Annotated in this window: 54 protein-coding genes, 1 tRNA gene and 2 pseudogenes (2 of these 57 only partly in view); 39 read left to right on the top strand and 18 right to left on the bottom strand. The window is 70.1% G+C overall.

The genetic code is table 11. The features are described from left to right. The 4 genes from AB0G47_RS27005 to AB0G47_RS26990 all read left to right on the top strand — a co-directional run. Positions 1–185: the 3' portion of a Gfo/Idh/MocA family oxidoreductase gene (locus AB0G47_RS27005; protein WP_360775135.1), read on the top strand. 1,000 nt of this gene lie to the left of the window's left edge; only the last 185 of its 1,185 coding nucleotides appear in the window; its start codon lies beyond the left edge, outside the window; the stop codon is at positions 183–185. 123 nt (positions 186–308) lie between these two features. Next, positions 309–1,337, top strand: coding sequence for an L-threonine 3-dehydrogenase (tdh, locus tag AB0G47_RS27000; protein ID WP_360775132.1), 1,029 nt, complete (start codon positions 309–311; stop codon positions 1,335–1,337). Between the two features lie 53 nt (positions 1,338–1,390). Then, positions 1,391–2,599 (top strand): glycine C-acetyltransferase, encoded by a 1,209-nt coding sequence (locus AB0G47_RS26995; protein ID WP_360774924.1) that lies wholly within the window; start codon positions 1,391–1,393, stop codon positions 2,597–2,599. Positions 2,600–2,642: 43 nt separating this feature from the next. After that, a complete protein-coding gene (locus AB0G47_RS26990) occupies positions 2,643–3,542 on the top strand; it encodes a LysR family transcriptional regulator (protein WP_360774921.1) in 900 nt (299 codons plus the stop codon). A gap of 29 nt (positions 3,543–3,571) precedes the next feature. Here AB0G47_RS26990 and bla read toward each other — a convergent pair whose 3' ends face one another. After that, on the bottom strand, positions 3,572–4,456 hold the full coding sequence (bla, locus tag AB0G47_RS26985; RefSeq protein WP_360774918.1) for a class A beta-lactamase: 885 nt from the start codon (positions 4,454–4,456) through the stop codon (positions 3,572–3,574). Positions 4,457–4,731: 275 nt separating this feature from the next. Between bla and AB0G47_RS26980 the strand changes: the two genes are divergently transcribed. Next, on the top strand, positions 4,732–4,854 hold the full coding sequence (locus AB0G47_RS26980) for a hypothetical protein (RefSeq protein WP_360774915.1): 123 nt from the start codon (positions 4,732–4,734) through the stop codon (positions 4,852–4,854). Between the two features lie 167 nt (positions 4,855–5,021). Here AB0G47_RS26980 and AB0G47_RS26975 read toward each other — a convergent pair whose 3' ends face one another. Both AB0G47_RS26975 and AB0G47_RS26970 read right to left on the bottom strand, forming a co-directional pair. Beyond that, positions 5,022–5,630 carry a hypothetical protein gene (locus tag AB0G47_RS26975; protein WP_360774912.1) on the bottom strand — a complete coding sequence of 203 codons (609 nt, stop codon included), beginning with the start codon at positions 5,628–5,630 and terminating at the stop codon, positions 5,022–5,024. Positions 5,631–5,641: 11 nt separating this feature from the next. Next, complete coding sequence (locus tag AB0G47_RS26970; protein WP_360774909.1) at positions 5,642–6,403, bottom strand: sulfite exporter TauE/SafE family protein; 762 nt, start codon at positions 6,401–6,403, stop codon at positions 5,642–5,644. Positions 6,404–6,487: 84 nt separating this feature from the next. Between AB0G47_RS26970 and AB0G47_RS26965 the strand changes: the two genes are divergently transcribed. Beyond that, positions 6,488–7,411 carry a LysR family transcriptional regulator gene (locus AB0G47_RS26965; RefSeq protein ID WP_360774906.1) on the top strand — a complete coding sequence of 308 codons (924 nt, stop codon included), beginning with the start codon at positions 6,488–6,490 and terminating at the stop codon, positions 7,409–7,411. A 52-nt stretch (positions 7,412–7,463) separates the two neighbouring features. Here the strand turns inward: AB0G47_RS26965 and AB0G47_RS26960 are convergent, their stop codons facing one another. Next, a complete protein-coding gene (locus AB0G47_RS26960) occupies positions 7,464–8,501 on the bottom strand; it encodes a LacI family DNA-binding transcriptional regulator (RefSeq protein WP_360774903.1) in 1,038 nt (345 codons plus the stop codon). A gap of 218 nt (positions 8,502–8,719) precedes the next feature. On the opposite strand from AB0G47_RS26960, the gene AB0G47_RS26955 reads away from it, so the two are divergent. From AB0G47_RS26955 to AB0G47_RS26935, 5 genes are all read left to right on the top strand, one after another. Beyond that, positions 8,720–9,583 carry an ABC transporter permease gene (locus AB0G47_RS26955; RefSeq protein WP_360774900.1) on the top strand — a complete coding sequence of 288 codons (864 nt, stop codon included), beginning with the start codon at positions 8,720–8,722 and terminating at the stop codon, positions 9,581–9,583. Positions 9,584–9,653: 70 nt separating this feature from the next. Further along, entirely contained in the window at positions 9,654–10,682 is a 1,029-nt protein-coding gene (locus AB0G47_RS26950) for an ABC transporter substrate-binding protein (RefSeq protein ID WP_360774897.1), read from the top strand. A gap of 37 nt (positions 10,683–10,719) precedes the next feature. Beyond that, positions 10,720–11,529 (top strand): ABC transporter ATP-binding protein, encoded by an 810-nt coding sequence (locus AB0G47_RS26945; RefSeq protein ID WP_360775130.1) that lies wholly within the window; start codon positions 10,720–10,722, stop codon positions 11,527–11,529. Positions 11,530–11,590: 61 nt separating this feature from the next. After that, positions 11,591–12,154: an XRE family transcriptional regulator gene (locus tag AB0G47_RS26940; RefSeq protein ID WP_360774895.1), complete on the top strand. Its 564-nt coding sequence runs from the start codon at positions 11,591–11,593 to the stop codon at positions 12,152–12,154. Then, complete coding sequence (locus tag AB0G47_RS26935) at positions 12,151–12,693, top strand: GNAT family N-acetyltransferase (protein ID WP_360774892.1); 543 nt, start codon at positions 12,151–12,153, stop codon at positions 12,691–12,693. Before AB0G47_RS26940 ends, AB0G47_RS26935 begins: the two co-directional genes overlap by 4 nt. Positions 12,694–12,750: 57 nt before the next feature. Here AB0G47_RS26935 and AB0G47_RS26930 read toward each other — a convergent pair whose 3' ends face one another. Further along, positions 12,751–13,635, bottom strand: a complete 885-nt coding sequence (locus AB0G47_RS26930) for a sugar phosphate isomerase/epimerase (RefSeq protein WP_360774889.1) — start codon at positions 13,633–13,635, stop codon at positions 12,751–12,753. Between the two features lie 9 nt (positions 13,636–13,644). Next, positions 13,645–17,154, bottom strand: a complete 3,510-nt coding sequence (locus AB0G47_RS26925) for a ThuA domain-containing protein (RefSeq protein WP_360774886.1) — start codon at positions 17,152–17,154, stop codon at positions 13,645–13,647. Between the two features lie 263 nt (positions 17,155–17,417). Here AB0G47_RS26925 and AB0G47_RS26920 point away from each other — a divergent pair, with 263 nt between their 5' ends. Together AB0G47_RS26920 and AB0G47_RS26915 are read left to right on the top strand one after the other, a co-directional pair. Next, on the top strand, positions 17,418–18,386 hold the full coding sequence (locus tag AB0G47_RS26920; protein WP_360774883.1) for an alpha/beta hydrolase: 969 nt from the start codon (positions 17,418–17,420) through the stop codon (positions 18,384–18,386). A gap of 88 nt (positions 18,387–18,474) precedes the next feature. Continuing rightward, positions 18,475–18,858, top strand: coding sequence for an MmcQ/YjbR family DNA-binding protein (locus AB0G47_RS26915; RefSeq protein ID WP_360774880.1), 384 nt, complete (start codon positions 18,475–18,477; stop codon positions 18,856–18,858). A 12-nt stretch (positions 18,859–18,870) separates the two neighbouring features. Here the strand turns inward: AB0G47_RS26915 and AB0G47_RS26910 are convergent, their stop codons facing one another. Further along, positions 18,871–19,776 carry a transketolase C-terminal domain-containing protein gene (locus AB0G47_RS26910; protein ID WP_360774878.1) on the bottom strand — a complete coding sequence of 302 codons (906 nt, stop codon included), beginning with the start codon at positions 19,774–19,776 and terminating at the stop codon, positions 18,871–18,873. Positions 19,777–19,943: 167 nt separating this feature from the next. Beyond that, the gene (locus tag AB0G47_RS26905; RefSeq protein WP_360774875.1) at positions 19,944–20,672 is read right to left on the bottom strand and encodes a transketolase; all 729 of its coding nucleotides are present in this window, start codon (positions 20,670–20,672) and stop codon (positions 19,944–19,946) included. Between the two features lie 131 nt (positions 20,673–20,803). On the opposite strand from AB0G47_RS26905, the gene AB0G47_RS26900 reads away from it, so the two are divergent. From AB0G47_RS26900 to AB0G47_RS26875, 6 genes are all read left to right on the top strand, one after another. Continuing rightward, positions 20,804–20,877: transfer RNA gene (locus AB0G47_RS26900), tRNA-Pro, on the top strand. Between the two features lie 859 nt (positions 20,878–21,736). Continuing rightward, positions 21,737–22,087 (top strand): PRC-barrel domain-containing protein, encoded by a 351-nt coding sequence (locus AB0G47_RS26895; RefSeq protein WP_360774872.1) that lies wholly within the window; start codon positions 21,737–21,739, stop codon positions 22,085–22,087. A 67-nt stretch (positions 22,088–22,154) separates the two neighbouring features. Continuing rightward, positions 22,155–23,063, top strand: coding sequence for a non-homologous end-joining DNA ligase (gene ligD / locus AB0G47_RS26890; RefSeq protein ID WP_360774869.1), 909 nt, complete (start codon positions 22,155–22,157; stop codon positions 23,061–23,063). A 121-nt stretch (positions 23,064–23,184) separates the two neighbouring features. Continuing rightward, positions 23,185–23,871: a DNA polymerase ligase N-terminal domain-containing protein gene (locus AB0G47_RS26885; RefSeq protein ID WP_360774866.1), complete on the top strand. Its 687-nt coding sequence runs from the start codon at positions 23,185–23,187 to the stop codon at positions 23,869–23,871. Between the two features lie 285 nt (positions 23,872–24,156). After that, positions 24,157–24,330 (top strand): CsbD family protein, encoded by a 174-nt coding sequence (locus AB0G47_RS26880; RefSeq protein ID WP_360774863.1) that lies wholly within the window; start codon positions 24,157–24,159, stop codon positions 24,328–24,330. Between the two features lie 368 nt (positions 24,331–24,698). Continuing rightward, complete coding sequence (locus AB0G47_RS26875) at positions 24,699–25,502, top strand: VOC family protein (RefSeq protein WP_360774860.1); 804 nt, start codon at positions 24,699–24,701, stop codon at positions 25,500–25,502. Between the two features lie 145 nt (positions 25,503–25,647). Here the strand turns inward: AB0G47_RS26875 and AB0G47_RS26870 are convergent, their stop codons facing one another. Then, positions 25,648–26,694 carry a Ku protein gene (locus tag AB0G47_RS26870; RefSeq protein WP_360774857.1) on the bottom strand — a complete coding sequence of 349 codons (1,047 nt, stop codon included), beginning with the start codon at positions 26,692–26,694 and terminating at the stop codon, positions 25,648–25,650. Between the two features lie 697 nt (positions 26,695–27,391). Continuing rightward, positions 27,392–27,697: a DUF1330 domain-containing protein gene (locus AB0G47_RS26865; RefSeq protein WP_360774855.1), complete on the bottom strand. Its 306-nt coding sequence runs from the start codon at positions 27,695–27,697 to the stop codon at positions 27,392–27,394. A 188-nt stretch (positions 27,698–27,885) separates the two neighbouring features. On the opposite strand from AB0G47_RS26865, the gene AB0G47_RS26860 reads away from it, so the two are divergent. Beyond that, a complete protein-coding gene (locus AB0G47_RS26860) occupies positions 27,886–28,788 on the top strand; it encodes a LysR family transcriptional regulator (RefSeq protein WP_360774852.1) in 903 nt (300 codons plus the stop codon). Positions 28,789–29,173: 385 nt separating this feature from the next. Beyond that, positions 29,174–29,875, top strand: coding sequence for a DUF899 family protein (locus tag AB0G47_RS26855; RefSeq protein WP_360774848.1), 702 nt, complete (start codon positions 29,174–29,176; stop codon positions 29,873–29,875). Positions 29,876–30,523: 648 nt separating this feature from the next. On the opposite strand, the gene AB0G47_RS26850 is transcribed toward AB0G47_RS26855, so the two are convergent. Then, entirely contained in the window at positions 30,524–30,859 is a 336-nt protein-coding gene (locus tag AB0G47_RS26850) for a hypothetical protein (protein ID WP_360774845.1), read from the bottom strand. Between AB0G47_RS26850 and AB0G47_RS26845 the strand changes: the two genes are divergently transcribed. After that, positions 30,844–32,217, top strand: coding sequence for a CHAT domain-containing protein (locus AB0G47_RS26845; RefSeq protein WP_360774842.1), 1,374 nt, complete (start codon positions 30,844–30,846; stop codon positions 32,215–32,217). The genes AB0G47_RS26850 and AB0G47_RS26845 overlap by 16 nt on opposite strands. Positions 32,218–32,327: 110 nt before the next feature. Then, the gene (locus AB0G47_RS26840) at positions 32,328–33,116 is read left to right on the top strand and encodes a VOC family protein (protein ID WP_360774840.1); all 789 of its coding nucleotides are present in this window, start codon (positions 32,328–32,330) and stop codon (positions 33,114–33,116) included. On the opposite strand, the gene AB0G47_RS26835 is transcribed toward AB0G47_RS26840, so the two are convergent. Continuing rightward, positions 33,113–34,906, bottom strand: coding sequence for an ABC transporter ATP-binding protein (locus AB0G47_RS26835; protein WP_360774838.1), 1,794 nt, complete (start codon positions 34,904–34,906; stop codon positions 33,113–33,115). The genes AB0G47_RS26840 and AB0G47_RS26835 overlap by 4 nt on opposite strands. Next, positions 34,903–36,597, bottom strand: a complete 1,695-nt coding sequence (locus AB0G47_RS26830) for an ABC transporter ATP-binding protein (RefSeq protein ID WP_360774835.1) — start codon at positions 36,595–36,597, stop codon at positions 34,903–34,905. The genes AB0G47_RS26835 and AB0G47_RS26830 overlap by 4 nt, the downstream gene beginning before the upstream one ends. 123 nt (positions 36,598–36,720) lie before the next feature. On the opposite strand from AB0G47_RS26830, the gene AB0G47_RS26825 reads away from it, so the two are divergent. The 6 genes from AB0G47_RS26825 (at position 36,721) to AB0G47_RS26800 (ending at position 43,539) form a co-directional block, all read left to right on the top strand. Beyond that, the gene (locus AB0G47_RS26825) at positions 36,721–37,401 is read left to right on the top strand and encodes a hypothetical protein (RefSeq protein WP_360774832.1); all 681 of its coding nucleotides are present in this window, start codon (positions 36,721–36,723) and stop codon (positions 37,399–37,401) included. Between the two features lie 211 nt (positions 37,402–37,612). Further along, positions 37,613–39,385, top strand: coding sequence for a tryptophan 7-halogenase (locus AB0G47_RS26820; RefSeq protein ID WP_360774829.1), 1,773 nt, complete (start codon positions 37,613–37,615; stop codon positions 39,383–39,385). Positions 39,386–39,498: 113 nt separating this feature from the next. Further along, positions 39,499–40,464 carry a DJ-1/PfpI family protein gene (locus tag AB0G47_RS26815; protein WP_360774826.1) on the top strand — a complete coding sequence of 322 codons (966 nt, stop codon included), beginning with the start codon at positions 39,499–39,501 and terminating at the stop codon, positions 40,462–40,464. A 104-nt stretch (positions 40,465–40,568) separates the two neighbouring features. Beyond that, positions 40,569–41,627, top strand: coding sequence for an ABC transporter substrate-binding protein (locus AB0G47_RS26810; RefSeq protein WP_360774823.1), 1,059 nt, complete (start codon positions 40,569–40,571; stop codon positions 41,625–41,627). Next, positions 41,628–42,725, top strand: coding sequence for an iron ABC transporter permease (locus AB0G47_RS26805; protein ID WP_360774820.1), 1,098 nt, complete (start codon positions 41,628–41,630; stop codon positions 42,723–42,725). Then, a complete protein-coding gene (locus AB0G47_RS26800; protein ID WP_266872497.1) occupies positions 42,709–43,539 on the top strand; it encodes an ABC transporter ATP-binding protein in 831 nt (276 codons plus the stop codon). Before AB0G47_RS26805 ends, AB0G47_RS26800 begins: the two co-directional genes overlap by 17 nt. A gap of 20 nt (positions 43,540–43,559) precedes the next feature. On the opposite strand, the gene AB0G47_RS26795 is transcribed toward AB0G47_RS26800, so the two are convergent. After that, entirely contained in the window at positions 43,560–44,990 is a 1,431-nt protein-coding gene (locus AB0G47_RS26795; RefSeq protein ID WP_360774816.1) for an MFS transporter, read from the bottom strand. Between the two features lie 405 nt (positions 44,991–45,395). Between AB0G47_RS26795 and AB0G47_RS26790 the strand changes: the two genes are divergently transcribed. From AB0G47_RS26790 to AB0G47_RS26780, 3 genes are read left to right on the top strand one after another with little or no spacing between them, the layout of a single operon-like run. Beyond that, positions 45,396–45,659 carry a hypothetical protein gene (locus AB0G47_RS26790; protein ID WP_360774814.1) on the top strand — a complete coding sequence of 88 codons (264 nt, stop codon included), beginning with the start codon at positions 45,396–45,398 and terminating at the stop codon, positions 45,657–45,659. Beyond that, positions 45,659–47,986, top strand: coding sequence for a heavy metal translocating P-type ATPase (locus tag AB0G47_RS26785; RefSeq protein WP_360774811.1), 2,328 nt, complete (start codon positions 45,659–45,661; stop codon positions 47,984–47,986). Before AB0G47_RS26790 ends, AB0G47_RS26785 begins: the two co-directional genes overlap by 1 nt. Next, positions 47,983–48,504 carry a copper chaperone PCu(A)C gene (locus tag AB0G47_RS26780; RefSeq protein ID WP_360774808.1) on the top strand — a complete coding sequence of 174 codons (522 nt, stop codon included), beginning with the start codon at positions 47,983–47,985 and terminating at the stop codon, positions 48,502–48,504. Before AB0G47_RS26785 ends, AB0G47_RS26780 begins: the two co-directional genes overlap by 4 nt. Before the next feature lie 45 nt (positions 48,505–48,549). Here the strand turns inward: AB0G47_RS26780 and AB0G47_RS26775 are convergent, their stop codons facing one another. The 4 genes from AB0G47_RS26775 to AB0G47_RS26760 all read right to left on the bottom strand — a co-directional run bounded on the left by AB0G47_RS26775 (position 48,550) and on the right by AB0G47_RS26760 (position 51,085). Next, on the bottom strand, positions 48,550–49,176 hold the full coding sequence (locus AB0G47_RS26775) for a sigma-70 family RNA polymerase sigma factor (protein WP_360774806.1): 627 nt from the start codon (positions 49,174–49,176) through the stop codon (positions 48,550–48,552). A gap of 225 nt (positions 49,177–49,401) precedes the next feature. Beyond that, a complete protein-coding gene (locus AB0G47_RS26770; RefSeq protein ID WP_360774803.1) occupies positions 49,402–50,055 on the bottom strand; it encodes a hypothetical protein in 654 nt (217 codons plus the stop codon). After that, entirely contained in the window at positions 50,052–50,747 is a 696-nt protein-coding gene (locus AB0G47_RS26765; RefSeq protein WP_360774801.1) for a permease prefix domain 1-containing protein, read from the bottom strand. The genes AB0G47_RS26770 and AB0G47_RS26765 overlap by 4 nt, the downstream gene beginning before the upstream one ends. Continuing rightward, a complete protein-coding gene (locus AB0G47_RS26760) occupies positions 50,744–51,085 on the bottom strand; it encodes a helix-turn-helix transcriptional regulator (RefSeq protein ID WP_266872505.1) in 342 nt (113 codons plus the stop codon). The genes AB0G47_RS26765 and AB0G47_RS26760 overlap by 4 nt, the downstream gene beginning before the upstream one ends. An 82-nt stretch (positions 51,086–51,167) precedes the next feature. Here AB0G47_RS26760 and AB0G47_RS26755 point away from each other — a divergent pair, with 82 nt between their 5' ends. The 7 genes and pseudogenes from AB0G47_RS26755 to AB0G47_RS26725 all read left to right on the top strand — a co-directional run. Beyond that, positions 51,168–51,662 (top strand): hypothetical protein, encoded by a 495-nt coding sequence (locus tag AB0G47_RS26755; protein WP_360774796.1) that lies wholly within the window; start codon positions 51,168–51,170, stop codon positions 51,660–51,662. A 5-nt stretch (positions 51,663–51,667) separates the two neighbouring features. Then, complete coding sequence (locus tag AB0G47_RS26750) at positions 51,668–51,988, top strand: hypothetical protein (RefSeq protein ID WP_360774793.1); 321 nt, start codon at positions 51,668–51,670, stop codon at positions 51,986–51,988. Continuing rightward, positions 51,985–52,613: pseudogene (locus tag AB0G47_RS26745) on the top strand (daunorubicin/doxorubicin resistance ABC transporter ATP-binding protein DrrA); the annotation flags it as partial. The gene AB0G47_RS26750 and the pseudogene AB0G47_RS26745, both read left to right, overlap by 4 nt. 16 nt (positions 52,614–52,629) lie before the next feature. Continuing rightward, positions 52,630–53,029: pseudogene (locus AB0G47_RS26740) on the top strand (ABC transporter permease); the annotation flags it as partial. A gap of 248 nt (positions 53,030–53,277) precedes the next feature. Further along, a complete protein-coding gene (locus AB0G47_RS26735; RefSeq protein ID WP_360774790.1) occupies positions 53,278–54,318 on the top strand; it encodes a ParB/RepB/Spo0J family partition protein in 1,041 nt (346 codons plus the stop codon). Positions 54,319–54,719: 401 nt separating this feature from the next. Then, on the top strand, positions 54,720–55,919 hold the full coding sequence (locus AB0G47_RS26730; protein WP_360774787.1) for a cytochrome P450: 1,200 nt from the start codon (positions 54,720–54,722) through the stop codon (positions 55,917–55,919). A gap of 38 nt (positions 55,920–55,957) precedes the next feature. After that, a protein-coding gene (locus tag AB0G47_RS26725; RefSeq protein ID WP_360774784.1) for a putative sugar O-methyltransferase crosses the window boundary here: on the top strand, positions 55,958–56,533 show its 5' portion. The gene runs 339 nt beyond the window's last position; 576 of the gene's 915 nt are visible here — the first part of the coding sequence; the start codon lies at positions 55,958–55,960; the stop codon falls past the right edge of the window.

Here is a 56,533-nt window from a genome sequence, read left to right as displayed (position 1 = left end):
TCGACGAGTTCGTCCGCTTCGTACGCGAGGGCGGCCGCACCGACACCTCACCGGTGGCCGCCCGGATGGCGGTCGCGGCGGGCGTGCGCGCCACGCAGTCGCTGCGGGACGGGGGTACGCCGAGGGAGGTGCCGGCGCTCGACCCCGAGCTGATCGCGTACTTCGAGCGAGGCCAGGAGAGGTAACGGCCCGGGCCTGAAGGAAAGCTGCGGCGGCGCTTAAGAAATCCTCGATGGACCGGGGCGCCGCCGTAGGGAAGATTCCTGTGTCGTCGGTGGAAGCAGTGACGTACGACAGGAGCCGTGGCGTTGAAGGCGCTGGTCAAGGAGAAGGCGGAACCGGGACTCCGGCTGATGGACGTGCCGGAGCCGGTCATCGGCCACGGCGATGTCCTGATCAAGGTGCTCCGCACCGGGATCTGCGGCACGGACCTGCACATCAGGGCCTGGGACGGCTGGGCGCAGCAGGCCATCGCCGCGCCGCTGGTCGTCGGGCACGAGTTCGTCGGCGAGGTCGTCCAGACCGGCCGTGACGTCGCCGACATCAAGATCGGCGACCGGGTCAGCGGCGAGGGCCACCTGGTGTGCGGCAAGTGCCGCAACTGCCAGGCGGGGCGCCGCCATCTGTGCCGTGCGACGGTCGGGCTCGGCGTCGGCAGGGACGGGGCGTTCGCGGAGTACGTCGCGCTGCCCGCCTCCAACGTGTGGGTGCACCGCGTGCCGGTGGACCTCGACGTCGCCGCGATCTTCGACCCGTTCGGCAACGCGGTGCACACCGCCCTGTCCTTCCCGCTGGTCGGCGAGGACGTCCTGATCACCGGCGCGGGACCGATCGGCCTGATGGCCGCGGCCGTGGCCCGGCACGCGGGGGCCCGCAACGTCGTCGTCACCGACGTCAGCGAGGAGCGCCTCGACCTGGCCCGCAAGGTCGGCGCGAGCCTGGCGCTGAACGTGGCCGAGTCCTCCATCGCCGACGGCCAGCGCGAGCTCGGCCTGCGCGAGGGCTTCGACGTGGGCCTGGAGATGTCCGGCAACCCGGTCGCGATGCGCGACATGATCGCCAACATGACCCACGGCGGCAAGATCGCCATGCTCGGTCTGCCGTCCGACGAATTCGCCGTGGACTGGTCCCGGATCGTCACCTCCATGATCACGATCAAGGGCATCTACGGCCGCGAGATGTTCGAGACCTGGTACTCCATGTCCGTGCTGCTCGAAGGCGGCCTCGACCTGGCACCCGTGATCACCGGCCGCTACGGCCACCGTGACTTCGAAGCGGCCTTCGACGACGCGGCGAGCGGCCGCGGCGGCAAGGTCATCCTCGACTGGACCTCCTGACTCCCTGCTGCTTCTGACCTCCTGACCGACCTCTTCTTTTAAAGGAAGTCACCATGTTCGACTCCGTACGCGACGATCTCCAGGCCACCCTCGACGAGATCGCCGCCGCGGGCCTGCACAAGCCCGAGCGCGTCATCGGCACCCCGCAGTCCGCCACGGTCGCCGTGACCGCGGGCGGGCGCCCCGGCGACGTACTGAACTTCTGCGCGAACAACTACCTCGGCCTGGCCGACCACCCCGAGGTGGTCGCCGCCGCCCACGAGGCCTTGGACCGCTGGGGCTACGGCATGGCGTCCGTGCGCTTCATCTGCGGCACGCAGGAGGTGCACAAGGAGCTTGAGGGGCGCCTTTCCGCGTTCCTCGGCCAGGAGGACACGATCCTCTATTCGTCCTGCTTCGACGCCAACGGCGGTGTCTTCGAGACGCTGCTCGGCGCGGAGGACGCGGTCATCTCCGACGCGCTCAACCACGCGTCGATCATCGACGGCATCCGCCTTTCGAAGGCCCGCCGCTTCCGGTACGCCAACCGTGACATGGCGGACCTGGAGCAGCAGTTGAAGGAGGCGGCCGAGGGCGGCGCGCGCCGCAAGCTGATCGTCACCGACGGCGTCTTCTCCATGGACGGGTACGTCGCCCCGCTCCAGGAGATCTGCGACCTCGCCGAGCGTTACGACGCGATGGTCATGGTCGACGACTCGCACGCCGTCGGCTTCGTCGGCCCCGGCGGCCGCGGCACCCCCGAGCTGCACGGCGTCATGGACCGCGTCGACATCATCACCGGTACGTTGGGCAAGGCGCTCGGCGGTGCTTCGGGCGGCTATGTCGCGGCCCGCGCCGAGATCGTCGCGCTGCTTCGCCAGCGCTCGCGCCCGTATCTCTTCTCGAACACCCTCGCCCCGGTGATCGCTGCCGCCTCCCTGAAGGTCCTCGACCTCCTGGAGTCCGCGGGCGACCTGCGGGAGCACCTCGCGGCGAACACCGCGCTCTTCCGCTCGCGGATGACCGAGGAGGGCTTCGACATCCTGCCGGGCGATCACGCGATCGCGCCGGTCATGATCGGCGACGCGTCGGTGGCCGGACGGATGGCCGAGCTGCTCCTCGAGCGGGGCGTGTACGTGATCGGCTTCTCGTACCCGGTGGTGCCGCAGGGCGCCGCCCGGATCCGGGTCCAGCTGTCCGCGGCGCACTCCACGGAGGACGTGAACCGCGCGGTGGACGCGTTCGTCGCGGCGCGGGCGGAGCTGGACGCCGTGCAGGCGTGACCCGTGGTGGGGGCGTGGCCGCCGGTTTGGGAGAATTGGCCACATGATCGAAGCGCGGCGGCTGCACATCCTCCGTGCGGTGGCCGACCACCGCACCGTGACGGCGGCTGCCGCCGCGCTCTATCTCACGCCCTCCGCGGTCTCCCAGCAGCTGACCGCCCTGGAGCAGGAGACGGGCCACCGCCTGGTGGAGCGCGGCGCGAAGGGCGTACGACTCACGCCGGCCGGAGAGATCCTGCTCTCCCACACCAACGCGGTCCTCGCCCAGCTCGAGCGGGCCGAGGCGGAACTGGCCGCGTACAGCTCGGGCGCGGCGGGCACGGTGACCGTCGCGTCCTTCGCCACGGGCATCGCCCTGGTCGTCGGCCCCGCCCTCGCCCGCCTTGCCTCGTCGGCGCCCGGGATACGGGTGCAGGTCCAGGACGCGGAGGGCGACGCGAGCCTGCCGATGGTGCTCGACCGGCAGGTGGATGTCGCGGTGGCGGTGGAGTACCGCGGCGCGCCGGGCGCGGACGACCCCCGGCTGACACGCGTCCCGCTCTACGCGGAGCCGTTCGACGCGGTGCTCCCGGTGACCCACCGGCTCGCGGCGGCCGAACGGGTACCGCTCGCGGAGCTCGCCAAGGACGCGTGGATCGGACCCTTCGCGGGGAACCCCTGCCACGACGTGGTGATCCTCGCCTGCGAGGCGGCCGGGTTCCAGCCGCTCCTGGAGCACTGGTCGGACGACTTCCGGGCCGTGGTCGCGCTGGCCTCGGCCGGTGTCGGGGTCGCCCTCGTCCCGCGGTCCGCGCTGAAGGGCATGGACGTCTCGGGGGTCGTGATCCGCCCCGTCGACGGTGTCGCCCCCACGCGCCGGGTATTCGCGGCGGTGCGGTGCGGCGCGGAGGAGCACCCGCTGATCCGTCCGGTGCTCGACGCCTTGGGGGAGGCGGCGCAGTAACGGTGGGGCAGTAGCGGTGGCTCCGGCCTTTAGGCGAGAGCCGATGTCACGTACTCCGCGGCCTCCGCGATCAGGGCCTCCCTCGGTTCGGCGTCGTACCCGGAGCGGTCCGACATGATCGCGAGGACGATCGGCGCGGCGTTCGGCGGCCACACGACGGCGATGTCGTTGGCGCGGCCGTAGTTTCCTGTGCCGGTCTTGTGGGCCAGCGTCCAGCCCTTGGGAAGACCGGCCCGGATGCGCTTCGCGCCGGTGGTGCTGCGTTCGAGCCAGTCCTTCAGGAGGGCGCGCTTGCGTGCGGGCAGCGCCTTGCCGATGACCAGCTCCTGATAGTCGCGGGCGACGGCACGGGGCGTGGTGGTGTCGCGTGGATCGCCGGGGCGGTTGTCGTTCAGTTCGGGCTCGAACTGATCCATCCGGCTCACCGCGTCGCCGAGCCCCCGCAGATACGCGGTGAGGCGACGGGTCCCGCCGATGTCGCGCATCAGCAGATTCCCGGCCGTGCCGTCGCTGTACCGGACCGCGGCATCGCAGAGCTGCCTGATGGTCATGCCGGTCGCGACATGGTCCTTGGTGATCGGCGAGATGGAGTCGACGTCGGCCTCGCTGTAGGTGACGACCTTGTCCAGGTGACTCAGCGGATTCCGGTCGAGGACGGCCGCCGCGGCGAGCGCCTTGAAGGTGGAACAGAACGCGAAACGGTCGTCCGCGCGATGGGTGAGCACGGCGCCGGTGCGGGTGGCCAGCGCGTACACCCCCAGACGCGCGTCGTGCTTGCGCTCCAGCGTGGCGAAGCGCGACGCGGCCTGAGCCATGGCGGGGTGCTCACGCGGCGGCGACGCGGCCGCGGCCGATGACGACGGTGCCGCGGCGGGCCGCTCGTCCGGCGCGCAGCCCGCCAACGGCAGAACCATCCCCGCCCCCAGCAGGGCACGACGCGTGAGACCGGACGGTCGGGACGAGCTCAAGATCCACCCTTTCCATGGCACAACCCTTGCCCGGCAAGTGAACACGAACGCGGCCCGCCGGGGAGGCGGGCAGCGATGCCGGGCGACAGATCAGGCCACGTGGCGGGGTGTCGGGGCAGCCGTCCCCGTCACCATCACCGTCCGGGCCACCCGAGGGGAGGTGGGCGGCGGGCGCGCGCGGGGTGGCCTCCGGTGGTGCGGGTCATCCGTGTGGATGGGCGGTGCGGGATCACTGGCTGCGCTGGGTGGGCCGCTGGGGCATGTACGCCGCGGCGTACGCGATCAGGGCCTCCCTCGGTTCGGCGTCGTACCCGGAGCCGAGCGCCTGCACCTGGCGGGCGTAGCCGCCCGCGAGCCAGTGCAGTACGTCGATGTCGTGGGGCGGCCTTCTGGAGCAAGTTCCGTCCGGATCAGGCCGCCGGGCACTGGCGGGGTGTCAGGGCAGCTGTCCCCGTTACCGTCTCCGTCACCGTCCGGGCCATGCGCGGGGACGTGGGTGGCAGGTGCGGGATCACTTGCTGCGCTGGGTGGGCCGTTGGGGTTCCGCCCGGATCAGGCCGCCCGACACCGGCGAGGTGCCGAGGCCGGTGTCCTCGTCTCCGTCACCACCTCCGTCTCTGTCCGCGTCCGCGTGGCGCAGCACCCAGTCGTCGAGGTCGCGTGCCGCCTCCAGCGGCGCCCCGGTGGCGTACGCCCACCACCAGCTCACCTCGGCGCGGGAAGCGGCCGGGGCGGCGCGGCTCAGCTCCGCACGGACCTGGGCCTCGGCCAGCGCGAAGCGCACCCGAGCTGCCTGTGCTTCCACGCCGAGGACGTCGCCGATGAGCTGCCAGCTCGCGCCGCCGATGCGCTCGAAGACGGCGGCGGCTTCGAGCAACCGGCGTGCGGCCGCGAGCACTTGGGCGGCGTCGGCCAGCACGGAACCGGGGGAGCCGACGCCGCCGTCGGGCCGCAGCTCGTGCTCGCCGATCGGTACGGCGGCGCGCGCGAGGTCGGCGAGATCGCACGCCTCGAAGGCGGCCGCCAGCCGTGCGCGGGCCGCGTCCGTGTACGCGGAGGCGGAGGCGGAGGCGCCGTCCATCATGTTCTCGGCGTTGCCGCCGGGGTTGCCTTCGGTCATGTCGGTCGGCCTCAACTGCGCAGGAAATAAAGGACGGTCATGGTTGCGGCTGTGGTCAGGATGATGCCCCGCAGCAGCCGGGCGGAGAGCCGACGCGCGAAGTGCGCGCCGGTGACGCCGCCGATCAGCGCGCCCGTCAGCATGCCGGCGATGACGAGCGGCGCGCTCAGCGCGTCCGAGGCGACGAGGAACAGCACGGTCGCGCTGAGATACATGGCCGCGATCTGGGTGACCCGCACCGGATTGCCCGCCGCGGTGTCGATGCCCAGGCCGATGCTCCACAGGGCCAGCATCAGGATGCCTACGGCACCGCCGAAGTATCCGCCGTACAGAGCGAGGAGGAACTGGCCGATCAGGATGGCCCGGGAGCTCATGCCGACCGGGCGGCCGAGGGCCGTGGTCAACGTACGGGAAAGGCGGCGTCCGAAGGCGAGCACCAGCGTCGCGAAGGCGAGCAACCAGGGCACCGCCGCATCGAACGACGCCGCGGGCAGGGTGAGCAGCAGACCGGCGCCGATCGCGCCGCCGACCGCGCTGACCGCGGTCAGCGCCGGCATGGACGCCGTGCCGACCGGGGCGAGTTCGCGTCGGTAGACCCAGCCGCCGGCCAACGCGCCCGGCACCAGGGCGATGGTCGCCGACGCGTTCGCCGTCACGGGGGACAGACCGACCGCGACGAGAGCGGGCAGCGCCACGAACGTGCCTCCGCCGCCGACGGAGTTCAGCGCCCCGGCGGCGACACCGGCGAGCAGGACGAACAGGATCTCGGACATCGGGCGAGCATCACCCCGTGACCGCTCGGCCCGCAATGCGTAATCGGTGTACCCAGCCTAAGGCTGGGCCATAGGCTCGGCCGGGTGCGTTATGACCTCGACGATCTGCGGCTCTTCCTCGGCATCGTGACGGAGGGCTCGATCACGGCGGGCGCCCGCCGGATGCATCTGAGCCTGCCGTCGGCCAGCGCCCGGGTGCGCTCGCTGGAGCACCAGGCGGGAGTGGAGCTGCTGATCCGTGGCCGCCGGGGTGTGCGCCCCACGCCGGCGGGGACGACGCTGGCCCGGCACGCGCGCGAGGTCATCGCGCAGACCGTGCGTCTTGAGAGCGCCGTGGCGGGCTACACCCGGTCCCCGGCCGCTCCGCTGACCCTGCTGAGCGGCGGCTCCGCCATGCACCGGCTCGTGCCGCGCGCCCTGGTCTCGTTCCTGCGGGCGCACCCCGACGTCGATGTCACCGTGTCCGAAAGCCGTACGCCGCAGACTGTGCGCAAGCTGGCCGACGGTGAGGCGGACCTGGGGGTGGTCGTCGACGACGAGGCGCGCGACAGCGGCCTGGAGACGGAACCGCTGGGCGACGACTCCCTTGTCGTGATCGGCCAGGCAGGCGGGGTGCTCGCCGGGCGCACCGCGCTGACCTACCGCGAGGCCGCCGAGCACCCGCTCGTCGGGCTCGACGCCGATTCCTCGCTGGGGCGTTGGATCGAGAAGCACCTCGGTCCGCACGCGCCGGTCGCGCGTTACCGCACGAGCGTCGCCCACCTGAACGTCCTGGTCGCCCTCGCGGCCGCAGGCGTCGGCCTGGCGGTGGTCCCACGCCGCGCGATCGACCCGAGCCAGCCCTTGGACGTGTGCGAACTGCAGGACCCGTGGGCTCGGCGGCAGCATCTGCTGGCGTGGGGGGTCAAGAACGGCCCGTCGTCACCGGCGGTCCAGGCGCTGGCGGAGCACCTGCGGAGGGCGGCACTTTCGGAGGACGGATGGAAGCGTCCGGGCACTGCCGGGTAAACGGGTGGGTGGGCGGGAAAAATCCGCCGCGAAGCGGCGGCGCGCGGACTCCTCAGCCAGGAGGCCCAACGCTCCCCCGCAGCACAACCTCCCCCCGAACCCGCTCGACCCGAGACCTCACGCCCCGCTCCCGCAGAGCAAGCCCCATGACATCCCGCCCCATCCGAGCCAGCGGCAACGCCACGGTACTCAGCGGCGGGTCCAGTTCAGCGACCAGCGGTATGTCGTCGAACCCGGCCAGCGACACATCTTCCGGCACCCGAAGCCCCCGCTCCCGCAGCGCGCCCAACGCCCCCACGGCCACCACATCCGTCACAGCGAAGACGCACGTCACCCGCCGCCCCCGCCGCAGCAGTTCGACCGCCGCCGCATGGCCCCCGGCCCGGGTGAAGGCACCCTCCACGATCCGCTCGGGCGGCAGCGCGACCCCCGCGTCGGCCAGCGCGTCGCGGAACCCGGCGAGCCGGTCCGCGACCGTGGTGAGCCGCTCCGGCCCGGTGAGGACGGCGAACTCCCGATGGCCCAGGGACAGCAGCGCCCGCGCCAGAGCGCCCGCACCCTCCCGGTTCTCCGGCTGCACCGTGTCGACGCGGAGGCCGCGGTGCCTGCTGACGACGGCGACACGGCCCCCGTCCCGTATGTACGGGGTGAGCTCGGACTTCAACGACCGTTCCCACGCCGGGTCCTGGAACCCCGAGCCGATCAGCAGGATCGCGCGGGCCCGCTGCGCGCGCAGCATCGACACGTACGCGATCTCCCGGTCCGGGGCGCGAAAGGTGCCGGCCAGCATGACGAGGAGGTCCCGCTCGGCAGCCGCCGCCATCACGCCGCCTGCGATCGCCGAGAAGTAGGGGTCGCCGACGTCGTGGCAGATCACGCCGACCGTGTTGTTGGAGGCGCTGGCGAGCGCCTGCGCATGGGCGTTGGGGATGTAGCCCAGCCGGTCGGCGGCGTCGATCACCCGCCGCCGCAGCTCCTCACGTACCCGCGTCGTGCCGTTCAGCGCCCGTGACGCGGTGGCCGGGGAGACCCCGGCCGTGCGGGCCACCACGTGCAGCGTGACATGAGCCCCACGTTCCCGTTCCCCCACCCGCGCCCCCTTCGTCTCGCGCGCCGCGAAACTTCGAGCCGACCTATTGACCCTGCGGTCAGCCAGTCATTAGCGTGGCGGCCACCTTACCAGAAAGCGCTTTCTGAAAGCGATTTCCGCACCACCGAGTACCACCGAGCACCACCGAGTACCACCGGGCACCACCCAAGCTCCGCAACTGCCTCCGAAGTTCGCTGTATGCCAGGGGAGAGTTCACCGTGAGCCAGAGCGCACTGCAGGCAACTCCCCCCAAGACGGCGGGTGTTGCCGACCGCAGCCGCCCCACTCTGCGTCAACGTACGGTCGAAGCAGCTGAGAAGAGCTGGCGCCCGCTCGCCCTGCTGCTCGTCTGCTTCGGCGCCTGGTGGCTGATCGCCGCCACCGAGATGGTCGAGGCCTATCTCGTCCCCTCGCCCGGCGCGACCCTCGACGTGCTGCTCGACAAGTCCGACTACCTCTGGCAGCACAGCTGGGTCACCACCTACGAGACCCTGCTCGGCTTCGTCATCGCGGTGGGCGTCGGCATCCTCTCGGCGGTCCTTATGGTCTATTCGACGACCGTCGAGAAGACGCTCTATCCCATCCTCCTCTTCGCCCAGGTCGTGCCGAAGATCGCGATCGCGCCGCTGTTCGTGGTCTGGCTCGGCTTCGGCATCGCTCCCAAGATCCTGATCGCCGTGCTCATCGCCTTCTTCCCCGTCGTCATCTCGATGGTGACCGGGCTCAAGGCCGTCGATCCGGAGATGCTCCAGCTCTCCGCCACCATGGGGGCACGCCCCTGGCAGACCTTCCTCAAGATCCGCTTCCCGGCGTCGCTTCCGCATCTGTTCTCGGGCCTGAAGGTGGCCGTCACGCTCGCGGTGACCGGCGCCGTCGTGGGCGAGTTCGTCGGTGCGAACGAAGGCCTCGGCTATGTGATCCTCCAGGCCAACGGCAACCTCGACACCCCGATGCTCTTCGCGGGGCTCCTCGTCATGTCGCTGATCGGCGTGGTCCTCTTCGTGCTCGTCGAGATCGCCGAGAAGCTGCTGCTCCCGTGGCACGCGAGCCGCAGGGACGTGGCCGCCACCACCTCGTACTGACGCACCACCACGTACCGATGGCAACACCCCGCCCCCAGCCATGTCCCCCGTACGCGAGAAGGGCCGTCCCATGCACGCGCGCAGACTGCTCACCGGCCTCGTCCCCCTGGCTCTCGTCGCGGTGACCGCGACGGCCTGCGGCGGCGACGACGACAAGACGAGCACCAGCGACTCCGGCAAGGAGCTCGACAAGGTGACGCTGACGCTCAACTGGTATCCGTACGGCGAACACGCGCCGTTCTACTACGGAGCGAAGCAGAAGATCTTCGAGAAGCACGGCATCGACCTGGAGATCAGGGCGGGCCAGGGCTCGCAGAAGACCGTGCAGGCCACCGGCGCCGGGCAGACCGACTTCGGCTGGGCGGACACACCCGCGGTGCTCGCCGGTGTCGACCAGGGCGTGAAGGTCAAGAGCCTCGGCGTCTTCCTGCAGACGACGCCCGCCTCCGTGCAGTCCTTCGCGGCGCAGGACATCAAGTCGGCCGCCGACCTCAAGGGCAAGACGATCGCGGGCACGGCCGGCGACGCGCTCACCAAGACCTTCCCGATCTTCCTGCAGAAGAACGGCATGGAGCTGTCCGACGTCAAGGTCCAGAACACCGACCCGGCGGGCAAGATCGCCGCGGTGATCTCCGGCAAGACGGACGCACTGCTCGGCTACGCGAGCGACCAGGGGCCCACCATGCAGAACAAGGCGAAGAAGGACGTCTCGTATCTGCGCTTCTCCGAGAACGGCCTGAACTTCTACTCCAACGGCCTCATCGCCGGGCCCAAGACCCTTCAGGGGAACGGCGATCTGGCCCAGCGTATGACCAAGGCGGTCAGCGAGTCGTGGGCGGCCGCCGAGAAGAACCCGGAGCCCGCGGTCGCCGCCATGGAGGGCGCGTCCGAGCAACTGCCCCCGGAATCCGTCCTTTCCGAGCAGTTCAAGACCACGCTGACCCTGCTGCACACCGACGCGACCCAGGGGAAGGCGCCGGGTGCCAACACCGAGGCGGACTGGCAGCAGACGATCGACGTCTTCGCGGAGGCCGGCATGGTCAAGAAGGCCAAGCCCGTCGCGGAGTACTGGGACGCGGCCAAGGGGATCAAGGGCTGAGGGGCGGCAGGGAATGGCGAAGGATGTGACGCTCAAGATGGTGAGCGACGAGGTGCGTGTGCCGGCGGCGGGAGGGGTGCCCGCCGTGCGCCTGGCCGACGTCGCCGTCCGCTTCCGTACGAAGAAGAAGGACGTCACCGCGCTGCGCGAGGTCTCCCTCGACGTCGGTGCGGGCGAGTTCGTGGCGATCGTCGGGCCGTCGGGCTGCGGCAAGTCCACCCTTCTGAAGCTGGTCGCCGGGCTGCTCGCGCCCTCTTCGGGGGACGTGCTCCTGGGCGGTGAGCGGGTGCGCGGGCCGCGGCGCGACATCGGTTACGTCTTCCAGCGTGCCGCGCTGCTCGACTGGCGCTCGGCCCGGCGCAACATCCTGCTCCAGGCGGAGATGCGCAGGATCCCCGCGGCGCAGGCACGCGCGCGTACCGACGATCTGATCCGGATGACCGGCCTCGGCGGCTTCGAGGACGCCTATCCGCACGAGTTGTCCGGTGGCATGCAGCAACGCGTCGCCCTCTGCCGGGCGCTCCTTCACGAGCCGCCGGTGCTCCTGATGGACGAGCCCTTCGGGGCGCTCGACGCGCTCACGCGCGAGCAGATGAACGTGGAGCTGAACCGGATCTGGCGCGAGACCGGCACGACGGTGCTCCTGGTCACCCACTCGATCGCGGAGGCCGTCTATCTCGCGGACCGCGTCGTGGTGATGAGCCCGCGCCCCGGGACGGTCACGGAGATCATCGATGTCGGTCTGCCACCGGAGCGTTCGTACGCGACGACGCTGGCGACGGGCGAGTTCCGCGAGGCCACGGGGCGCATCCGCGATCTGCTGGGGGCGGCGTCCGCGCACGAGTGAGGCAGGGGCCACCGAGGACGAGCATTGCCGCACGTCTCATATTCGGGATAGCGTGCCGAATATGGAACAGGATGAGGTCGATGAACGGCTCGCCGCGCGCCTCGCCGAGCTGCGCGCCCAACACGGCTGGTCGCTCGGCGAGTTGGCGGACCGCAGCGGAGTGAGCCGCTCCACCCTGTCGCGGGCCGAGCGCGCGGAGATCAGCCCCACCGCGTCCCTCCTCAACCGGCTCTGCGCCGTCTATGGACGCACCATGTCGCAGCTCCTGAGCGAGGTGGAGGCCGAGCCCGCGCAGCTGGTGCGCGCCGCCGAGCAGAGCGTGTGGACGGACGGCGCGTCCGGCTTCGTACGGCGGTCGGTGTCGCCGCCGCACACGGGCCTGCGCGGCGAACTCGTCGAGGGGCGCCTCGAACCGGGCGCGGACGTCGCCTACGACCGGCCTCCCGTGCCCGGCATCGAGCAGCACATCTGGGTGCTCGACGGGGCGCTTGAGATCACCGTCCAGGGCGAGGAGCACCACTTGCAGGCGAGTGACTGCTTGCGGTTCCGGCTCTGGGGGCCGACGCGGTTCCGCTGTCAGGGGCGCAAGGCCGTGCGGTACGCGCTGGTGGTGGTCGCGCGATGACGGCACCGACGCGCACGGACCTGGCGCACGTGGAACGCCTGTCCGCCGACGAACTCCTCGCGGCCGCCGACGAGTTGGCCGCCCTGCTCGCCGACGTCGTGGACGGCGGCTCCTCCCTCGGCTTCCTCGCGCCGCTCGACCGGCAGGACGCCGCGGACTGGTGGCGGGGCCTGGCCCCGGCGGTCGCGCAGGGGCGGCTCGCCGTCTGGGCCGCGCGCGACGCGGAACGGATCACCGGGACCGTGAGCCTTGGCTTCACGGACAAGCCCAACGGCAGGCACCGCGCCGAGATCCTCAAACTGATGGTCCACCGTTCCGCACGCGGCCAGGGCCTGGCCCGCACGCTCCTGGCCGCCGCGGAACGCACGGCGGCCGAGGCGGACATGACCCTCCTGATCCTCGACACCGAGACGGGCAGCCCCGCCGAGTCGCTGTACCGGGCGGGGGGTTGGACGGCGGCCGGAGTGATCCCGGACTACGCGACGGATCCGGCCGGGGCGCTCCACCCGACGACTGTCTTCTTTAAGAAGCTTCATTGAGAAGCCTCTTTAAGAAGGTGGGCGGTTCGGGGGGGCACCCCAGCCGGATCCGGCACGTCAGTACCGCAGCGCCGCCAGATACCCGTAACTGTTGCGTGCCGTGGCGAACGGATCGGTCGGGCTGTCGTGCTCCACCAGCCACTGCCGGACGCCGCCCACCTGCGCGTTGTCGAACATCGCGGCGAAGTCCAGCGTCCCCGAACCGACATCGGCGAAGCCGCCGTCCGCCGCCATGTCCTTCACATGGAGCGCGGGGAAGCGACGAGGGTGACGTACGAAGTACGCCGCCGGATCCGCGCCGCCCTTGGCCGCCCAGTACACGTCCAGCTCGAAGCCGACGAGCTCCGGGTCGGTCTCCGTCACGAGGATGTCGTACAGGCTCGTGCCTTCGACCACCGCATGGTCCGTGCCGTGGTTGTGGAACAGCAGCCGCCCCAGGCCCGCGTCGCGCGACGCCTGCCCGATCCGGTTGAACTCCCGTGCCGCTTCCCGGTATCCGTCCGGCGTGTGCAGCGCGCCGGGCAGGCTCGGCACCACGGGCCACTTCGCGCCGAGCGTGTGCAGATCCGCGAGCGCCTGGGGCAGCCCGGCGCCCTTGAGCGTGTCGTAGGAGACATGCTCGAGGACCGCCCGCAGCTCCACCGCGTCGAGCATCCGCCGGATGTCGGCCGCGCCGTACCCGTGTCGGCCGCTCACACCGACCGTCGCGTAGCCGATCTCCGCGAGCTGCTCCAGAGTGCCCGCGAAGTCCTGCGCGAGGGCGGTGCGCATCGTGTAGAGATGCATGCCGATGCCGCCGCGCGGGATGCGCCGGCGCCGGGAGGTGTCATCGGCGCGAGCGGGCAGTGCGGTACCGACCGCCGCCGCGAGCCCCAGTGACGTACCGAGAAACGCTCTTCTGGTTCCGTTCGGACCTGTTCCGTTCGGACCTGAACTCCTCATGTCCACCCCTCACTTCACCGTGATCCGGACCGCGCCGGTCGTCGTGTCGCCCTTGTCGTCCGTGACGGTCAGATGCGCCGTGTACGTGCCCACGCGCGCGTACGTGTGCTCGGCGCTGCCGCTCTCGGTGCCGCCGGGCTTGGAGTTGTCGCCGAAGTCCCAGTGGTACGCGGCGGCAGTGCGGCCGTCGGGGAGCTTCACCTCGCTCGTGAGCTTGACGGCGAGGGGCGCCGTGCCACTGTCAGGGGCCGCCTTGACCGACACCTTCGCACCCGTGTTCTTCTCGACCCCGGGGCCGTTGAAGTGCAGCCAGTCGAGCGCGAACAGGTCGGGCTTCTCCGCCGACCACTGGGGGTTGGTGAACACGGCGTACAGCTTCGTCGTGCCGTCGTGGTCGGCCAGTTCGGTGGTCGGTGACACGACATTGCCCCAGCCGCCCGTGTTCGGCACGCTCACCTTGCCGAGCAGCTCACCCGTGGGGGACCCGGCCCGGAACTCGATGTCGCCGCCGAGCCCGCCCGAAGCCGCCCCCACGGTCACGGAGTCGACGCCCTTGAGGTGCACCGGGTCGAAGGCGACCCAGTCGCCGTCCTCGATCTCGATGAGCCGCTTGCCGCCGGACGCGTCCGCGCGGTCACCGGTCACGGCACCTTCGTGCGCGCCGCCGGTGCTCGTACGGTGCTCCGCCTCGCGGAAGGACGTCCGCAGCGTCAGCGAGGCGGACCCCGTCAGCGCGGGCACTCCGTCCGCGCCCTTGTCCTCGTACTGGGCGGTGATCCCGTAGTAGAGGTTCTGGCCGGGACCGTGGCTGTCCCCGGCGTCCGTCACGATCTCGCCCGCGCAGCCGGTGTAGTTGTCCAGCGGATGCAGATGGGTGTCGTGCCCGAGCTGGGACTGCACGACGACCTTCTTGCAGTCGATCGGCCCGTCCTCCTTGTCGGTCACCTTGATCTTGAACGGGATCGTGTCCCCGAAGCTGAACGTCCCGCCGTTCGGGGGCTGTTGGATCGTCACCACGGGCCGGGTGTTCCCGACGGTGATCTCCTGTACGGCAAGACCGCTCAGATCGCCCGGACCCGTCACCTTCAGACGGGCGCTGAACTGGCCCTTCTCGGTGTACGTGTACGTCGGTTCCGCCTCGGTCGAGTCGGTCGTGCCGTCGCCGTCGAAGTCCCAGGCGTACGTCACGGGCTTGCCGTCGGGCAGCCCCGAACCCTTGCTGGAGAACTTCACCGTCAGTGGGACCGTGCCGTTGTCCGGAGTGGCGCTCACGCGGGCGTCCGGGAGGCGTTTGTCGGCCACGTAGTCGATGCGGTAGATGCCCGCGCCCTCATTGCTGCCTCCGCGGCCGGTGCCGCTGCCGAGCCCGAAGTCGATGACGTACATCGCACCGTCAGGACCGAAGTCGGCGTCGAAAGGCTGATTCCATTTCATGTCCGGGAAAATGGAGTTGATCGAGTTCAGATCGCCCGCCTTCGCGGGCTCGAAGCGCGGATCGGTGAACGTCTGGTCCTTCTCCTGCATCGAGAAGACCTTGAACCACTGCCGCGTCAGCTCGTAGTTGAACCACTTCCCCTCGAAGTACTCGGGGAACTTCGTTTTGTACGTGTTGTCCGCGTCGTAGTCATAGACGGGACCGCTCATCGGGCCGCCGCCACCCGTACCGAGCTCGGGGAACTCCTTGGACGCCGAGTACGCGTACCAGACGCTCGCGGGCTGCGCCGGCGGCAGATCGCGCAGGCCCGTGTTGTTCGGCGAATCGTTCACGAGCTTCGCGCAGTCGAATTTCGCGCCCGACGTCTTCGTCGCGAAGTCGTAGTCGTTGAACGGGGTGTTGTCGCCGACGCAGTACGGCCAGCCGTAATGGCCCGCCTTGGTGATGCGGTTGAACTCGACCGTCCCCTCGGGACCGCGGTCGGCGACGGCCGCCTTCGCGTCGGGACCGTAGTCGGCCACCAGCAGGGCGCCGCTCAACGGGTCCGTGGTGATGCGGAAGGGATTGCGCATGCCCATCGCGTAGACCTCGGGCCGTGTCTTGTCCGTGCCCGGCGCGAAGAGATTGCCTTCGGGGACGGAATACGTCCCGTCGTCCTTCGGCGTGATCCGCAGAATCTTTCCGCGCAGGTCGTTCGTATTGCCCGAGGTGCCCTGCGCGTCCCAGGCGCGGCGCCCTTCGCGCTCGTCGATCGGGCTGAATCCGTCCGACGCGAACGGATCAGTGTTGTCACCCGTCGCGATGTACAGGTCGCCCTTCTTGTCGAAGGCGATGGAGCCCGCCATGTGCGAGTTCGCCCGGCCCTCGCCGCGCCAGGTGGGAATGGTCAACAGGCGCTTCTCGGTGGCCGGATCGACCTTCCCGCCCGATTCGGTGAAGCGGGACAGATTGATGCGTTTCTCGGTCTTGTCGGAGTTCAGGAGATAGAGCCAGTGGTTGTCCTTGAACTTCGGGTCGAGCGCGAGGCCGAGCAGCCCGTCCGACTGGCTCGTCATCTCGGGGGTGTAGTCGAAGTCGAGCGCCGTGGTGACCTTCAGCGTCTCCTGGTCGATGATCTTGAGCTTCCCGGTGCGCTGGACGAAGAACACCCGGCGGTCGGGGGCGACGGCCAGCTCGAAGGGGTCCGCCAGATCGTTCGTGGCGAGCGGCGTGCGCTGGAAGGCACCGGTCTTGGTGGCGGTGCAGTCGCCGGGCTTGTTGCCCGCGGCCCACTCGATGCCGCCGAGAATGTGCCGGAGGAAACCCTCTTCCTGGAAGGCCGACTTGGCGTGGCCGCCTGCCGTGTACCAGGAGCGGCCGCCGTCATAGTTCTGGCACCAGGACCACGGCTGGTCGACGCCCTCGTCGAGGCCCGTGACGCCGTCGCGCACCTTGACCTGGGCGAGCGTGTGCACCTTGCCCGTCGGATTGGCGCGCCAGTTGTACCACTCCTCCGTGCGCTCCCAGAGCTCAGGGAGGCCCTTGGTGGAGGGGTGCGCGTGGTCGAGCACCTTGATCCGCCCGGTCTGTACTTCGGGGTGCTTGTCGAAGATCGCGCCGACCAGACCCTCGTACCAGCTCCAGTCCCGCTCGCTGGCCGACGCCGCGTGCAGCCCGACCCAGCCGCCGCCCCCGCGGACGTACTTCTGGAAGGCCGCACGCTGCTCGGCGTTCAGCAGATCGCCCTTCTCCGGGGTGGAGTTGGTGTTGTTGAAGACGATGGCCTGGAAGCGGGCGAGATGGGCGTCGGTGAAGGCCGCCGCGTCGTCGGTGGCCTCGACCTCGAAGCCGTTCTCGCTGCCGAGCTTCTTGATGGCCTCGATGCCCGCGGGGATCGAGTCATGGGGGAAGTTCGTGACCTTGGAGAAGACCAGGACACGGTAGGGGGCCGCCGCGGCCGCCGGCTCTCCTTGCGCCGCCGCCCGGGGCGGGGCGGTGAGGCCGAGACCGATGACGAGGGCGAGCAGGGCGACGATCGCGAGCAGGGGTCTGAGTGCGGTGGGACCCGTGCCCGTTCTCGGCACGGTGGGACTCGTGGAACTCATGGCGCTCCCTGGGCTTGGCGGGTGGACGGCTGCCGGTAGCCGGGTGTGCGGTGAGTGTGCGAGTTGAGCTAGAAAGCGCTTTCTCAAGCGTGTTGCTCAGCGTAGGAGCCGCTCTGACGGAGGGTCAATGGGTCGGAAGGGTCTGGCGTGAGGAGGGAGCCGCCGCGGGAGCCGGTGGCCGGGCACTGGTATGAGGCCCCGCACGCGGGGGAGGGTTGACCACCAGGAAGCTGTGTCGCTCACGTCGTACAGGGAGTCGTCCCATGCCAGACCACGCCGCCACGTCCGCACCCGCCGCGTACACCGTCGGAGTCGTGAACGCGGCCGACGGCGTACCGATCGCCACCTACACCTGGCTGCCGGAGGGCAGGCCGCGCGCCTTCGTGCAGATCGCGCACGGCGCGGGCGAACACGCCCTGCGCTACGACCGGTTCGCCCGCCATCTGGCGGCGAACGGCTACGGAGTCATCGCCTCCGACCACCGCGGCCACGGCGCCACGGCCCAGTCGACCGGCGGCTACGGAGTGACGGGTTCAAGTCCCGCCGACGGCGCCGACAGCTGGCGCGCCATCGTCGACGACCTCAAGGCGATCGGCGACCAGGTGCGCGCGCTGCACCCCGACACCCCGTTCTTCCTGCTCGGCCACAGCCTCGGCTCGCATCTCGCCAGGGACTACGCCCAGGAGTACGCCGACGGCCTCGCGGGCCTCATCCTTTCCGGAACCTTCCGCTCCCTGCCCGGAGTCGAGACCGAGGAGTCGATCGCCCGCCTGGAGCGGGAGATCGCCGACCACGGCCGGACGGCGCTCTCCTCGTACATCCCCGAACTCTTCGCCTCCTTCAACGACCCGTACCCGCACCGCACCGGCTTCGAGTGGCTCTCGCGCGACGAGGCCGAGGTCGACGTGTACGTCGCCGACGAGCGCTGCGGATTCCCGTTCTCCGCGGGGCTCTGCCTGGACTGGGTGCGCGCCGTGCGCAAGATCAACGACCCGCGGAACCTGGCCAGGATCCCGGCCGACCTGCCCGTACACATCGCGGTCGGCACGGACGACCCCTGCAACCAGGGGATGACGCTGGTCCATGAACTCCTGGAGGACTTCCGGTACGTGGGCGTGGGCGACCTCACGTGGAAGGGGTACGAACGGGCACGCCACGAGATCCTCAACGAGACGAACAGGGACGAGGTGCAGCAGGACCTGACGGCCTGGCTGGACAAGCGCGTGCTGTGAGGGGAGGGGCGGGTCCGGCGCGTATCGGCGGCAGCCCTGAAGGGCCTTCGGAGGGCCGCTGTCAGTGGCGTTGGCTAACGTTCATGGCATGTCTCGAGCTCATGCCAAAGCCGCCCATGTCACGGGCGACGACGTACGCCGTATCGCGCTGGCCCTGCCGGATACGACGGAGAAGATCGCCTGGAGCATGCCCACCTTCCGGGTGGCCGGGAAGATGTTCGCCACGCTGCCCGAGGACGAGACGTCCATCGCCGTGCGCTGCCCGAAGGAGGAGCGGGACGAGCTGGTCCTCGCGGAGCCGGACAAGTTCTGGATCGCCGACCACGAGGCGATGTTCGCCTGGGTGCGCGCACGCCTCGCGGCGCTCGACACGGCCGAGCTGACCGACATCCTCGCCGACTCCTGGCGCCAAGCCGCCCCCACCCGGCTCCTGGACGCCTATCCGGAGGTGGGTGTGCCGCCGACGGACTGACGCGGGATCGCCCTACGCGGCCCCCAGAAACCCGGTGATCCGCTCCCGCAGGGACCGCGCGTCGAGGCCGTGCGCGGCCAGGTGCTCGTCGATCTGCCCATAGCGGCGCAGCTCGGCGCGGCCGACGCCGAGCCCGAGCACCCGGTGCCGGAGGTCGGCCAGCGCGTCGTTCGCGGCGGCGGTGGAGGTTCCGGCCAGATAGGGCTCGACGATCACGACGTCGGCGGCATGCGCCGCCCCCACGGCCCGGCGCAGGGCCTCCGCGTCGAAAGGCCGCACGGTGGTCGCGTAGAGCACGCCGACGTCGAGCCCCTCGGTCGCGGCGAGGACGTTGTCCAGCATCGGGCCCACGGCGATCACGACCCCGGCACGGCCCTCGCGCACGGTGCGGAAGCGTGCCCCGTCGACCGCCAGGGCCTGAGCGTTCGACTGCACCGAAAGACGGACGTAGACATTGTCGTCGCCCGCGGCGACCGCGTGCCGCAGCAGGGTCTCCGCCTCGTCCGGGTGCCCCGGCACATGCACGGTCCAGCCGTCCAGGGTGTCGAGCAGCGCCACGTCGCCCGGTGACATATGGGTGAAGCCGCCGGCGGGCCAGTCGAACGAGGCGGCCGCGCTGACCAGCACCCCGCCCACGCCCTGGTGCCCGAAGTCCAGTTTCAGCTGCTCGAACGGCCGCTCCACGAGAAAGCTCGCGAAGGTGTGCACGACGGGCCGCAGACCGGCGAGGGCGAGACCGGCCCCGGCGCCGACGAGCAGCTGCTCCCGTATCCCGACGTTGATCACCCGGTCCGGGTGCTTGCGCCGGGTGTCCTTGAACGCGTCCGCTCCGATCTCGGCGAGGACGACGGCGACACGGGGGTCTTCGTCGAGCAGCCGCGAGACGACGGGGGCGAAGCGATCACGCATGGTGTCCATGACAGAGGTACCTCCGAGAGAAGCTGACGTGGGAGTGGGGGGGGGAGGGGGAGGAGCGGGGCGGGTCCGTGGGCGGCGGTACGGCTGAGGCTCTCGGGCGGTGGTCAGCCGGCCGAGGCCCTCGGGCGGCGGTCAGATGACTGAGGCCCTCGGGCGGCGGTCAGGCCTCAGGCGATCTTGGGCTCGCTCACCGGGCCCTTCGGCTCGACCCGCGCCACGACCACGTGCGGCCGCCCCGGATGCGGCGCGGTGAACGCCGCGTACAGCGCGTCGTGATCACGGCCGTCGACGGTCTGGGCCGACCACCCGGCGGCCTCGAAGCGTGCGGCGATGCCGCCGGGCCTGGCATGCCGTGCGGAGGCGTTGTCGATCACAACGGCGTGCAGCCGCTCAAGACCGGAAGGACCCGCGAAGGCGATGGCCTCGTGATTGCTGCCCTCGTCGAGCTCCGCGTCCCCCACGAGCACCCACACCCGCGGCTCGGCGAGCCCGCGCGCCCCGAGTCCCAGCGCCGTGCCCACCGCGAGCGGAAGACCGTGCCCGAGCGACCCGCTCCCGATCTCGACCCCCGGCACGAGCACCCGGTCCGGATGGTGCCCCAGCGGAGAGTCGTACGCCCCGAAGCCCTCGAGCCAGTCGACCGGTACGAAGCCCTTGGCGGCGAGGACGGCGTAGTACGCCATGGGCCCGTGCCCCTTGGAGAGCAGGAACCGGTCGCGCTCCGGGGCGTCCGCGCGCTCCGGTGTGACCCTGAGCACCCTGTCGTAGAGCACCCAGAGGGCGTCGAGGGTCGAGGTCGCGGCGGGCCCGTGCTTCTCGTCCCCGGTCATCTGCGCCATGAGGCCCGGCAGATCGGCGTATCCGTACGCGTGTCGGCGTTCCGTTGTCGTCGTCATGCCACCGAGCGTGCAACCTCAAGCTCGCTTGAGGTCAACAGGGCGGGAAAGGCGTGAGCGATCACCGGCCGGAGTGCGGTATTGTTTCGGTGCGCGTTCGGCCAGGGGGAAACCCCAGGTCACACGGGCAACGGGACGTGGCGCAGCTTGGTAGCGCACTTGACTGGGGGTCAAGGGGTCGCAGGTTCAAATCCTGTCGTCCCGACTCGAAAGAGTCGCAGGTAGGGGTCATCTTCGGATGGCCCCTACTTCGTGTTGGGGACTCCACGCCTTGTCGTACCCGCCATCCAGAGGTTGATCGCGGTAGCGAGCTGCTGTGCAGGTCACCGAGGGATCGGCTTGGGGTGGCTGCTCCTGTGAGTCCCCTTGGCGGGACGCGAGTGCGCCGCAGGAACTCGGCTTCTTCATGGACGCACTGGCCAAGGACTCGACCGCGAGCTGAGCCCAAGCTCCCGGACCGGCATGCCAACGCGAGCACAGCCACGGTCAGTTCATCGAGTGGCACTGTCGCCGACCGCGACGCTTCATATCCAGGCGCGGCTGTAAGGGCCCCGGTGTTTCCTCGGGCGTCAGGGCGGTTACCCGGCTTCCGAAGCGACGGTCGACCGACGACGGATGGTGGTGCCGGTGGGGAGCTGGGCCACTTGCGTTCCGGCTGTCGGACCACGCGACGAGGCAGTCATGCACCGGGTCCTGCGCAACGCGGGCCGCCCCCCCCGGCAAGCGGTGACGACCGAGGTCACCGCGGGCGAGTACGGCTACACGCGCCCGCTGCCTGACGTTCCGACAGGCAGCGGCCCAGCCTTACCGGATCTCCTGACCGCCTGACTTCGACGGAGAGGAGTCCCATGTCATGTACCAGCCTGGACGCCGACGGCCACTGGCGGCGGGCGCCGGGGACACACGGCGCGTGCCCTGCGCTTCTTCGAACGGAACGGGGCCGCCTGCGGACCACCCGGGCTGTTGACCGGGATGCATCCGGTGGCAGCGCCTCCATGGCAGACGTACGTTCAGTGCGAAATGGTGCATTTCCGGCACCGTGTCCGTGTGAGAGAGGCAGTTTCGTGAGCGACGACATCTGGGGCTACCACCCCACCTCAGGGTACGAGCAGGGGATCGACCTCATCGGCTACAAGGTCGAGGCCACCGATGGCCACATCGGGAAGATCGACAAGCACTCGGAAGACGTCGGCTCCGCGCACCTGGTCGTCGACACCGGGGTCTGGATCTTCGGCAAACACGTCTTGCTGCCGGCGGGGACCATCAAGCGCATCGACACCGTAGAGGAAAAGGTCTACGTGAATCGGACGAAGGAGCAGATCAAAGCGGCCCCGGAATTCGACGAGGCCAAATACGGCAGCGAGCCCACCTATCTGGAACAGTTCGCCCGCTACTACAACCAGCCGCACATGTAGTTCTGCTGTCGGGTGGGTACTCGCGGGGAAAGCCGGCGGCAGCGCGCTGCGAAGGAGGCGGTGACACGTGAGCGCCACCCTTGAACTACGGGTCGGACGACGCAAGGTGGAAGTGAATCGGCCGGAGAAGGAGCTGTTCCCGCAGGATGGCATCACCAAGGCCGATCTCACCGAGTACTACCGGCGCGTGGCGTCGCGCATGCTGCCTGAGCTGCGCGGCAGGCCCTTGATGCTGGAGCGGATGCCGGACGGGATCGACGCGGACCGCTTCTATCAGAAGGAGGTCTCCGACTACTTCCCCGACTGGATCAGCCGCGCCACCGTGGCCAAGGAGGGAGGCGAAGTAACGCATGTGGTCTGCGACGACACAGCGACCCTCGTCTACCTCGCGGGCCAGGCGTGTATTACTCCGCACCGCTGGCTGAGCCGCGCCGACAAGCCGCGCAACCCCGACCGCCTGGTCTTCGACCTGGACCCGCCCGCTGACGACTTCGAGCCCGTACGCCATGCGGCTCATCGCCTGCATGAACTGCTTGACGAGCTGGACCTTCCCTCGGGCCTGATGACGACGGGCTCACGCGGTCTGCACGTCGTCGTACCGCTCAACCGGCGCGATGACGCCGACGACGTGCTCGCCTTCGCCCGCTCTGCCGCGCAGACGCTGGCGGCACGCCACGCGCGGGAGTTGACGACAGAGGCCCGCAAGGACGCCCGCAAGGGGCGTTTGTACCTGGACGTCGCGCGCAACGGATACGCCCAGACCGTCGTCGCTCCCTTCGCTGTCCGGTCCAGGCCGAGTGCCCCCGTCGCGGTTCCGTTGGCCTGGGATGAACTGGATGCACCGGGGCTCACCGCCCGCAGCTGGACGGTGACCGACCTCGGAGACCGCCTCGAGAAGAACCCTTGGTCGGGACTCTCACGGCGTGCGAGGGGCGTGAGCACGGCGAACCGGCGGCTGCAGGCCTTGGCGGAGTGAGCGGCGCGGGCGGGGCGGATCATGATGAGCTGAGGGATGCGGGACGGTGACGGTCACGGGCTCCCGGTGTTCGAACGCATCAGCGAGCTGACAGGGGCGAGCCGACAGAAGGAGGGCCGCCGTGAGTGAGAAGGATGGCCTGCGGGCCTACCGTAGGAAGCGGAACTTCGACAGGACGAGCGAGCCCGGCGGCGAGCGGACGGCGCAGGACGAAGCCGCGCCGGAGGCTCCGGAGGCTGAAGACGGGCCGACGTTCGTGGTGCAGATCCACGACGCGAGCACGATGCATTTCGACTTCCGTCTCGAGGTCGACGGTGTGCTCAAGTCCTGGTCGGTCCCCAAGGGTCCTTCCACGGATCCGCACGACAAGCGGCTCGCCATCCCCACTGAGGACCATCCCCTGGAGTACCGCGACTTCGAAGGCGTGATTCCCGAGGGCGAGTACGGTGGCGGGACCGTCATCGTCTGGGACCGCGGCACCTACCGTCCGACCAGTCACGACAAGCGCGACCGGCCGGTGCTCTTCGGCGAGGCCCTGGAAAAGGGCCATGCCACATTCGATCTGCACGGCAAGAAGCTGCACGGGCAGTTCGCCCTCACCCGGTTCCACGGCCGCGAGGAGAAGAGCGGTGGGTCCGCGGGGAAGCCGACGTGGCTGCTCGTTCGGACCGGCTCCGGGCGCGGCACGGGCGGTGGAACTCCGGACCCGCGGCGAGCCCGCTCGGCGCGCAGCGGCCGCACGCTGCGCCAGGTCGCCGAGGATCCGAACGCGCCCAGATGGGCCGCGAACGGCGGTGAGCAGCGGTGACCGGTCTGCCGGACACGCTGTCACGGCGACCTTGCTGTTCGCGACGTCGGCGGGCGCAAGTCCCTGTGTCGTAGCCGGGCTGACAGGTGTGCTCGTGGCGGGCCTGGGCGACTACGCCGTATGGCTTCTCGCGGGTACAGCTCTCCTCGGTGCCCCGGCACCTCCCGGAATTCCTAACGGGCTGACCGCAGGCCTTTGCGATGACGCTCATAGGTCAGTGATTTGCGCGGTCCAGGCGCAGGACGCAGTGTGGATGTATCCCCAAAATGGTAAGGACGGATCGCAATGCGTAAGGCAAAGGCGAAAGCGAAGCAGGTCAAGGGAATGATGAAGGAAACCACCGGCAAGGCCCTGGACGATCCGGGCATGAAGGCGGAGGGCCGCGGGGAGCAGGCCCAGGGCAAGGCTCAGCAGGAGGCTGCCGACGCCGCCCGCCGGGCGAAGCGGGACGGTCGGTAGGTTCGTGCGGCGTGAGCCGTCCGCCGTCGCGGGGAATTTCGTTCAACTCCGAATTCGACGCCCCCACATAAAGGCGGACAAAAGAAATCCGAACCCTGTGCGGCATGTACCAGTCGACGTCATGTACAGCGCCAGCTGATATCCGAGACGTTGAATACTCCCTCCCTTTGCCACGCTGCAATTCAGGCAGCTCTGCCGGCTGCCGGAGGGAGGGATGACTCTTGCATCAGCTCTGCACGACACGCGGAACGAAGTCGGGGAGCATGATGGAAGGAGATCGCGGTCCTCTGGTGGTATCCCTCTGCACAAGTCCAGGCGGGACCACAAAGGGCTCGCGGGTGATCATCGACCTCAGAACGGGTACGCAGATGAACAGCGATAGGGCAGCCGGAAGCGAGGTCGTGGACAGTCGTTCTGTGTTCGGTGCGCCCTGCTGGGTCAGTTTGACCACGCGTGATCTGTCGGCTGCGGAGAAGTTCTACAGCGCCGTCATGGGGTGGGACTGGCGCAGCGGCAGGCTCGGGGAGCAGTACAGGTTCGCGAGTGTGGGGGGCGTGCCGGTGGCGGGCGTGTCCGCCGTGGAGGGCATGGCGCAGCAGGCTTTCGCGTGGACTCCCTTCTTCGCCGTGTCCAACGCGGACGAGACCGTGGCCCGCAGTCACGAGCGCGGCGGGACGACCGCCGTGGGGCCCATCTCGTTCCCGCCGGGCCGGGCAGCCCTGCTGGCGGATCGTGACGGAGCGGTCTTCGGCGTCTGGGAGGGTGAACTGGTCTCCGACTGGGAGGAATGGCGCCGGGCGGCTCCGGTCTTCGTGGAGCTCCACACGCGGGATGCCTTCGACGCGGCCATCTTCTACGGGGAGGTCCTCGGCTGGGCGTCCCAGGCGGAAGGATGCTGCGAAGTCCACTACGAGAACGAAAAGGTTGTGCTGCGCAGCCGGGCCGACGCCGTGGTGGCCCACATTCATTCCGGTGCGGTCGAATCCGCGCGTGATCCCGCAATGCGGCCCCGCTGGCAGATCCACTTCACCGTGGCCGACGTAGCGGCGTGCGTCGAGGCCGCGAGGGGCCACGGCGGCAGCCTCGTGCAGGAGGCACCTGACGGGGGAGAGGCTGTGCTGAGCGATCCGGACGGGGCACGGTTCGTGGTGAATTGCCAAGCCGCTGAGTGAGTGCTCGGCGAGAGGCTGTCGACAGCGGCAAAAGGCGACGATCCATCGCCGCACGCATATTCCTGTACTCCTGGCGGTACGGCGGTGGCGCCGTACGGTCCGCGGCGACGGGCGGCCTGCGGCATGCCGCAGGCCGGGTCAGCCGTCACGAGGTGGCTTTGTGCTGCCGAGCGCCGCGGAGGGCGTCCAGGAGCTCTTCGCGATTCATGGAGGAGCGGCCTTGGACGGCGGCGTCGGTGGCTCGTTGGTAGAGCTCGGCCTTGGTGAGGGAGTCGAGGGAGGGACCTCTCGTCTTCCCTTTGCGTTTCCCGGTGTCGCCGGAGCGGCGCTTGGCGGCGGCATCGCGGATGTCGGTCGGCGGCGAAGACTTCGAAGACCTGTTGGCGGCGCTTCGCTTGCCGCCGTGTCCCTTGGGCTTCTTCGCTCGGTCGACACTCGCCCGTAGTGCGTCCATGAGGTCCACGACGTTGGTGGACTCGGCCGGGGGTTCCGCCTTCTCGACTGCCTCGCCTGTGCGCTTGGCCTCGATGAGCGTGGTCACCTGCTCCTGGTAGGTGTCGTGGAAGTCTTCGGGCTTCCACTCGATGCGGAGGGAATCCACGAGCTGACGTGCCATCTTGAGCTCGCGGTCGGTGACCTTGGTCTTCTGCGGCAGGTTGTCGATCTCCTGGCGGGGGTCACGGATCTCGTCGGCCCAGTGGAGGGTGTGCAGCGTCAGGAGGCCCGCCTCGGCCTTTACCGCTACGAGGTACTGGTGATTGCGCATCACGAACGTGGCGATCCCGGCGCTGTCCGCTTCGGAGAGGGCTTTCTGGAGCAGGGCGTAGACCTTGGTGTACTCCTTGCCCTTCGGACCGAGGTAGTACGTCTTGTCGAAGAAGATCGGCTGGACGTCCCTCAGATCGACGAACCCTGTGATCTCCAGCGCCTTGGAGCGGCCCGGGGCGATGTCTTCCAGTTCGTCCGGCTCGACCAGTACGTACTCGTCTCCGGCGTCGAAGGCTTTGACGATCTCGTCTAGGGGTACTTCTTCGCCGGTGCGTTCATTCACCCGTTTGTTGCGCACGCGGTCGGAGGTGCCGCGCTGCAGCTGATGGAAGCGGACGGTGTGGCTGTCCGTGGCGGTGAACATCTGGACGGGCAGGGAAACGAGGCCGAAGGTCAGCGTTCCGCTCCACACGGGACGTGCCATGTCTGTCCAACCCCTTTCGTCTCCACCTATGGCACCTGTGGGTTCTCAGAACCGGCGCCATATTCTCAGCGCCGACAGCACAGCGAGGCCACATGTGGTGACTTGCTGAGAATCGCTGTTCAGAGGACTCACTCTTTCAGGCGATGCAGGTCGGTTCTGCCTGCCCGATTCGTCGGGGCTGGGGCCGTGCGGTTTGCAGGTACTGCCCGAGCTGGGGTGCGTCGTGGACGATCCCGCCGTAGAAGTCAGCGTTCGCTTTTCCGACGGCAAGCTCGTGGAGGACCTGTCGTGGACAACAGTGTCCGTCGACGTGCTGAGGTCGGCGACTCCGTGGCGGACGTTCCGATGGCGCCGAGGACAGAAGCACTATTCCGGAAGCTACTGGTCAGCGACCATGCATGAGCTCGTGATCTACGAGTCGCGGCTGGAACTGGCAAGGCTGGGGACGTTCGGGCTCCCGATTCTGCCCCGCTTGCCCGGCTGACAGCGGCGGACGCCGACCGGTTACCTGGCGAACCAGTCCAGCTGGCCCGGACGTCGCGTCGCTTCTTCGATCCGCCCGACAGGGATCAGGCCGTCGAGGACGTCGACGACGAACGGGGACGCGGGGCATGGCTTCGAACTCGTCTCGTGAGTCGTCGTTCAGCACCGTGTGCGTATCAGGTGACGGATGCTCAGCGATGGCTGGGCCCGCCGGTCAGTCGATGCCATCGATGATGCGGAAGTCGCGCTCGACGCCGTCAGGGAGGGCCACCAGCGCCTTCTGGTATGCCTCGCTCTCGTATGCCGCGACGGCCTGTTCAAAGCTGTCGAACTCGATCAGAACGACGCGTTGCGTGAGTCCGGCCTCGTGGGCGACGACTCGACCGCCACGGGACGGGAGCAGGGACAGGACGCGCCCGCCCCCGGCCTGGACAGCCGGACCGGCCAGCTTGTCGTAGGCAGTCAGCCTCTCAGGGTCGGAAATGGCGGGGTAGACACTGACCCAGTAGCCCTTAGCCACGGAAACCTCCTGTGTTCGGCCGGACACGTCCGACTTCGAATTGACACGCAGATCGATCGATTCCGGCGACCGTTTCTGCGGTCAGTTGAATCGTCATATGCGCAGGCTAGGGCTTGATGTGCGATCGAGGGAAAGACCGGTACGGGATAGACTCAGAACGGATCGTTATCAATCGGCAGGGAGGGCACGTGGCGCCGGATACGGTGAGCCTGCGGTATTTCCTGGTGCTGGCGCAGGAGTTGAACTTCACCCGCGCGGCCGCACGAATCGGTATCGCACAGCCCGCACTCAGCGCCCGGATGCGCCGATTGGAGGCGGAACTCGGTACGGCCCTGCTGGTCCGCAACACGCGTAGCGTCGTATTGACCACGGCCGGTGCGGCTTTGGCGGAGTCCGCGCCGCCCGCGCTGGCGGCGCTGGACCGGGCATGGGACACCGCCCGGAGCGCGGCGGCCGGTGAACTGGGCACGCTGCGCATCGGATACAGCCTCAGCGCCGGGGCCGAGACGGCACCGGCCCTGGTGGACAGGCTGATTCGCGGCAACAGCGGACTCGAGGTCAGCGCGGTCCCGATGGCGACACCGGAGATCTCCCCCGCGGTCGCCGACGGCCGCATCGATGCCGGGATCACCCGCGGTGAACAGCCGGGCCGTGACGTGCGCCGGTTCCTGCTGCGGCGTGCGCGCATCGGGGTCCAGCTCGCGCAGCACCATCCGCTGGCCGAGCACCCGGAGATCGAGATCGCCGACGCGGCCGCGTATCCGCTGCGACTCCCGGACCGTGCGGCCAACCCCGTGATCCACGATCAGCTGTCCGCACTGTTCCGGGACACCCGACCACACCCCCGATTTCGCACGCCCGCAGTCTCTTTCGACATGTCTCAGCGCGACCTGCGCGACGGGGTCACCCTCGCCCCGGCCGGAGAAGCCGCGGCCACGGCACAACCGGCCGGTCTCACCTGGCGACCGCTGCGGGGCGCGCCCAGCCTGACGATCCACCTGGTCCTCCCACGCGAGCAGTCGCCACTACACCGCCGCATCCGTGCCGTCGCCAAAACCCTGGCGCACGAGCTGCACTGGCTGCCGGACTGACGCGCAAGAGGTCAAGCGAGAGGGACGCCTGCGGTGGCGAGGCCGAAGACCTTGCGCCCGGCGGACTTCGCGGTGATGACGACGGCGGCCTTGCTGAATGTCCGACACGACCTCGCTACGTCGGCGGATCAGCATCCGATGACGGCCCCGGGTCCGGTCCGAGTCGTACACCGCGGCGACGTCCTCGCCCAGCCCGAGATCCCGGCGGATACCGCGCCTTCGCCGACGCCGAACCGGACAAGCACGGGTAACCGGCGGGAACGCCCGCCGTCAACGCGTTCTGAGATCCCACGGCACCCCGGCCGCCGGCTCGTCGCATCCCGTGGAGCCGCAATAGACTCAAAGAACCGCCCGGGCGTTCCTGACCGGGCTGGGGACTGGGGGGATGGCCACCCAGGAGGACGCGATGTTGCGGCAGACCAGACTGGCCGGTGAATCGGCGGAGTATCTCGACGCCCGTGAAGAGCTGCGCCTGGCCGAGATCGATCTCATGCGCCACAGGGAGGAGGTCGCGGCCCGGCGGCGGGCGCTTCCTCAGGGGCCATCCGTCGACTACGTATTCGTCGAGGGCCCCGCCGACCTCGACGCCGGCGACACACCGGTCCGTGAGGTCGCCTTGAGTGAGCTGTTCACCGCCGCAGACCGCCCACTGATCGTCTACCACTTCATGTACGGCAAGCTGCAGACCGACCCCTGCCCGATGTGCACCCTGTGGATCGACGGTTTCAACGGCGTCGCCCACCACATCGCCCGCAACGCCGACTTCGTCATCGCCGCGGCCGCCGATCTGCCCACCCTCCGGCAGCACGCCCGCAATCGCGGCTGGCACCGGCTGCGGCTCTTGAGCTGCGGCGGCAGCACGTTCAAGTACGACCTGGGCAGCGAGGACAAGGACGGTGAACAGGACTCCACCGTCTCCGTGTTCACCCGCGACGGCGACGGCACGGTACGCCATTGCTACTCCGCCCACCCACGCATGGCCGACGACATCGATGAGCGCGGCATCGACCTCCTGGCGCCCGTCTGGCACCTGCTCGACCTGACCTCGCAGGGGCGTGGCGACTGGTACCCGAGCCTCGACTACTGACGCCTCGGCCCTGCACGCCCCTGCAGCCCTTCACGCCCCCTTGCGCACCGCGCGGTTGACCTCGCGGCCGATCTCCGGTGTGACGCGGTCGTCCGGTACGGGGATGCCGAGCGAGGTGGCGAGGCTCGCTCCATGGACGTAGGTCGAGGCCGTACTCGATCCTGACGCGGGTGCTCAGCGCCGCGATGTTGTCACCCATGTGGGTCGGCCTTGCCGGAGGTGCCAGCGCGATGCGATTGCGCCGGCGTGCCAGCTGGGCCAGGGCCTCGTCCGACTGTCCCTGGCGGTAAGCCTGTTCATAGCGCTCCTGGGCGCGATCCCAGCGGCGACGGCGGCGAGCGGTCAGTGGATCGCCGGTGCGTCCGGGCCACTGTCCGAGCCACAGCCGATGGAGGGCTCTCCCCGACCCCTGCGCGAGGAGCCCTGCCCAGGCCGACAACAGCAGGGCGCCCAGCACGACGGCGGCCATTTCCCCGCCCGAGGCCGTGCCCTGCCGGAGTTCCGTCACGAACCGTTCGTCGCCGGGCCACGCTCCGAAGCGCAGCCGCAAGGCCACGGCGACGGAGGTGACGAAGAGGGCGCCGGGTAGGACGAGGAGGGAGCCCCACTTGCCGGCCAGCTGCTTGGCGAGCTCGTTGAGGAAGGGGTTCATCGGGTGCGCCGGTCCGGCGTCGCCGACGTCAACGGCTCGTCGAACAGGTGGCATTCGGGCGTCGCCACACCCGGCGCCCGTACCCAGTCCCGGTCGCACCGGTCCGCGGGGCAGACGAACAGCCCGTCGACCGGAACCCCCGGAGTCACGCCGGGCACCCCGATCACCGACCTGGCGCCAACGCCCGGGATGCCGAACTGCCGCCCCAGTTCGTCGAGTTGAGTCAGCGCGCCGCTGTCCGTCCGCATCCGGCGCACCAGCTCCACGACCTCGTCCGCGCGGCCCTGCGCCGCGGCGAGACGACGCAGAAGGGGGAGTGCCTCACACGTCACTCACCGCTGTGCGGGCACGGCTCGAACGTTTCGCGTCCACCACCGATCCGCGGACGGTGCTCGGTCCGGAGGCCGACGCGGCGGCCCGGCTCCTCGCCGAGTCCCTGCAGACGTCCTGGAGCGACGAGGTGGCCCACGCCTTTGGTTGGTTCCACTGGTGCCGCTGCATGGCCCAACAGACGTACGAAGGACCGGACTTCCACCACGCCTTGGAACTGTTCCGCCCCCTGTGGGCGCGCAGGCCGGACATGGTTCCGCCCGCGATCGACGCCGTGCGGCCGGCCGTGCCCGACATCGCCACACTGACCGAGGACGGCCCGGTGGTGGTCGTCAACCTCGCGACCGCACGCAGCGACGCGATCGTCCTCGCCGACGGCACGGCGACCTGTGTGCCGCTGCCCCGGGCCGACCTGAAGTCCGCGGCGGACCGGTTCATGGCCTTCAGCTCGGCGGTCGGCGTGCTGCACGACCCGCACCAGCCTGCCGAGCAGCGGTGGGAGGCGGGCACCGTCGTTCTCGACACGCTCACCTGGCTGTGGGAGGCGATCGCCGAACCCGTCGTCCTGTCCCTCGGCATCGAACCCGGCGGTGACCCGCTTCCCCGGCTGTGGTGGTGCCCCACCGGCATCCTGAGCTTTCTGCCCCTGCACGCGGCCGGCCGGTACACCGGCGGCGGCGCGCAAGGGATCGCCGACCACGTGATGTCGTCGTACACCACCACACTCAACGCACTGCGCCCGAAGGACGCCGCACACGACAGGTCAAGGCGCTCCCACGTCGGGCGCGATCCGCGCCTGCTGGTGGTCGCCACCCCACAAACGCCCGGGGCAGCGCCCCTGCGGCACGCGGCGGCGGACGCGCAGGCACTCGCCGAGCTGTTTCCCCGGAGCACCGTGCTGACCGGCGAGGCTGCCACGAAGCAGGCCGTGCTGCGTGAGCTCACGGAACACTCCTGGGCCCACTTCGCCTGCCACACGCAGGACGGCCTTCTCGAACGGACCGCCAACAGCCTCGTGCTGCAGGACGGCTCACTGTCGCTGCCGGACATCACGACGCTCTCCCTCGACGCCGAGCTCGTCTTCCTCGCGTCGAGCGGATCCGCCGCCGGCCCCTTCCACCTCGCCGACGAAGCCCACCATGTCGCCTCGTCGTTCCAGCTGGCGGGCTTCACGCATGTCATCGCCACCCTGTGGGAGATCGCCGACGGCGACGCCACCGAGTTCACCACGAACTTGTACGGCCTCCTGGCGGAGGGCGTGCCGCCCGCCGAGGCCATGCACCGCGTGACCCGCGACCTGCGCGAGCGCTATCCGCGCAGCCCATGGCTGTGGGCCCCGTATGTGCATATGGGGTCCTGACCGGGCCGACATTCCTGAGCAACGCCGGTCGGCTTTCGACGGGCGGTGGCGCCCCCCGGCACATAGCGTGAGAGCGACAGGAATCAGCCGGAACCGGAGGTTCTCACGCGATGGCCGTGCAACCCGAAGGAACGCCCTGCTGGGCGGACGCGATGTTCCCGGACGTGGAAGCGGCGAAGAGCTTCTACGGCGAGCTGTTCGGCTGGACGTTCGACGTGGGGTCGGAGGAGTTCGGGGGCTATGCGCAGGCGCGCTCGGACGGGAAGGCCGTCGCAGCCGTCTCCCCGCAGATGCCGGGGGTGGACGGCCCCGCCGCCTGGAACCTCTACTTCGCCGCGCCCGACGCCGCCGCGACGGCCGCGAAGATCCGTGACAACGGCGGAACGCTGGCCATGGAGCCGATGCAGGTCGGTGAATTCGGCACGATGGTGACGGCCCAGGAGCCGAGCGGCGCGTACTTCAGCGCCTGGCAGGCCGACACCCATGAGGGGTTCGAGAAGACCGGCGGGCCAGGTGCCTACTGCTGGGCGGAAGTCAACACGCGCGATCCCGAGAAGACGGACGCGTTCTTCCCCGCCGTCTTCCCCTTCGAGGCGAAGACGATGGACGTCGACGATGTCGACTTCCGGGTCTTCGAGCTGGCCGGCGAGCCGGTGCTCGGCCGTCTCAAGATGAACGGGGACTTCCCGCCCGATGTGCCGTCGCACATCAATGTGCACTTCGGCGTGGACAACTGCGATGCCGCGATCGCCACCGTCACCAAGCTCGGCGGCCAGCTGTTGTTCGGGCCGATGGACAGCCCCTTCGGCCGGTTCGCGACGGTCGCCGACCAGCAGGGCGCCGTCTTCACCGTCATCGACCTGGCGACCACCGAGGGCGAGATGCCCACGTTCCACTAGGAGGGCGTTGCCCGGGTGTCGGACCACGCGCCCCACAGGGCGGCGTAGGTTCCGGCCGCCCGGCTCAGCTCGTCGTGCGTGCCGCTCTCGACGATCCGGCCGTCCTCCATGACGACGATCCGGTCCGCGGCGGCGGCCTGGGTGAGGCGGTGCGCGACGACGAGCGCCGTGCGGCCGTCGACCGCGCGGTCGGCGGCCTGCTCCAGGAGCCGGGCGCCGGTGCTCCCCGCCTCGGCCGTTGCCTCGTCGAGCACGGCCACCGGCGGATCGGCAAGGACGAGCCGGGCGAGCGCCAGCTGCTGGACCTGTGCGGGGGTGAGGCGGTGACCGCCCTCGCCGACGACCGTGGCCAGGCCGTCGGGCAGCGCATCGACCCAGCCGGCGGCGTCCACCACCGTGAGGGCCGCGCGCAGGTGCGTGTCGGTGGCGTCGGGCCGCGCGAGGCGCAGGTCGTCCGCCAGCGGCCCGGCGAAGACATGGGTCTCCTGGGTGACCAGGGCCACCGGCAGACCGTCGCCCGGCATGTCGGTGCCGGCCGTCACGAGCACCGAGCCGGACGTCGGACGGTGTACGCCCGCGATGAGCCTGGCCAGGGTGGTCTTGCCCGCGCCGCTCGGGCCGACCAGGGCCACCCGTTCCCCGGTCCGCAGCGTGAGGGCCACGTCCTTCAGGACGGGGCGCCCGGTCTCGTACGCATGGTGGACACCGTTCACGGCGACGGCTCCGTCCGGTGCCGCGCCGGGCTCCTGGGTACGTGCCGCCGGATGGCCGGGTTCGGGGTCCGGCTGGTCGGTCACGCCCACGAGGCGGGCGAGCGCGGCGGTCGCCGACTGCGCGTCGTCGAGCAGCACAAGGGCCGAGTTGACCGGGGTGAACAGGCTGTGGAAGTACAGGGCCGCGGCCGTCGCCGTGCCGATGGACACGGACCCGGAACGCACCAGGAAGAAGCCGGTGACCAGGACCGCCGTGAGGCCGGTGTACTCCGCGATGTGGAGGCGGTTGTAGAAGTCGAGGACGAGCCGCACGCCGCGCAGCGTCAGATCGACCGCCGTCCGCGACCGCTGGTCCACCCGCTTCGTGTGCTGCTCGGCCAGCTGGAACGCCCGGACCGTCGAAGCGCCGGCGATGGTGTCGAGCAGTTGCTGCTGCTGGGCCCCGGTGGCGATGCGCTGGCGGGCGTAGAGCGGCACCGCATGACGTACGTACCAACGCGCGGTGTGCGCCTGGACGGGCACGGCCAGGAGCGCCGCGAGGAGGAACCGCCAGTCCAGGACGGCCATCGCGGCCAGCGTGAGCACGATGGCCAGCAGGGAGCGGGCCAGTTCGGGCAGGGCGCGGCGGACGGCCTCGCCCACCACCGACACGTCGCGGGTCACCCGGGCGGTGAGATCTCCTGCCCCTGCCTTCTCCACCTGTTCCAGGGGCAGCCGCAGGGCCTTCTCGACGAACCGCTCGCGCAGCCGCGCCAGTACGGTCTCGCCGAGCCGCGAGACGAGCGAAAGGCCGAGCGCGGTGGTCGCGCCCTGCGCGACGGCCACCAGGATCAGCAGGACGACCGGCCAGTTGAGGTCGGCGGGCGGCTGCCGGTCGGCCACCAGGTCGACGATGCGGCCGAGCAGCGGTTGTACGAGCAGCCCCGCGGCCGTCGCGGCGATCAGTACCGCGAAGCCCCCGACGGCCAGGGCGCGGTGCGGGCGCACCAGTTCGCGCACGGCGGCGCGGGTGCGGGCCGGGGACGCGGTGGGCAGCAGCTCACGGGTGTCCGGGGGAGTCTGTGATGCCTCGGTCATGCCAGGACCGCCTGACGGTAGGGCTCGTGACGGTGTATCAGCTCGGTGTGCGGTGCGGTGTCCATGACCCGGCCGTCGTGGATCAGCACGACGCGGTCCGTGACGGCGAGCAGCGCGGGGCCCGTGGTCACGAGCACCGTCGTACGGCCTTGGCGGAGCTCACGGATACCGGCCGCGATACCGGCCTCGGTGACCGTGTCGACCGCGGTGGTCGGATCGTGGACCACGAGGACGGGCCGGTCGGCCGCCAACGCGCGGGCGAGGGCGACTCGTTGGCGCTGCCCGCCCGACAGCGAGCGGCCGCGTTCGCTGACCGCCGTGTCCGCGCCGTCCGGCAGTGTCTGTACGACCTGTGCGACGCCGGCAGCCGTCATCGCCGGCTCCGGATCGCCGTCTTCGGGGGCCGCGGCCGTGACGTTGTCGCGGACGGTGCCCTCGAAGAGATCCGCGTCGTGCGCGGCCACCAGCATCGCCGCGCGCAGCTCGCCGGGGTCCAGGTCCCGCAGCGGTACGCCGTCGAGATCGACCGTGCCGGTGTCGGGATCGGCCGCACGGGCCAGGCAGCGCAGCAGATCGGCCGCGTGCGCGGGATCGGTCGCGACCACGCCGAGCAGCTCGCCGGGCGCTATGTCGAGATCGATCTCCCGCAGCCCGCCGTGGCTGACGCCGTTCAGCCGTACCGCTCCGCGCACCGGACGCGGCAGAGTCTTCGCGCCGGCCGCGACGGTGTTCGGGGTGGCGAGCACCTCCGCGATCCGGCGTGCCGACGCGCGGGCCTGGGCGAGCTCGGCGTTGGCCCAGGCGAGCGACTGGAGGGGCCCGATCAGGAACAGCGAGAGCCCGACCGCCGACACCAACTCGCCCAGGCTGATGCTCTGCTGGGCGGCCAGCCTGCCGCCGACCAGCGCGACCGCGGCGATCAGGCAGCCGGTGAGCGCGAGCACCATGCCGTTCTGGAAGGCCTGCGCGTGCGCCGCCCGCAGCGTGGCCCGCAGGGAGTCGCGGCTTGTGGTGCGGTAGCGGTCGATGGCCGCCGACTCGCCGCCGATGCCCTTGAGGACGCGAAGGCCGGACACCAGGTCGGCGGCGACGGCCGATGCGTGCGCCGCGCGCTCCTGCTCGGACGCGCTGCGGGTCTCGAGCGGCTTGCTCAGCAGATGACCGAGCCAGAGCAGCACCGGCGTGCCGAGCAGCACCACGAGACCCAGCGTCACCGACGTACGCAGCAGGACGACGGCGCAGGTGATGAGGCCCACGAGCGCCGAAGTCCCGACCATCAGGGCCATGTTGACGGCGCCGACGCGCTTGGCGTCCTCCGTCGCGACATTGGCGAGGGCTCCGGGCAGCCGGCCGTTCTCGGCCCCGCCGCCGGGGTGCAGGACGCGGCGTACGAGCGTGCCGCGCAGGGTGTGTTCGGCCTGTGCGGCGGCGCGTTCGCCGGACCAGGCGCCGAAGCGGAAGCTCAGTGCGAGGCCGACGTAGACCACGGCGAGGACGGCGAGCCACAGGAGCAGGGCGCCGGTGTCCGACCCGGTCACGGCCCGGTCGATCACGATGCCGATCAGGACCGGTACCAGTGCCTCTCCGACTTGGTGCCCGGAGCCGAGGAACGCGCCGAGCGCGACGTCCCGGCGCTGCCGCCCGACCGTGTCCCACAGGACGTCCCGCCCCGATATGTGTGAAGGACTCACCCACGCCCCTCCGGGTCGCCGACCGTCAAAACTTAGGTGAGGCTACTCTAAGTTGGCTGGAAGTGCCCAGGTGGCAGCCGCCCGCCCGCAGGGCCGAGTGAGGCGCGCGATAGCGTCGCAGCCGTGACGACGAACGCGCGCGGGAACACCCCGGACACCAGGGCGGGCACAGCCGTATACGCCGGTCAGGGAAGTGCCGCCCGGCGGATCGCCGACGCCGTCGCCCTCCTGACGCCGCTCCTCGCGCTTCTGGTGCCGGTGGTGCTTGTCCGGGCCGGCCTGATCAATGAGGGATTCCTCTTCCTCAACATGGGCTCGCTCATCATCGGCGGCCTGCTGGCGGCGTACGCGCACATGGGCTGGGGCGCCCGTCCGTACGACGACGATCTGCTTTCCGCCCGCACGCTGACCGGGCGGCGGACCGTCGATCTCGCCCGTCTCACCAAGGTCGGCCGCCTCGAAGTGCCGGGCCAGGCAAGGACCGACGACCGGCTGATCCTCACCGACGCACACGGCGGGCGGCTCATCCTGAACAAGCTCGCGGGCGGCGACGGCACGGTCGACGTCCTGGTGCGCCGCGCGCTCGTCCGGCGGTCGGCCGATGCCGGCGTGGTCGTGTCGGACCGCGCCGCGGAACGCCTCGACCTGCGCACGGAAGTGGCCCGCCCGAACGACCGGCTCCGGGCCGGCCGCAGGCTCCGCGGGGGCCTCATCGGATTCCTGCCGCTGCTGTCCGTCTTCGTGCTCGCGCCGGCGTCCATCGGTCTGACGCTCCTGGCCTGGATGCTCGCGGACGCCGGCTGAGGGCTCGCCGACATCGACTGAGGGCTCGCGGAAGCGTTCATGTGCCGTTTTAGTTCACTTGAACGCTGAAACTCCTCCCGACCCACTGTTTAGCGGTTATACGGGCGTTTCGGCTCCCTTTTCCCGCTGCGTGGGCTGACGTGCGTAGACGGCGGTGGTTGTCGGACATACGGTCGTTCCTCGTCATACGGCGAAGGAAAGGTGACAGATCGTGCGGGAGCATTACGACGTCGTCATCATGGGAGGGGGACCTGCCGGTTCCACTCTCGGTGCCCTGCTGGCCCAGCGCACCGAATTGCGAGTCGCCATTTTCGACAAGGAGGTATTTCCTCGCGAACACATAGGTGAGTCTTTCGCTCATCCCGTGGTACCCGCCCTGCAGGAAAGCGGGGCATTGGCCAAAGTCCTTGCGAGCGCCTGCTGGGTGAAGAAATTCGGCGGCATTTATGCCTGGGACCCGGAACGGCCCAGCGTCGCCCTTTTCGACAAGAGGCCGTACGAGAGCGACGGCGTGCTGCGCTGGACCATGCACGTCGACCGGGCCGAGTTCGACCACATCCTCCTCGACCACGCCGCCGACGTGGGCGTGGACGTCTTCCAAGGTCTCGCCGTCGACGCCTACGAGCCCGAGTCCCGGGGCGGGCTCGTCCGCCTCGCCGACGGGTCACAGGTGCGGGCCGGATACTTCGTGGACGCCTCCGGACGGCAGAGCAGTGTCTCCGCGGCCCGCAACAAGCGCGGCTGGCTCTCCCAGTTCAAGAACGTCGCCATCTGGCAGCACTTCACCAACTCCGGCCAGACGCAGAACATCGAAGCGGACTGGAACGTCTTCACCGCCGACAACCTCTCGCCCATCGGCTGTTTCGCCTTCCGCGACGGCTGGTGCTGGTACATCCCCGTGCCGAAGGTCATCGGCGGCAAGAGGGTACTCACCCACTCCATCGGCATCGTCACCAACCCGGCCGTGCTCAAGGAGCCGGGCAGCGACTTCACCGACCAGGAGACGTTCCTCGCCGCCGTGGGCCAGGTCCCGTATCTGAAGGACCTGATCGGCGACGCCGTGCCGGTGGCCGACGGCATGCTCACCGCCACCAACTACTCGCGCGTCAGTGAGGAGTTCGCGCACTACGACGAGCGGCACCTGCTGGTGGGCGACGCCGCCTTCTTCGTCGACCCGCTCTTCTCCTCAGGGGTCGCCGTCGCGCTGACCCAGGCCGCGGCCGCCGCCCTGCTCATCCAGAAGACCACCGACGGCAGCCTCGGCGAGACCGACCGGCGCCACCTGTGGCAGGACTACAACGCCAAGTGGCACGGCACGGCCGAGACCTTCGCCCTGATGATCGACCAGTGGTACCACGCCATCGCGAAGAACAACCCGGACAGCTCCTACTGGAGCACCCGCGGCACCGGAGCCGATCTCGGCATACGGGAGCAGACCTTCGACGCCCTGCTCAACACCGCCTTCCAGGACGGCCTGTTGGAGGTCATGACGCACGGCAGCCGCAAGGTGGAGGACCTGGATGCGGCAGGGCCCTTCCTGGCCGCGTCGGCGCTGGCGGAACCGGCCGACCTCACGGAGGACGCCGTCATCTCGCTGGCCGGCACGACGGCCATCCGGGACAGCGTCACCCTGCTCGTACCGGGGTTCAAGGCGACCAACCCGCCCATCAACGTCCAGCTGCCGCCCGCCGTCCTCGCGGGCATGACCGAGTACTGGCGCAACCCCGTCACCAATCACGCATCCGTGCCGTCCCCGCTGCGCGACACGGTGCCGTGCCGGCGCATCTACTCCACCGACGACCCGCACGGCGTCACCATCGACGCGGATGTCCGCAGGGACGGCGTGGACGAGCTGTGGGAACTGCTCGGCGGCGGCCCTCTCAAGTACGGCGAGATCGCGGGACGTCTGACTCCCGCCCAGACCCGGCTCCTGAAGCGGATGTGCGTGAGCGGCTTCCTGCAGGTGGTGCCCGCGACCGCCTGACAGAGCGTCAAGTTTGGTCCCAGCACGTGAAGTTGGGGCACGATGGTGCCGTGTCGGGCAGGGGGCCCGGGCGGCCCGACCGTGTTGCCGCCCTCTGACGGGAGGGCTGTGCGATGAAGCGGGACGTCCTTGTTGTGCTCTACGACGGGGTCCAGGGGATGAGCTTCTCGGGACCGGTAGAGACGTTCTCCGCCGGGTCGGCCGCGGCCCCTGCCCCCGTCTACGAGATACGCACCGCGTCGGTCGGCGGCGCTCCCGTTCGTACGTCGGGCGGCCTGACCGTGCTGCCCGACGGCTCGCTCGAAGACGCCTTGCCCGCGCATACGCTGGTGATACCAGGGAACGGTCAATTCCCTGACCACGGCGGCCAGTTGGCCGGTGTGGTCGGGGAGCTGGCCGACGCGGCCGGACGTGTGGCCGCCATCTCCACCGGGGTGTTCCTGCTCGCCGCGACGGGCGCCCTGCGCGGCCGCAGGGTCACGACCCACTGGAAGTGGTGCGACCTGCTGTCCGAGCGGCACCCGGACGTACAGGTCGACCGGGTGGCGACGGTCGTCAGGGACGGGCGGGTGACCACCGCGGGCGGCGGCACATCGGGCATCGACCTCGCCATGTCCCTGATGTCCGAGGACATCGATCAGGAGCGGGCGGTCCGGGTGTCAAGGGAGCTCGTCTCCTACCCCCGACGCCCCGGCGGCCAGCTGCAGTTCATCCCTTGGATGCCGCCCACGGTCGAACACCCCGTCCTGCGCGGCACCTTGCGGTGGATCTCGGACAACCTCCGTGCGGACCTCTCGGGACGCAGCCTCGCGGAGCGCGCGGGTGTCTCCCCGCGCCACATCAACCGTCTCTTCGCGTCCCATACGGGCATGTCCCCCCGGCGCTACGTCGAGACGGCGCGGGTGGGCGCGGCGCGCCGGATGCTGGAGCGGCCCGGGTGGCCGGGCGGACTCGAGGAGATAGCGAAGGAAGCGGGGTTCAGCACCCTGGAGTCCATGCGCGTCTCGTTCCGCCGGGTGCTCCACGTCGCCCCGGGGGAGTACCAGGAGAGGTTCGGCGCTTCTCCTGCGCCCAAGTGACAACGCGACAGTCGCGCAATTCGCGGGAACTCGAAGACCGACTCTTCCGACTACCTCTCCGGGGCCGTGTTTGAGCCCAGAGGCAAGAGGCTCGGGAGAGTTTGATGCGTGTTCGTGTGTGGTGTGGAGCGATGGCCGCCCTGGCCCTGCTCGCTACCGGCTGTGGCGGCGGTGGTTCGGAGGACCCCGGCAAGGCCGGAGGCAGCGCGGGGGATCCGGTGCGGGCGACCGACTGCAAGGGCCGGGTGACGACGTTCGACTCCACCCCGACGAAGATCGTGACCAGCAACGCGGCCGCTCTGGAGCTGCTGTTGCGGCTCGGCGTGGGCGACAAGGTGATCGGCACCGGATTCCCGCCCGGCAAGGGCGCGTTCAAGGGCGACCTTGACGCGCAGGCACGTGAGGTACCCGTGCTCAGCAAGGCCGTCATTCCCAAGGAGAAGCTGCTCGGCTCCGGCGCCGATGTGTTCATCGACGCGTTCGGGCCGATGAACATGGGCGGCGCGGGCGGCCTGCCCACCGACGAGGAGTTCAAGGCCGCCGGGATCAAGCACATCTCCCTGAAGTCCACGGCCTGTGCGTCGACGCGCAAGAAGCCCGCGACGGATCTCGACGCGGTCAAGGCCGACATCACCACGTTCGGGGCGGTCACCGGCAAGAGCGACCGGGCCGCCGAGCTGGTCGCGGGCATGGAGCGCAAGGTCGCATCGGTGCAGAAGGCCGTCGGAAAGGTCCCCGTGAAGGACAGGCCGAGCTACTTCTTCTTCGACTACGACGCCGGCACCAAGCAGCCCATGGCGATCTGCAACAAGCAGATCGGCAACGCCGTGATCACCCTCGCCGGTGCCCGCAACATCTTCGCGGACTGCGCGGGCACGTTCCGGCCCGTCGGCTGGGAAGACGTGGTCGCCAAGAACCCCGACTGGATCCAGCTCGCCGTACGCAACCGGGGCAGCGAGGCCGAGACGCGCAAGGCCTTCGACGACGCGCGGAAGTGGCTGGAGAACAACCCGGCGACGAAGGAACTCAAGGCCGTGAAGAACGGGAAGTTCCTGCGGATCGGCTCCGAGGAGACCACCATCGCGGGGGTCGGCAACGCCGACACCGTCGAGGAGATCGCCAACGCCCTGTACCCCGGCAAGGTGCGGGCGGCGGAGCAGTAGATGCCCCTCCTCACCCTCAACCGCAAGGCGACCGGGGCCCCGGCGGCAGAGCCCGTCGCGCGCACCCTGCGTCCCGGGGTGCTCGCCGCCCTGCTCGGCGCGGCGCTGCTGCTCGCGCTCACCGGCGCCGTGTCCTGGGGGTCCACGGACATCCCCCCGGACCAGGTGTGGTCGGCGGTGCTGCGCAGGCTGACCGGGCAGCCGGCGAGGCCCGGGACGTCGGACCTCATCGTGTGGCAGCTGCGGCTGCCGCGCGCCCTGCTCGCCGCCGCGGTGGGCGCGGGACTCGGCCTGGTGGGCACGGCCGTTCAGGCCCTGGTGCGCAACCCGCTGGCCGACCCGCATCTGCTCGGCATCTCCAACGGGGCATCGCTCGGTGCCGTCGCCGCCATCGTGCTCGGCGCGGGGGCGGGCGGAACGCTGGGGCTCGGCCTGTCCGGTGCGGCGTTCAGCGGGGCCCTTGCGACGTTCGCCCTTGTGTGGTTGATCGCTCGGCGGGGCGGCAATTTCTCGCCCCTGCGGCTCGTGCTCGCCGGTGTCGGCATCGGCCAGTTCCTCGCCGGGTTCACAAGCTACCTCGTGCTCCAGGCCGGAGACGAACAGCAGACGCAGAGCGTGCTGTTCTGGCTCATGGGCAGCCTGAGCGGGGCGAACTGGTCGACGCTCGCGGTCCCCGCCATCGCCGTGCCGGTCGCGCTGCTGCTGCTCCAGGCGCGGGCCCGCGGTCTCAACGCCGTGATGATGGGGGACGAGACGGCGGCCGGGCTCGGCGTCGACGTCACCCGGCTGCGGCGCGAACTCTTCGTCGTGACAAGCGTGTTGACCGGAATCCTGGTCGCGGTCTCGGGCGCCATCGCCTTCGTCGGCCTGATGGTGCCGCACGCCTGCCGGCTGCTCGTCGGCGGCGACCACCGCAGGCTCCTGCCGATCTCGGCGCTGTTCGGCGCGCTGCTGCTCGTCATCGTCGACATCGTGTGCCGCACCGCACTCGACACCCAGGAACTGCCGGTCGGTGTGGTGACCTCGCTGATCGGCGCCCCCGCTCTGCTGTATCTGCTCGACCGGCGCCTGGAGGCCCGTGGTGAACATCGACATTGAGGGGTTGAATGTCTCCTACGCTCGGCGCACTGTCGTCTCGGGCGTCCACCTCATCGCCGCCGAGGGCGAGGTGGCAGGCCTTGTCGGGCCGAACGGCAGCGGAAAATCGAGCGTGCTGCGCACGGTGTACCGGCATCTGCGACCGGTCGCGGGGCGAGTACGCGTCGCGGGCCGCGACATCTGGGAGCTGACGCCCGCGGAGGCCGCGCGCAAGGTGGCGGCTCTGCCGCAGGAGCGCGGCGGCGACTTCGAGTTGACGGTGCGTGAGGTCGTGGCGATGGGCCGGACCCCGTACAAACGACTCTTCGCGGGCGACGACGACAACGACCGTGCGAAGGTGGCCGCCGTCCTTGAACAGGTCGGCATGGCGCAGGCCGGCGGGCGTTCCTTCTCGGCGCTCTCCGGTGGTGAACGGCAGCGGGTCCTGCTCGCCCGGGCGCTCGCCCAGGACCCGGAGGTGCTCGTCCTCGACGAGCCGACCAACCATCTGGACGTGCTGCACCAGGTGGAGCTGCTCGCGCTGCTGCGTGCCCAGCGCCGCACGGCCCTGGTCTCCCTGCACGACTTGAACGCCGCGGCCTCGGTCTGCGACCGGCTGCATGTCCTGCACCAGGGAAGGGTGGTGGCCTCCGGGCCGCCGCGTGAGGTGCTGACATCGGAACTGCTCGCGGAGGTCTTCGGCGTTCGGGCCGCCGTGGTGGAACACCCGCTGACCGGCGACCCGTTGATCGCCATCGACCACCGTGCTCCGGCGGACGCCACGGGCGCCGCCGCGGCCACCAAGGCCGCGGCATCCGTCGCGCCCGCCGGCTGAATGAGCCGGGCCGGGAGAGGTCAGCGGGAGGCGGACGGCGCGGGCGCGGCGTCGGTGCCCGGCGGCTCGTGCTCCGGTACGGGCCGCCGCAGGCTGAGCAGCAGGACCGCGACACAGGCGGCCGCTGCCGAGACGACAAGCGCGGAGCGGGCGGCGCCCGCGATGCCCCAGACCGCGGTGGCCAGGGCCGGTCCCACGGCGAAGCCGAGACTGCGCGACAGCTGCACGACGGAACCGGCCGTGCCCACCGCACCCGGCGGTGCCGAGCTCATCACCAGGGTCTGCACCGGGCCTCCGTACAGACCCATGCCCGATCCGGCGATGGCCAGGCGCCAGGCGATGTCCCCCCACGTCAGGCTGTCGTTGCCGAGCGGGAGCAGCAGTGCGAGGCCAAGCGCGGTGATCGCGCTGCCGGTGAGCGCGGTGGCCTGCGGCCCGTACCGGTCGGCGAGACGTCCGCCGAGCGGGCCCATGAGCCCCATGGCGAGCGGAAAGGACAGCATGGTCAGGCCGGTGGCGGTCGCGGAGAGCCCGCCCTCGCGCTGCAGCCGCAGGGCCATGACGAAGTGCATGGAGGCGAAGCCGGCGGCGATGGCGAACACCGCCGAGTTGATCCGCTGCGTCCCGGAGGCGCGCACCACGTCGCAGACCTGCCGGCCACCGGTGCCGCGCAGCCACCAGGCGAGCGGGGGCAGCGCGGCCACCGCGAGGAGCAGCCAGCCGGGGGACTCCGATGCCAGGGACAGGGAGAGCAGAAGCGCGGCAAGGCCGCTGCCGACGAGAGCGGCGTCGGCGAGCAGCCGCCCGCCGGGCGCGTGCAGCTTGCCCGCGCGGGGCAGCAGCCGTGCGGCCACCAGCAACGCCCCGATACAGACGGGGAGTTTGACGATGAACACCGCGCGCCAGCCGAACGCGTCCAGGAGCATGCCGCCCACGGGCGGTCCGGTGACGGCTCCCAGCGGGCCGAGCGTGGCGGGCACGCTCATCGCCCGGGCGCGCAGCTTCGGCGGCACCGCGCGCATCGCGAGCACCGGCATCAGGACGAACAGCATGGAACCGAAGGCCCCTTGGGCGATCCGGGTCACGGTCAGCCAGGCCATCCATGGCGCGGCCGCGCTGAGCAGGCCGCACACGGCGAATCCGGTGACGGAGACAAGCACGGCGGGCCGCAGCCCGATCTTCGCGCCGGTTCCTCTGCCGTCAAGCCAGCGGCCCGCAGGCAACAGCAGGGAGACCACCGCGAGTTGATAACCAAGGGCAGCCCACTGCGCCATCGAGGGCGAGACACGCAGGTCACGGGATATCTCGGAGAGGGAGACATTGACGACGTTCATGTCGAGCATCGCCACGAACGACAGCGACCCTGCGACGGCGACCAGCAGCCAGCGGCTGCGTCCCTCCGCGGCCGGTAACGTCGTGCCCCGCGAGGCGTCCTGCGCGTCGTGCGTCATCAACGATTCCCTTCGAGTCCCTCCGAAGCCGCCCTTCTCCGGCGGAAGGGCGCGGATCGGCGGGCTCCGTAACAGTGGTCGGCTGCTGGAGAGGATAAGTTCCCGGGGCCGTGGCCGAGTTGACCCTGAACGCCCTGGTCGGCGGCGAGACCGTTCCATCGCGGACGGTCGGATCGGGGGGCGCCGGAGTTCCCGCGCCGTGGCAGGAGATTGCTCACGTGTGGGATGCGGGCGAAGCCTGGCGGCAGCGGTGGTCTTCCGTGCCAGCATGTGTTCACCGGGCCATGCGGGAGATCAGCCCGTCCGGGCACGGCCCCTTCCATGTCTGCCCGTCGGCTCGCGCCGCCCCCACCATCCCCCGCAGGGCGGCGCGAGCCGACGGGTATCCCCGTGCAGGAGCGGAACATGAACGATTCCCAGCAGGACGCGGGCGCTGAACGGACGCTCCTGCGGCGATGGAGACCAGCCGCCGCGATGACGGGCTTCGCCGCCCTCCTCGTGGTGATCTTCGCCGTCGCGTACGCCACCGGATCGGCCGCAGGACCGGTCGCGCCCGGACTCCACCCCGGCCAGGAACAGTCCGCCGGCACCGGCGACGAGGACTCCGGCGGGGGCGGCGGCACGGACGACGGCATGGAAGGCGACATGAACATGGGGGAGGGACACTGATGGCGGCGGGACTTGCGCAGCCGACCGAGATCACCACCGATCTGGTCGTCGGCGGCATGACGTGCGCGGCCTGTGTGAACCGCGTCGAGAAGAAGCTCGGCAAACTGGAAGGCGTCGTCGCGACGGTCAACCTGGCCACCGGCCGGGCCCGCGTCACCCACCCCGACTCGTACGCGCCCGAGGACCTCGTCGTGGCCGTGGAGCAGGCCGGGTTCACCGCGTCGCTCCCGGAGCCGCCCGCCGCGGAAACCGCCGAGGGAGCGGGGGCGGCGCCGCGTGACGAGGCCGCCGATGAGGCGACCCGGCAGCGCGATCGCCTCGTCGTGACGGCCGTACTCGCCGTACCGGTACTGATCCTTTCCATGGTCCCTGCCCTGCAGTTCAGCAACTGGCAGTGGCTGTGCTTCGCGCTTGCCGCGCCCGTGGCCGTGTGGAGCGCGGCACCGTGCCACCAGAAGGCCCTGCGCGGGCTTCGGCACTCCGCCGCGACCATGGACACCCTCGTCTCCCTGGGGGTGATCGCGTCCTTCGCCTGGTCGACGTACGCGCTGTTCCTCGGCGGCGCGGGCGAGCCCGGCATGAGCATGCCGTTCAGCCTGCTTCCCTCGGCGTCCGGAGATGTGGCGCACGTCTACCTCGAAGCGGCCGTCGCCGTACCGCTGTTCGTCCTGACCGGACGCTTCCTGGAGGCCCGCGCCAAGCACAACACCGGGGCGGCGCTGCGGTCCCTTGCCGAACTCGCCGCCAAGGACGTGTCGGTGCGCGACGAGGACGGCGGGCGCGAACGGCGCATCCCCATCGGACAGTTGAAGGTCGGCCAGCTCTTCGTCGTGCGGCCGGGCGAGAAGGTCGCCACCGACGGGACCGTGGTCGAGGGCAGTTCGGCCCTCGACGTGTCGCTGGTCACCGGCGAGAGCGAACCCGTCGAGACGGCACCCGGCTCGACGGTGGTCGGCGCCGCGGTCAACGTCGGAGGCCTTCTGGTCGTGCGGGCCACCGCGGTGGGCGATGACACCCGCCTCGCCCGCATCACCCGCCTGGTCACCGAGGCGCAGGCGGGCAAGGCCAAGGCGCAGCGGGTCGCGGACCAGGTGGCCGGGGTGTTCGTGCCGGTCGTGCTCGCCCTCGCCGTCACCGTGCTCGGCTTCTGGCTCGGCGCGGGCGCCGACCCGCAGGCCGCGGTGACCGTGGCCGTGGCGGTGCTCGTCGTCGCCTGCCCCTGTGCGCTGGGGCTCGCCACGCCCACCGCCCTGCTCGCCGCGACCGGACGCGGCGCCCAACTCGGCATCCTGGTCAAGGGACCCCGCGCCCTGGAGACGCTGCGGGGCATCGACACCGTCGTACTCGACAAGACCGGCACCCTCACCACGGGACGCATGCGCGTGGCCCGGGTGACGGCGGAACCCGGCGGCATCGGGGACCGGGCGGTGCTGCGCCTCGCGGGCGCCGTGGAGCAGGGCTCCGAGCATCCGCTGGGCAAGGCGATCGCCGGGCACGCGGAGCAGGCGGAGTCCGGCGGACCGCTGCCCCGGACGACCGACTTCACCGCCATGGTCGGCGCGGGCGTGGCCGGACGGGTCGATGAGCGGCACGTCGAGGTGTGCGCCCCGGGCGACACCCCGCTCTCCGAACCACTGGCCGCCGCGCTCGCCGCGGCCGAGGACGCCGCGCACACCCCGGTCCTCGTCCGGGTGGACGGCAGGCCCGAGGCCGTGATCGCCGTCGGCGACACCCTGCGGCCCGAGGCCTACCGGGCGGTGGACCGGCTGCGCCGCCTGGGGCTGCGGACCGTCATCGCGACCGGTGACCGGGAGGCGACCGCCCGGGCCGTCGCCGCCGAACTCGGCATCCCCGAGACCGATGTGCACGCGCGCTGCACCCCGGAGGACAAGGCCCTGCTGGTCAAGGAGCTGAAGGCCGAAGGGCTGCGGGTCGCCGTCGTCGGGGACGGCGTCAACGACACGGTGGCGCTGGCCGGCGCGGACCTGGGCATCGCGATGGGCGGCGGCACGGACGCCGCGATCGGAGCGGCCGACGTGACGCTGGTCCGCGAGGACGTCCTGGTCGTCGCGGACGCGGTCAAGCTCGCCCGCAGAACGATGGGCACGATCCGCGCGAACCTGCTCTGGGCGTTCGGATACAACCTTGTGACCGTGCCCCTGGCGATGACAGGGTGGCTCAACCCGATGGTGGCGGCCGCCGCGATGTCGGTCAGCTCGCTGCTCGTGGTCACCAACAGCCTGCGCCTGCGCGCCTGGCAACCCACCGCCCCACATGTCGCCCGAGGGGGCCGCGGGCCCGCGCGTCGGCTGGAGGCAGCCGCATGAGCGCCACCGGAACGACCGCGCAGCGGCTGCGGCTCCGGGCCTCGGCCGCACTCCCGGCGCTCGCAGCCGCGGCGGCCAGCGCGCTGGCCCTGGGCGGACTCTCCGTCTGGACCGCCGCCGGAGCCGCAGGATCCGCACCCGAACTCCGGATCACCGCGGCCCGGTTGCTGCTGCCGTCCGAGGGCAACGAGAGCACGGCCGCCGTGTTCCGCATCCGCAACAGCGGCGGCGCCGCGGACCGTCTCGTCTCCGTCAGCTCGCCGACGATGGGCGAGGCCATGCTGTCGCGGGACGCCCCCGTCGGTGAACGGGCGGCCCGCATGTCCATGGTCGAGGCGGCCACGGTGCCCGCCGACGGAACGCTGACCATGACGCCGTACGGACTCGACGTGATGGTCGACATCCGGGAGCCGCTGCGCCTGGGGCAGCGCGTCGAGTTCAGTCTGCGCTTCGAGGACGGCGGGACGCTGAAGACGGAGGCGCTCGTCGTGCGCCCCACCGACTGGAACGCGCCCTGACACGGACAGCGCCTCCGTCGACGCACACCTATGCCCGGGGTGAACTCACCCCGGGCATACGGGGCTTTCGGCCGCGTTCAGCAGTGACGTCATGACCGCCCTGGCCCGTGCCACACGGGAGCGGACGGTGCCGATCGGGCAGCCGGCCGCGTCGGCGGCGTCCGCGTAGGGCATTCCGAGGACCTGCGTGAGCACGAACGCCTGCCGTCGCGGAGCGTCCAGCGAGCTCAGCAGGTCGAGCAGCGCCACGCCCTCGTCGAAGCCGGGAAGGCCGCCGGGCTGCGATCGCTCCGCCTCCGTACGCCAGTTGGGGCCGTCGGCGAATCGGGGGCGGGCGGCGGCCGCGCGGTAGCGGTCGGCCACCACCCTGCGGGCGATGGACAGCAGCCACGTACGGGCGCAGGAACGTCCGGCGAACCGGGGCAGGGCCGTCAAGGTGCGTAAGTACGTCTCCTGCGTGAGGTCTTCGGCTCCTTGCACATCGGCGCCGAGATAGGCGACGAAGCGGCAGACATCGGCGCGCGTGGCGCGCACGAAACGTTCGAGGGCCTCGGTGTCACCGTCGCGGGCGGCCAGCGCCCACTCCGTGATCTGTGTGTCGCTTGCGGCGGCGGTGCTGCCGCTCGGCCGCTGTTTTCGCGCAGGCGGCAGCTGTTTCAGGGCAGGGGGCATCGCGGACTGTCCTTCGCGTGCGGACGGAACCTGCCGTGGGGGCACGGCCCCGTCGGCGGACACCCTTCGCGTCCCGGATACGGATACGGATATGGATATGGATACGGATACGGGCGCGGGGCATGGGGCGGTGGGGTCAGTGCGCGCGGCAGCCGTGCGGGTGCGCACCGGCGCATGGCGCACTGCGTCACCGGCCGTGCCCCGGGCGGGCCTTGGCCGGTGGTGTCAGACGGTGCTCGGGCGGTGCGGCGGGCCGCGGCGTGAGACGACGTGGCGCAGGAGCGGCAGCTGCGGCCGGCGCGGCGGCAGCGGCAGGGCCACGGACGGCCGGCGTCCGGGCAGCGGGGAAGAACCCTGGACGGCGCGGTCCAGGGGCGCGAAGACAAAGGCGGCGAGGGCCCGTCCGAGGCGGAGCGCTGCGGCTTCGCCCCGCCACAGCCACAGTCCGCACAGCAGTCCGGCGAGCGCGTGGGCGGACGTCATGCCGGCCGAGGCGCCGAAGGCGGGCTCCGTGTCGGCGGTGTGCATGTGCGCCATGCCCGCACCGGAGTGCCGCTGAGTGCCGGCCGGGCAGGGGCCCGCCGAGGCCTGGGAGAGCGTGAAGGCCAAGTGCAGCGCGAGCTGGGTCAGCACGCTCGCGCCGCACACCGCGAGGGCGCCGCGGGCCCGGCCGGTCAGGCACCAGGCGGCCGCGGCCACGGCGGCGAACGCGGACCACACGGCCCAGGCGGGCAGCGCGTGGCCGGACATCAGGGCGTGCCCCGGAGCCGTCACCGATACGCACACGGCGGCGAAGACCGCGGAGCGGGTCAGCCGGCCGGCTGACCCGCGGCGGATCTCCGTGCCGGCTGCCGGCAACGTCGCGGCCGGCCGGGTCACCGCGGTCCGGGCGCGGCGGGTTCCATGATCGGCAGTCGTGCGACCTGGCGGCAGACGCGGACCGACTTGGCCATCACGCCGTGCGACGTGGCGGCGAGCGAGCAGGCGAGCGCGATCAGCGGCCAGTTCGTGGCCAGGACTGATGCCGTGGCCAGGGCGAGCGTGGCGACGGCGATGGAGATGCTGGCGGTGGTGCCCGTCCACCCGACCATCCGCGGCAGCTCTTCAGGGGTGGGCAGCCAGCGGGCGAGGGTGCCGGTCGCGGCGAGGGCCCCCGCGGCGAGCAGCGCCGCCACGACCGCGGTCCCGGCCAGATACAGGGCCATCAGCTGGGCGGTCCAGGGCAGTGCCCAGTCCTGGGCGTCGCCCGCGTTGCGGACGAGGAACCAGCAGGCGATCAGGAAGGGCGCGGTGATGACGATGGAGCGGGAGGTGTGCCGGGCCTGAGCGATGGTCAGTTCCCGCTGGCAGCTCGCCACCAGGTCCTCCATCGTCCCGAAGTCGCGTAACGCCCGCTCGGCGGCGCGGTCGTGGGACATGCCCCGGCCCGTGAACTCCGCGACGGCGTCGGTGAGGCCGTCGCGCACCTCCTCAAGGAGCCTGGCCTTGGCGCGGACCGGGCCGTGCAGCGCGGTCTCCAGCGCCGTGAGGTAGTCCTCGACGGGGTCGCTGCGCTGTTCCACGGCGCTCACGTGAGGAGCCCCGGCGGGGCCGCGGGGTTGAGGACCGAGCCGATGGCCGTCGTGAATTCGTTCCACGCCGACCGCTCGCTGGCCAAGGTGCGCTGCCCGGCGTCCGTCAGTTCGTAGCAGCGCTTGCGGCGCTCGCCCACGGACTGCCAGCTGCTCTGCAAAAGACCCACCCGCTCAAGGCGGTTGAGGGCGGGATAGATCGTGCCGGTGCGCAGCTCGAGCGCGCCGCCGCTGCGTTCCTGCACGGCCGTGATGATCGCGTACCCGTGCAGGGGGCCTGGCTCGAGCACGGCGAGCAGCAGCCCGTCCAGATGTCCTCTGACCGCGTCCTGTCTCATGAGTAGGCAGCCTACACAATCGGGGCGTTGGTGTGCTATCTATTGGCAGCCAACATATCCATTGCCGGCGGAGGGGTCCGCAGTGAGCAAGTTCTTGTTATCGGTGCATGTCATCCTGGCGATCCTGGCGGTCGGGCCGATCGCCGTCGCCGCCTCGATGTTCCCGCGCTACGCACAGCAGTTGACGACCGACGGGAAGGACCAGGACGGCCATAAGGACCAGGACGGCAACGCGGCCGGAGTCGCCGGGATCCTGCACAAGATCTGCCGCGGGTACGCGCTCTTCGGCATCGGCGTCCCGGTCTTCGGACTCGCCACCGCCGTCCAGCTCGACGCGCTCACCGACGTCTGGCTCATCATCTCGATCGTCCTGACCGCGGCAGCGGCGGCCGTCCTCGCGATGGCCATCCTGCCCAGCCAGCAGCGGGTGCTCGCGGTGGCCGGCGGAACGGCCGAGCCCGGCGCGCCCGCCGTTCCGGCGAGCAGGCTCTCCATGCTCACGGGCATCTTCAACTTGCTGTGGACGGTTGTCGTGATCCTCATGATCGTCCGCCCCGGCTCCACGACGGGTGCGTGATCTCGATGCGTACGTTGCGAATCGCCGCCGCGGTCGAGGCCGCATCCCTGGTCATCCTGCTGATCAATGTCTTCACCATCCATGCCAAGCCGATCACTTCGCTGGGCGGGCCGACCCATGGCTCGGCCTATCTCGTCGCCATCGCGATGACCTGGGCGATCCCCGCCGCGGCCGGGACCAGCGCCCGGTGGCTCGCCCTGATCCCCGGCATCGGGGCGATGCTCGCGCTGCGCAGGCTCGGCGCCGAGCCTGCGGGCAACGCGCCGGGCGCTTCCGTGCCGCAGCAAGAGGTACGTACGTCGGACGAGGGCAGGACCCGGTCATGAGCGGCCTGCTCGGCCCCAACGGCGCAGGCAAGACCACCTTTGTGAAGACCCGCGCCACCCTGCTGCGGCCGGACGGCGGCCAGGCCCGGCCTCGGTGGACGAGGATCTGACGGGCACCGAGAACCTGGTGCTCCTCGGCCGGCTGCTCGGCTACGGCAAGTCCGCGGGCCGCGCAGCCCTCGACCCGCGCAGCCGCAACCAGGTGTGGGACATCGTGCGGGCGGTCGTCACCCAGGGCACGACCGTCCTGCTCACCACGCAGTACCTCGACGAGGCCGATCAACTGGCGTCCCGCATCGCGGTGATCGACGACGGCAAGGTGATCGCGGAGGGCACCAAGGGCGAGCTCAAGTCCTCGGTGGGCGCGGGCTCGGTGCATCTGCGGCTGCGCGACACGGCGCAACGGGAAGAGGCCAGGCGGCTGTTGGCCCTGTGCCTGGACGTCCCGATGCACCTGGAGCCCGACCCGGTCGCGCTCAGCGCCCGGGTGGGCAGCGGCGATTCCGCCGCGGGGCCGGCCGAGCAGGCGTCCCGTGCGCTGGCCGAGCCGGCGCGGGCCGGCATCACCGTCGACAACTTCTCGCTGGGGCAGCCCAGCCTCGACGAGGTGTTCCTCGCGCTGACCGACGGCGCGGTGAAGGCTGGGCTACCGGCCCGACGGCGGGATCGTCGGTGTCCTCGCGGGCGTGCTGCTGCTCATCGTCTTCAGCTTCGCCTTCTCCTGGGTGTGGACGATGTTCGGGCTTCTGCTGCGCACGGAGAAGACGGTGATGGGCGTCTCGATGATGGTGATCTTCCCGCTGACATTTCTGAGCAACGTGTTCGTCGAGTCTGAGCAACGTGTTCGTCGAGCCGCGCACCATGCCGGGCTGGCTGCAGGCGTTCGTGAACAACAGCCCGATCTCCCACCTCTGCAGCGCGGTACGCGGCGTGATGGCCGGTAATTGGCCAACGGCCGAAATTGGCTGGGTGCTCGGCTGGGCCGCCGTGTTCGTCCTGGTCTTCGGTCCGATCACGATGCGCATCTACGCACGCAAGTAACCGCTGTTCGTTCGACTCCCCGGCCATCCCGATGTGCTGCCGATGCCATGCCGACGGCATCCCGAGACCGGCCCGGACTCCGGGCCGGAATGCGGCCATTCATCTGCAACGTTCAACTGAATCGGGACCTCACCGTCCGTCACTCCGAGTAAAGTACTCGTCAATAATCCTCTTGCTGCACAGTAGCGGGATTTGCTAGCGTCCCAGTCGTTGGCGCACTGAATATCGGCGGAGACACGGGGGGTACGATGTGCGACCAGGATGTCGGCTGTGCTTGGCCTCGATTGGCGGGATGGATGCCGCAAGGCGGGCCTTATGCCGACTCGTCAGACATAGTGAAGGTGGCCTGTAGGAAAGTTCCCATCGGGTGGCTGCTGCCCGCAGATTCACCCCGTACCAAAGGCGTTGATCAGGAATACGTCGCGGCCCTCAGCGAGTTAGGCGAAGAGCTGCCGCCGATCGTTGTGCATGAGGCCAGCGGGCGGGTCATAGACGGGATGCACCGCCTTGCCGCCGCCCGGCTCCGCGGCGAAGAAATGATTCACGCCCACCTTGTCGAAGCACCCGAGCACAAACTGTTCGAAGTTTCGGTCAGATTGAATTCCGCCCACGGGAAACCCCTCTCCTACCGGGAGAAGGTCGCGGCGGGGACCCGAATTCTGATGGAGAACCAGAAGCTGTCGGACCGCTACGTCGCGTCCCTCACGGGTCTGTCGCCCCGCACCATCGCCCGCCTGCGCCGTTCGAGTGGCGAAGTTGCGCACTTGAACGCCCGGATCGGCCTGGACGGCAAGGTCCGCAGGGTCGGGGTCGCGCCGGGCCGGCAGCGGGCCAGCGAGCTGCTCGCCGAGCGGCCGGGTGCGCCGCTGCGGGAGATAGCCCGTGAGGCGGGGATATCACTCGGCACCGCTCATGACGTCAAGAAACGCGTCCTCCTCGGTGAGGATCCGGTCCCGCGGCGTTCCGAGAAAGCTCCCGCGCCCGTGGCGAAAAGCATGAATCTGCTCACCGAGCCCGAATCCCCGACACCCATCGCGGGCGTTGCGCAACCCTTGCAGAAACTGCGGAGAGATCCCGCGCTCCGACTGTCCGAATCCGGCCGCCTCCTGCTGCGGCATCTCGCCATCCATGACGTCGACTCCCAGGTTCTTGCCGACGTCGCCGCGAATCTTCCGCCGCACACCACCGACCGGGTCGCGCAATTGGCGCGTGAATGCGCGGAGAAGTGGGCGCGGTTCGCCGAACGAGTGGAACGGGAATCCTCCGTCGGGCGTCGAACGCCCGCTTGACAAATTATTCTCAGCGGTTCGAATTCCTGAACGCGGGGAGGGCCTACGGGCCCTCCCCGCTTTCTTTATTCCCTTATTCCCGGTTCTTTTCCGGAGCTTCATATTCCGCTCCGTCCCGGTCGGTATTCGAGTGTCTGCGGCATGTGAATGGCGTGCTCTTTGAGCCATCGAACATCGCCTTGTCTCAGCCCCTGCGTGAGAAGATCGCTGTGCTCGGCAATCGGGGCGCTCGTACCGAGCGAACCCGCCCGACGTCCGCTACGTTTCGGCCTGGCGTTCTTCTTTCTCTGCCCTGATTCCTGTCCATGTAAATGGCAGATATTCCGAATGCCGGCGTGCAGGCATTCACATTCCATCGACGCCCGGTTCTGTGCCGGGCAATGCACAGGAGGTGACCCGCAGTGACCGAGACATGCCCCCACGCGCCTGCCTACCCCTTCGGCCCGGTATCGCGCCTAGATCTGCACCCTCGCTATCTGGAGCTGGCCCGCACGGAACCGGTGACCCGGGTTCATATGCCCTACGGCGGCGAGGCCTGGCTGCTGACCGGCTACGAGGAGATCAAGCAGTTCCTCGCCGACCCCCGGTTCAGCTCGTACGCCGCGACGGCACCGGACACCAGCAGGGTGACCCCGCTGCCGCTCAGGCCCGGAAACCTGCTGACCATGGACCCGCCCGACCACAGCCGGATCCGGAAGATCGTGGCGCACGCCTTCGTGCCCAGCCGGGTGGCCCGTCTCACCGACCGGATGCGCGAGGTCGTGGCGGCCGAGATCGACGACATGGTGGCGGCGGGACCGTCCGCCGACCTCGTGGAGCGCCTGGCGATCCCGCTGCCCGTCCGTATGATCGCCGAGCTCTTCGGCATCCCGTACGAGGAGCGCTTCGCCTTCCGCAAGTACTCCGACGTCTTCGTCGCGACCTCCGCCCACACCCAGGAGGAGATCGACGAGGCGCGCGACGGACTCGAGGACTACCTCAAGTCCCTGATCGAACTGCGCCGGCGGGAGCCCCAGGAGGACCTCGTCTCGGTGCTCATCGACGCCGTGGACGGGGAGCGGCTCTCGGACATGGAGGCGGTGCGGACCGGCATCGGCATCCTCATGGCGGGCCACGAGACCTCACTGAGCATGATCTCCAACGTCTGCTTCCTCCTGCTCCAACAGCGGGAGCTGTACGAGGAGTTGTGCGCCCACCCGGAGCGCATCGACGCGGCGATCGAGGAGATGCTGCGCATCATCCCGCTCCGCTCGGTGGGCAGCTTCCCCCGGCGGGCGACCGAGGACGTCGAGATCGGCGGCGTACTCATCAAGGCGGGCGACACCGTCATCTTCCAGCGCGCGGCCGGCGACCGTGACGAGCGGGTCTTCGACGACCCGGAGACCATCAGGTTCGACCGGGGCCGCAATCCGCACCTGGGCTTCGGCCACGGCATGCACTACTGCCTCGGCTCGGCCCTCGCCCGCTCCGAACTGCGGGTGGTGCTCGAAGGGCTCACCGACCGGCTCCCCACGCTGCGTCTTGCCGTACCCGCCGAGGACGTCCCGTGGAAGCCCGGCCTGATCGCACGTGCGCCGGAGGCCCTGCGCGTCGAGTGGTGAACCGTCCAGGAAGCCCACACCCCCCGAAGAGGAATGTCATGACTACGCAGCCACGCGTCAACGAGCTCTGGAAGTACATCGGCGAGAACCAGGTCAACGGCCAACTGGTCGACGACCTGACCGACTTCAAGACCAGCCAGGTCAACTACCGGCTGACCTCCTTCGACGTGCGGACCAACGGCGTCCGGTACCTCAAGACCCTCATCTACAACCTCGCGTCCCAGCTGAGTCCGGAGAACTGGGACCGGCTGCGCCGAATCGAGAACCGCGAGGTCGGAAACCCGTTCTCGGTCACGTACGACGGCGAGATGGTCTGCCTCGACTATCTGCGCGCAGTGCTCGATCTTGAATTCATCGAGAAGAACGTGGACTTGGCGGGCGCGGACGTTCTCGAGATCGGGGCGGGGTACGGACGTACGTGTCATTCGTTCCTCTCGAACCACAAAATTTCGTCATACACGATCATTGACCTCGAGACGACGATGGAGGTATCGCAGCGCTATCTGCGGACCGTCCTCGACGACGCGGAGTTCGCGAAGATCACGTTTATTCCGGTAGGCGAAATCGAAGGCGCCCTCGGCGACGCCACCTTCGATCTGGCCATCAATATCGAC

Origin of the sequence: Streptomyces sp. NPDC021622, from assembly GCF_040640795.1 — a bacterium.
GTDB lineage: Bacteria > Actinomycetota > Actinomycetes > Streptomycetales > Streptomycetaceae > Streptomyces.
Note: the sequence above shows the minus strand (reverse complement) of the source record. Positions and strands in the feature narration are given on the sequence as shown.

Excerpts from the sequence above, each read along its gene's own strand:
- AB0G47_RS26995 (WP_360774924.1), top strand. The coding sequence starts at position 1,391 with ATGTTCGACTCCGTACGCGACGATCTCCAGGCCACCCTCGACGAGATC.
- AB0G47_RS26990 (WP_360774921.1), top strand. The coding sequence starts at position 2,643 with ATGATCGAAGCGCGGCGGCTGCACATCCTCCGTGCGGTGGCCGACCAC.
- bla (WP_360774918.1), bottom strand. The coding sequence starts at position 4,456 with ATGGTTCTGCCGTTGGCGGGCTGCGCGCCGGACGAGCGGCCCGCCGCG.
- AB0G47_RS26975 (WP_360774912.1), bottom strand. The coding sequence starts at position 5,630 with ATGACCGAAGGCAACCCCGGCGGCAACGCCGAGAACATGATGGACGGC.
- AB0G47_RS26970 (WP_360774909.1), bottom strand. The coding sequence starts at position 6,403 with ATGTCCGAGATCCTGTTCGTCCTGCTCGCCGGTGTCGCCGCCGGGGCG.
- AB0G47_RS26950 (WP_360774897.1), top strand. The coding sequence starts at position 9,654 with ATGCACGCGCGCAGACTGCTCACCGGCCTCGTCCCCCTGGCTCTCGTC.
- AB0G47_RS26945 (WP_360775130.1), top strand. The coding sequence starts at position 10,720 with ATGGTGAGCGACGAGGTGCGTGTGCCGGCGGCGGGAGGGGTGCCCGCC.
- AB0G47_RS26940 (WP_360774895.1), top strand. The coding sequence starts at position 11,591 with ATGGAACAGGATGAGGTCGATGAACGGCTCGCCGCGCGCCTCGCCGAG.
- AB0G47_RS26935 (WP_360774892.1), top strand. The coding sequence starts at position 12,151 with ATGACGGCACCGACGCGCACGGACCTGGCGCACGTGGAACGCCTGTCC.
- AB0G47_RS26930 (WP_360774889.1), bottom strand. The coding sequence starts at position 13,635 with ATGAGGAGTTCAGGTCCGAACGGAACAGGTCCGAACGGAACCAGAAGA.
- AB0G47_RS26925 (WP_360774886.1), bottom strand. The coding sequence starts at position 17,154 with ATGAGTTCCACGAGTCCCACCGTGCCGAGAACGGGCACGGGTCCCACC.
- AB0G47_RS26920 (WP_360774883.1), top strand. The coding sequence starts at position 17,418 with ATGCCAGACCACGCCGCCACGTCCGCACCCGCCGCGTACACCGTCGGA.
- AB0G47_RS26915 (WP_360774880.1), top strand. The coding sequence starts at position 18,475 with ATGTCTCGAGCTCATGCCAAAGCCGCCCATGTCACGGGCGACGACGTA.
- AB0G47_RS26910 (WP_360774878.1), bottom strand. The coding sequence starts at position 19,776 with ATGGACACCATGCGTGATCGCTTCGCCCCCGTCGTCTCGCGGCTGCTC.
- AB0G47_RS26905 (WP_360774875.1), bottom strand. The coding sequence starts at position 20,672 with ATGACGACGACAACGGAACGCCGACACGCGTACGGATACGCCGATCTG.
- AB0G47_RS26880 (WP_360774863.1), top strand. The coding sequence starts at position 24,157 with ATGCGTAAGGCAAAGGCGAAAGCGAAGCAGGTCAAGGGAATGATGAAG.
- AB0G47_RS26875 (WP_360774860.1), top strand. The coding sequence starts at position 24,699 with ATGAACAGCGATAGGGCAGCCGGAAGCGAGGTCGTGGACAGTCGTTCT.
- AB0G47_RS26870 (WP_360774857.1), bottom strand. The coding sequence starts at position 26,694 with ATGGCACGTCCCGTGTGGAGCGGAACGCTGACCTTCGGCCTCGTTTCC.
- AB0G47_RS26855 (WP_360774848.1), top strand. The coding sequence starts at position 29,174 with ATGGCCACCCAGGAGGACGCGATGTTGCGGCAGACCAGACTGGCCGGT.
- AB0G47_RS26840 (WP_360774840.1), top strand. The coding sequence starts at position 32,328 with ATGGCCGTGCAACCCGAAGGAACGCCCTGCTGGGCGGACGCGATGTTC.
- AB0G47_RS26835 (WP_360774838.1), bottom strand. The coding sequence starts at position 34,906 with ATGACCGAGGCATCACAGACTCCCCCGGACACCCGTGAGCTGCTGCCC.
- AB0G47_RS26815 (WP_360774826.1), top strand. The coding sequence starts at position 39,499 with ATGAAGCGGGACGTCCTTGTTGTGCTCTACGACGGGGTCCAGGGGATG.
- AB0G47_RS26810 (WP_360774823.1), top strand. The coding sequence starts at position 40,569 with ATGCGTGTTCGTGTGTGGTGTGGAGCGATGGCCGCCCTGGCCCTGCTC.
- AB0G47_RS26805 (WP_360774820.1), top strand. The coding sequence starts at position 41,628 with ATGCCCCTCCTCACCCTCAACCGCAAGGCGACCGGGGCCCCGGCGGCA.
- AB0G47_RS26795 (WP_360774816.1), bottom strand. The coding sequence starts at position 44,990 with ATGACGCACGACGCGCAGGACGCCTCGCGGGGCACGACGTTACCGGCC.
- AB0G47_RS26790 (WP_360774814.1), top strand. The coding sequence starts at position 45,396 with ATGAACGATTCCCAGCAGGACGCGGGCGCTGAACGGACGCTCCTGCGG.
- AB0G47_RS26785 (WP_360774811.1), top strand. The coding sequence starts at position 45,659 with ATGGCGGCGGGACTTGCGCAGCCGACCGAGATCACCACCGATCTGGTC.
- AB0G47_RS26780 (WP_360774808.1), top strand. The coding sequence starts at position 47,983 with ATGAGCGCCACCGGAACGACCGCGCAGCGGCTGCGGCTCCGGGCCTCG.
- AB0G47_RS26775 (WP_360774806.1), bottom strand. The coding sequence starts at position 49,176 with ATGCCCCCTGCCCTGAAACAGCTGCCGCCTGCGCGAAAACAGCGGCCG.
- AB0G47_RS26760 (WP_266872505.1), bottom strand. The coding sequence starts at position 51,085 with ATGAGACAGGACGCGGTCAGAGGACATCTGGACGGGCTGCTGCTCGCC.
- AB0G47_RS26750 (WP_360774793.1), top strand. The coding sequence starts at position 51,668 with ATGCGTACGTTGCGAATCGCCGCCGCGGTCGAGGCCGCATCCCTGGTC.
- AB0G47_RS26735 (WP_360774790.1), top strand. The coding sequence starts at position 53,278 with ATGTGCGACCAGGATGTCGGCTGTGCTTGGCCTCGATTGGCGGGATGG.